At 41.5% G+C, this 57,671-nt stretch carries 52 protein-coding genes and 1 pseudogene; 17 read left to right on the top strand and 36 right to left on the bottom strand.

Annotation, left to right across the window (positions count from 1 at the left end):
* Positions 1–115: 115 nt before the first annotated feature.
* The 7 genes from A3G3_RS14440 to A3G3_RS0102335 form a co-directional block, all read right to left on the bottom strand.
* A complete protein-coding gene (locus tag A3G3_RS14440) occupies positions 116–307 on the bottom strand; it encodes a hypothetical protein (RefSeq protein WP_156802075.1) in 192 nt (63 codons plus the stop codon).
* Between the two features lie 54 nt (positions 308–361).
* The gene (gene bamB / locus A3G3_RS0102365; RefSeq protein ID WP_019518946.1) at positions 362–1,618 is read right to left on the bottom strand and encodes an outer membrane protein assembly factor BamB; all 1,257 of its coding nucleotides are present in this window, start codon (positions 1,616–1,618) and stop codon (positions 362–364) included.
* A gap of 63 nt (positions 1,619–1,681) precedes the next feature.
* On the bottom strand, positions 1,682–2,509 hold the full coding sequence (locus tag A3G3_RS0102360; RefSeq protein ID WP_019518945.1) for a YfgM family protein: 828 nt from the start codon (positions 2,507–2,509) through the stop codon (positions 1,682–1,684).
* Positions 2,510–2,558: 49 nt separating this feature from the next.
* A complete protein-coding gene (gene hisS, locus A3G3_RS0102355) occupies positions 2,559–3,917 on the bottom strand; it encodes a histidine--tRNA ligase (RefSeq protein WP_019518944.1) in 1,359 nt (452 codons plus the stop codon).
* Between the two features lie 162 nt (positions 3,918–4,079).
* Complete coding sequence (locus A3G3_RS0102350; protein ID WP_019518943.1) at positions 4,080–4,544, bottom strand: hypothetical protein; 465 nt, start codon at positions 4,542–4,544, stop codon at positions 4,080–4,082.
* A gap of 331 nt (positions 4,545–4,875) precedes the next feature.
* The gene (locus A3G3_RS0102340) at positions 4,876–5,688 is read right to left on the bottom strand and encodes a substrate-binding periplasmic protein (protein WP_019518942.1); all 813 of its coding nucleotides are present in this window, start codon (positions 5,686–5,688) and stop codon (positions 4,876–4,878) included.
* A gap of 72 nt (positions 5,689–5,760) precedes the next feature.
* The gene (locus A3G3_RS0102335; protein WP_019518941.1) at positions 5,761–6,426 is read right to left on the bottom strand and encodes a YceI family protein; all 666 of its coding nucleotides are present in this window, start codon (positions 6,424–6,426) and stop codon (positions 5,761–5,763) included.
* 133 nt (positions 6,427–6,559) lie between these two features.
* Between A3G3_RS0102335 and A3G3_RS12995 the strand changes: the two are divergent.
* Positions 6,560–7,138 (top strand): annotated as a pseudogene (locus A3G3_RS12995) (IS1 family transposase).
* A gap of 29 nt (positions 7,139–7,167) precedes the next feature.
* Here A3G3_RS12995 and ispG read toward each other — a convergent pair.
* The 5 genes from ispG to A3G3_RS0102305 all read right to left on the bottom strand — a co-directional run bounded on the left by ispG (position 7,168) and on the right by A3G3_RS0102305 (position 12,999).
* Positions 7,168–8,295: a flavodoxin-dependent (E)-4-hydroxy-3-methylbut-2-enyl-diphosphate synthase gene (gene ispG / locus A3G3_RS0102325; protein ID WP_019518939.1), complete on the bottom strand. Its 1,128-nt coding sequence runs from the start codon at positions 8,293–8,295 to the stop codon at positions 7,168–7,170.
* 57 nt (positions 8,296–8,352) lie between these two features.
* Positions 8,353–9,237, bottom strand: coding sequence for a RodZ domain-containing protein (locus A3G3_RS0102320; RefSeq protein ID WP_019518938.1), 885 nt, complete (start codon positions 9,235–9,237; stop codon positions 8,353–8,355).
* 95 nt (positions 9,238–9,332) lie between these two features.
* Positions 9,333–10,226 (bottom strand): type IV pilus biogenesis/stability protein PilW, encoded by an 894-nt coding sequence (pilW, locus tag A3G3_RS0102315; protein WP_019518937.1) that lies wholly within the window; start codon positions 10,224–10,226, stop codon positions 9,333–9,335.
* A gap of 218 nt (positions 10,227–10,444) precedes the next feature.
* Positions 10,445–11,638 carry a 23S rRNA (adenine(2503)-C(2))-methyltransferase RlmN gene (rlmN, locus tag A3G3_RS0102310; protein ID WP_019518936.1) on the bottom strand — a complete coding sequence of 398 codons (1,194 nt, stop codon included), beginning with the start codon at positions 11,636–11,638 and terminating at the stop codon, positions 10,445–10,447.
* Between the two features lie 179 nt (positions 11,639–11,817).
* The gene (locus A3G3_RS0102305) at positions 11,818–12,999 is read right to left on the bottom strand and encodes an enoyl-CoA hydratase/isomerase family protein (RefSeq protein ID WP_019518935.1); all 1,182 of its coding nucleotides are present in this window, start codon (positions 12,997–12,999) and stop codon (positions 11,818–11,820) included.
* Between the two features lie 416 nt (positions 13,000–13,415).
* Between A3G3_RS0102305 and A3G3_RS12990 the strand changes: the two genes are divergently transcribed.
* Positions 13,416–14,915 carry an alanine/glycine:cation symporter family protein gene (locus tag A3G3_RS12990; RefSeq protein WP_019518934.1) on the top strand — a complete coding sequence of 500 codons (1,500 nt, stop codon included), beginning with the start codon at positions 13,416–13,418 and terminating at the stop codon, positions 14,913–14,915.
* A 714-nt stretch (positions 14,916–15,629) separates the two neighbouring features.
* Here the strand turns inward: A3G3_RS12990 and A3G3_RS0102295 are convergent.
* Positions 15,630–17,294 (bottom strand): cation acetate symporter, encoded by a 1,665-nt coding sequence (locus tag A3G3_RS0102295; protein ID WP_407635254.1) that lies wholly within the window; start codon positions 17,292–17,294, stop codon positions 15,630–15,632.
* Positions 17,295–17,405: 111 nt separating this feature from the next.
* On the bottom strand, positions 17,406–17,753 hold the full coding sequence (locus A3G3_RS0102290; protein WP_019518932.1) for a DUF485 domain-containing protein: 348 nt from the start codon (positions 17,751–17,753) through the stop codon (positions 17,406–17,408).
* A 230-nt stretch (positions 17,754–17,983) separates the two neighbouring features.
* Between A3G3_RS0102290 and queE the strand changes: the two genes are divergently transcribed.
* The 3 genes from queE to A3G3_RS0102275 all read left to right on the top strand — a co-directional run bounded on the left by queE (position 17,984) and on the right by A3G3_RS0102275 (position 21,752).
* On the top strand, positions 17,984–18,700 hold the full coding sequence (gene queE / locus A3G3_RS0102285; protein WP_019518931.1) for a 7-carboxy-7-deazaguanine synthase QueE: 717 nt from the start codon (positions 17,984–17,986) through the stop codon (positions 18,698–18,700).
* A 246-nt stretch (positions 18,701–18,946) separates the two neighbouring features.
* Positions 18,947–20,197, top strand: a complete 1,251-nt coding sequence (locus A3G3_RS0102280; RefSeq protein ID WP_019518930.1) for an HlyD family efflux transporter periplasmic adaptor subunit — start codon at positions 18,947–18,949, stop codon at positions 20,195–20,197.
* 10 nt (positions 20,198–20,207) lie between these two features.
* Positions 20,208–21,752, top strand: a complete 1,545-nt coding sequence (locus tag A3G3_RS0102275; RefSeq protein WP_019518929.1) for a DHA2 family efflux MFS transporter permease subunit — start codon at positions 20,208–20,210, stop codon at positions 21,750–21,752.
* On the opposite strand, the gene A3G3_RS0102270 is transcribed toward A3G3_RS0102275, so the two are convergent.
* Together A3G3_RS0102270 and A3G3_RS0102265 are read right to left on the bottom strand one after the other, a co-directional pair.
* Positions 21,753–22,034: a hypothetical protein gene (locus tag A3G3_RS0102270; protein ID WP_019518928.1), complete on the bottom strand. Its 282-nt coding sequence runs from the start codon at positions 22,032–22,034 to the stop codon at positions 21,753–21,755.
* 45 nt (positions 22,035–22,079) lie between these two features.
* Positions 22,080–22,934, bottom strand: a complete 855-nt coding sequence (locus tag A3G3_RS0102265) for a DNA/RNA non-specific endonuclease (protein ID WP_019518927.1) — start codon at positions 22,932–22,934, stop codon at positions 22,080–22,082.
* Between the two features lie 112 nt (positions 22,935–23,046).
* Between A3G3_RS0102265 and A3G3_RS0102260 the strand changes: the two genes are divergently transcribed.
* A complete protein-coding gene (locus tag A3G3_RS0102260; protein ID WP_019518926.1) occupies positions 23,047–23,730 on the top strand; it encodes a YoaK family protein in 684 nt (227 codons plus the stop codon).
* Between the two features lie 100 nt (positions 23,731–23,830).
* On the opposite strand, the gene rpsT is transcribed toward A3G3_RS0102260, so the two are convergent.
* Both rpsT and A3G3_RS0102250 read right to left on the bottom strand, forming a co-directional pair.
* Positions 23,831–24,097 carry a 30S ribosomal protein S20 gene (rpsT, locus tag A3G3_RS0102255; protein WP_009502235.1) on the bottom strand — a complete coding sequence of 89 codons (267 nt, stop codon included), beginning with the start codon at positions 24,095–24,097 and terminating at the stop codon, positions 23,831–23,833.
* A 224-nt stretch (positions 24,098–24,321) separates the two neighbouring features.
* Entirely contained in the window at positions 24,322–24,993 is a 672-nt protein-coding gene (locus A3G3_RS0102250) for an alpha/beta hydrolase (RefSeq protein ID WP_019518925.1), read from the bottom strand.
* 137 nt (positions 24,994–25,130) lie between these two features.
* Between A3G3_RS0102250 and A3G3_RS0102245 the strand changes: the two genes are divergently transcribed.
* Positions 25,131–25,493, top strand: coding sequence for a hypothetical protein (locus A3G3_RS0102245; RefSeq protein ID WP_019518924.1), 363 nt, complete (start codon positions 25,131–25,133; stop codon positions 25,491–25,493).
* 22 nt (positions 25,494–25,515) lie between these two features.
* On the opposite strand, the gene A3G3_RS0102240 is transcribed toward A3G3_RS0102245, so the two are convergent.
* From A3G3_RS0102240 to glnA, 9 genes are all read right to left on the bottom strand, one after another.
* Positions 25,516–26,010, bottom strand: a complete 495-nt coding sequence (locus tag A3G3_RS0102240; protein ID WP_019518923.1) for a hypothetical protein — start codon at positions 26,008–26,010, stop codon at positions 25,516–25,518.
* A gap of 108 nt (positions 26,011–26,118) precedes the next feature.
* Positions 26,119–27,642 (bottom strand): DUF3482 domain-containing protein, encoded by a 1,524-nt coding sequence (locus A3G3_RS0102235; protein ID WP_019518922.1) that lies wholly within the window; start codon positions 27,640–27,642, stop codon positions 26,119–26,121.
* A gap of 70 nt (positions 27,643–27,712) precedes the next feature.
* Complete coding sequence (locus A3G3_RS0102230) at positions 27,713–27,892, bottom strand: NF038104 family lipoprotein (protein WP_019518921.1); 180 nt, start codon at positions 27,890–27,892, stop codon at positions 27,713–27,715.
* A 90-nt stretch (positions 27,893–27,982) separates the two neighbouring features.
* The gene (pdxA, locus tag A3G3_RS0102225; RefSeq protein ID WP_019518920.1) at positions 27,983–29,023 is read right to left on the bottom strand and encodes a 4-hydroxythreonine-4-phosphate dehydrogenase PdxA; all 1,041 of its coding nucleotides are present in this window, start codon (positions 29,021–29,023) and stop codon (positions 27,983–27,985) included.
* A 167-nt stretch (positions 29,024–29,190) separates the two neighbouring features.
* Positions 29,191–29,664: a bacterioferritin gene (gene bfr / locus A3G3_RS0102220; protein WP_019518919.1), complete on the bottom strand. Its 474-nt coding sequence runs from the start codon at positions 29,662–29,664 to the stop codon at positions 29,191–29,193.
* A gap of 11 nt (positions 29,665–29,675) precedes the next feature.
* Positions 29,676–30,152, bottom strand: coding sequence for a bacterioferritin (gene bfr / locus A3G3_RS0102215; protein WP_019518918.1), 477 nt, complete (start codon positions 30,150–30,152; stop codon positions 29,676–29,678).
* A gap of 232 nt (positions 30,153–30,384) precedes the next feature.
* A complete protein-coding gene (locus A3G3_RS0102210) occupies positions 30,385–30,609 on the bottom strand; it encodes a (2Fe-2S)-binding protein (protein ID WP_019518917.1) in 225 nt (74 codons plus the stop codon).
* Between the two features lie 125 nt (positions 30,610–30,734).
* Positions 30,735–31,454, bottom strand: a complete 720-nt coding sequence (locus A3G3_RS0102205; protein WP_019518916.1) for a DUF4124 domain-containing protein — start codon at positions 31,452–31,454, stop codon at positions 30,735–30,737.
* Between the two features lie 183 nt (positions 31,455–31,637).
* Positions 31,638–33,047 carry a type I glutamate--ammonia ligase gene (gene glnA, locus A3G3_RS0102195; protein WP_019518914.1) on the bottom strand — a complete coding sequence of 470 codons (1,410 nt, stop codon included), beginning with the start codon at positions 33,045–33,047 and terminating at the stop codon, positions 31,638–31,640.
* A 551-nt stretch (positions 33,048–33,598) separates the two neighbouring features.
* On the opposite strand from glnA, the gene A3G3_RS0102185 reads away from it, so the two are divergent.
* The 4 genes from A3G3_RS0102185 to A3G3_RS0102170 are packed head-to-tail and all read left to right on the top strand — an operon-like array spanning position 33,599 to position 36,715.
* Positions 33,599–34,180: an anthranilate synthase component II gene (locus tag A3G3_RS0102185; RefSeq protein ID WP_019518912.1), complete on the top strand. Its 582-nt coding sequence runs from the start codon at positions 33,599–33,601 to the stop codon at positions 34,178–34,180.
* A gap of 2 nt (positions 34,181–34,182) precedes the next feature.
* Entirely contained in the window at positions 34,183–35,301 is a 1,119-nt protein-coding gene (gene trpD, locus A3G3_RS0102180) for an anthranilate phosphoribosyltransferase (RefSeq protein ID WP_019518911.1), read from the top strand.
* Positions 35,302–35,308: 7 nt separating this feature from the next.
* Positions 35,309–36,118 carry an indole-3-glycerol phosphate synthase TrpC gene (gene trpC, locus A3G3_RS0102175; RefSeq protein ID WP_019518910.1) on the top strand — a complete coding sequence of 270 codons (810 nt, stop codon included), beginning with the start codon at positions 35,309–35,311 and terminating at the stop codon, positions 36,116–36,118.
* Positions 36,119–36,142: 24 nt separating this feature from the next.
* Positions 36,143–36,715 carry a lipocalin family protein gene (locus A3G3_RS0102170; protein ID WP_228702698.1) on the top strand — a complete coding sequence of 191 codons (573 nt, stop codon included), beginning with the start codon at positions 36,143–36,145 and terminating at the stop codon, positions 36,713–36,715.
* Between the two features lie 69 nt (positions 36,716–36,784).
* Here the strand turns inward: A3G3_RS0102170 and A3G3_RS0102165 are convergent, their stop codons facing one another.
* The 4 genes from A3G3_RS0102165 to A3G3_RS0102150 form a co-directional block, all read right to left on the bottom strand.
* Positions 36,785–37,210 carry a DoxX family protein gene (locus tag A3G3_RS0102165; protein WP_019518908.1) on the bottom strand — a complete coding sequence of 142 codons (426 nt, stop codon included), beginning with the start codon at positions 37,208–37,210 and terminating at the stop codon, positions 36,785–36,787.
* Between the two features lie 279 nt (positions 37,211–37,489).
* Positions 37,490–38,146, bottom strand: coding sequence for a pyridoxamine 5'-phosphate oxidase (pdxH, locus tag A3G3_RS0102160; protein ID WP_019518907.1), 657 nt, complete (start codon positions 38,144–38,146; stop codon positions 37,490–37,492).
* 29 nt (positions 38,147–38,175) lie between these two features.
* Positions 38,176–39,201 carry a 50S ribosomal protein L3 N(5)-glutamine methyltransferase gene (prmB, locus tag A3G3_RS0102155; RefSeq protein ID WP_083908833.1) on the bottom strand — a complete coding sequence of 342 codons (1,026 nt, stop codon included), beginning with the start codon at positions 39,199–39,201 and terminating at the stop codon, positions 38,176–38,178.
* Between the two features lie 323 nt (positions 39,202–39,524).
* Positions 39,525–40,274, bottom strand: a complete 750-nt coding sequence (locus A3G3_RS0102150) for a YebC/PmpR family DNA-binding transcriptional regulator (RefSeq protein ID WP_019518905.1) — start codon at positions 40,272–40,274, stop codon at positions 39,525–39,527.
* Positions 40,275–40,516: 242 nt separating this feature from the next.
* Between A3G3_RS0102150 and A3G3_RS0102145 the strand changes: the two genes are divergently transcribed.
* Positions 40,517–41,374: an ion transporter gene (locus tag A3G3_RS0102145; protein ID WP_019518904.1), complete on the top strand. Its 858-nt coding sequence runs from the start codon at positions 40,517–40,519 to the stop codon at positions 41,372–41,374.
* Here A3G3_RS0102145 and A3G3_RS0102140 read toward each other — a convergent pair.
* Together A3G3_RS0102140 and ispH are read right to left on the bottom strand one after the other, a co-directional pair.
* Positions 41,371–42,684, bottom strand: a complete 1,314-nt coding sequence (locus A3G3_RS0102140; protein ID WP_019518903.1) for an ABC1 kinase family protein — start codon at positions 42,682–42,684, stop codon at positions 41,371–41,373. The two genes, A3G3_RS0102145 and A3G3_RS0102140, sit on opposite strands and share 4 nt — an antisense overlap.
* Before the next feature lie 38 nt (positions 42,685–42,722).
* Positions 42,723–43,661: a 4-hydroxy-3-methylbut-2-enyl diphosphate reductase gene (gene ispH, locus A3G3_RS0102135; protein WP_019518902.1), complete on the bottom strand. Its 939-nt coding sequence runs from the start codon at positions 43,659–43,661 to the stop codon at positions 42,723–42,725.
* A gap of 134 nt (positions 43,662–43,795) precedes the next feature.
* Here ispH and gmk point away from each other — a divergent pair, with 134 nt between their 5' ends.
* The 3 genes from gmk (at position 43,796) to cysK (ending at position 46,612) form a co-directional block, all read left to right on the top strand.
* Positions 43,796–44,413 (top strand): guanylate kinase, encoded by a 618-nt coding sequence (gmk, locus tag A3G3_RS0102125; RefSeq protein ID WP_019518900.1) that lies wholly within the window; start codon positions 43,796–43,798, stop codon positions 44,411–44,413.
* A 149-nt stretch (positions 44,414–44,562) separates the two neighbouring features.
* Positions 44,563–45,417, top strand: coding sequence for an SDR family oxidoreductase (locus A3G3_RS0102120; protein WP_019518899.1), 855 nt, complete (start codon positions 44,563–44,565; stop codon positions 45,415–45,417).
* A 211-nt stretch (positions 45,418–45,628) separates the two neighbouring features.
* Positions 45,629–46,612, top strand: a complete 984-nt coding sequence (gene cysK / locus A3G3_RS0102110) for a cysteine synthase A (protein WP_019518897.1) — start codon at positions 45,629–45,631, stop codon at positions 46,610–46,612.
* An 83-nt stretch (positions 46,613–46,695) separates the two neighbouring features.
* Here cysK and A3G3_RS0102105 read toward each other — a convergent pair whose 3' ends face one another.
* The 3 genes from A3G3_RS0102105 to A3G3_RS14195 form a co-directional block, all read right to left on the bottom strand.
* Complete coding sequence (locus tag A3G3_RS0102105; RefSeq protein ID WP_019518896.1) at positions 46,696–47,541, bottom strand: OmpA family protein; 846 nt, start codon at positions 47,539–47,541, stop codon at positions 46,696–46,698.
* Positions 47,542–47,635: 94 nt separating this feature from the next.
* Entirely contained in the window at positions 47,636–54,037 is a 6,402-nt protein-coding gene (locus A3G3_RS0102100; protein ID WP_156802074.1) for a YadA-like family protein, read from the bottom strand.
* The gene (locus tag A3G3_RS14195) at positions 54,034–54,135 is read right to left on the bottom strand and encodes an ESPR domain-containing protein (RefSeq protein WP_019518894.1); all 102 of its coding nucleotides are present in this window, start codon (positions 54,133–54,135) and stop codon (positions 54,034–54,036) included. The genes A3G3_RS0102100 and A3G3_RS14195 overlap by 4 nt, the downstream gene beginning before the upstream one ends.
* Before the next feature lie 388 nt (positions 54,136–54,523).
* On the opposite strand from A3G3_RS14195, the gene A3G3_RS0102090 reads away from it, so the two are divergent.
* Positions 54,524–54,952, top strand: a complete 429-nt coding sequence (locus A3G3_RS0102090) for an RNA-binding S4 domain-containing protein (protein ID WP_019518893.1) — start codon at positions 54,524–54,526, stop codon at positions 54,950–54,952.
* Between the two features lie 214 nt (positions 54,953–55,166).
* Positions 55,167–57,413: a catalase/peroxidase HPI gene (katG, locus tag A3G3_RS0102085; RefSeq protein WP_019518892.1), complete on the top strand. Its 2,247-nt coding sequence runs from the start codon at positions 55,167–55,169 to the stop codon at positions 57,411–57,413.
* Positions 57,414–57,671 lie beyond the last annotated feature (258 nt).

Here is a 57,671-nt window from a genome sequence, read left to right as displayed (position 1 = left end):
AGTAAAAATAGTCTGCACTTAACTGTTCATTGCTCTGCGATGTTTTAGGCACATGATAAATACAATCATGATAAAAAATGGCAAATAATACTGCCGATTTATCGGTAATCTGTGTTTAAATCGCCAAAAACTGGTTTAACAGTGCTTCAATATGCGATAAATTATGGTAAAACCGATGTGTCTGTTGATAAAGGCAACAAAGCTCTTGCCAATATTGCTCAATGAGTTTTTCATCAATGGCAAAACATGACAACAACTGTTGATACTGTGTTTTTAGCCCATTCATTTTGATAGAATTAACGACCATCCTCAATGTTTTGATTGGGAAAGTAAGTTGATAAACTTCCCCAATCTTTTATTATCAATGCACTTGCCAAACGCTAAAACCACCGTTGGCAGTTTGAGCGATTAAGCGTGGATTTTGGGCAATATTTTGCAAAGTTAATTGATTAACATCAACTTTTGTTTGTTTTCGGTCAACGATTTTACCTGTTGTTTTGTCAAAAACGTGCAAATAACCGAGTTTATCACCAACAATCACGCTGTTCGGCGTAGCGACAGGGTTACTTAGTCCACGGAATTTTAAGCTATCGGATTGCCAATTTTCGTTGCCTGTTAATTTATCCAATGCCAACACTTGACCGTCTAGGGTGGTAACGTATAGTTGGCTGTTGTCTACTGCCAACGATTTTAAACTGGCAATCTCTTTGACAAAAGCAATCTGACGGCTCGCCATATCAATAGCCAATAATTGTCCGCTATAAGTCACCGAGTACAACATATTATCCACAAAAATCGGCGTGGCATCCACATCCACCAAACGGTCAATTTCACTTGCCCCCACGCTCGTACCGACACGGCGAGACCACAATGGCGAACCGTTTTCCAAATTCAAACCATGAATACGACCGTCCGCCGTACTAATTAACACGGTTTTGCTGTCTAACAAAATCGGTGTGGCACTGCCACGCACGCTTAGGCTTGGATTTTGTGTGCCAAATTGCCAGACTACGTCGCCCGTTTGTAACGACAAACCTTGCACTGCACCGTTATTTGCCAACACCACTACCCGATTTCCGCTGATTAATGCAGGGGCAAGCACGTTGCTCGTAATTTGGCGTTGCCATAAAGTTTTGCCATTACTGCGGTCAAGGGCAATCAGATTGGCATTGTTATCGGCAACAATCACGACATTGGCTGTCGCAAGGCGATTGTCAATCGCTACACCAGAATGCAGCCCTTGCTCAAACTCTACTTGCCACACGCCACGCCCATTCATATCAACGGCGGTTACCCTGCCATCAGGATTGGCGGTTATGTAACCTTGGGCATCGCTTACGGTTTGAAATACGGTTGTGCCTTGGCTTAACGTTTGTTTTTTATTAAAACTAGCTTTTCTGTTAGATTTTTCAGCATGGTTAAAGAGTGGAGTTAGGCTATTTTGGGTTTGCTTTAATGCCACAAGTTCGGTCGGTGAGTGAATGCTTTCAGATTTTTTGAAGCGTTGACAAGCGGTGGTGTTAAGTGCCAATACCGCAAACATCGCCACACCAAGCACTTTCACAGCGATTGGCGGAAGGTTGTTTTTAGCAGGGTTTTGTAAAAAAGGTGTCATCATAATATTTCAACTTTTATTTAACTTTCGTTTAATTTTTATTCAAAACAATATTTATAAATAAAATTAATTGGTCGCAGATGCGGTCACCGTAGCCACGCTTGCGGTACTTGCCGTTGGGGTAGCAACCGCTTGAGCAGTATTTGGCGTTGCAACCACACCATTATCCAAATCAGGCTGTTTTGGGGTTAAGCCCAAATTTTCCATTTTTAAGCGTAAAAAGGCACGGTCTTGGTTTAACTCATTGCTTTCATTACGTTTTTCAATAGCTTGCCATGCTTTTTGGTAAAAATCAATCGCTGATTTTTTGTCATTTTTTGCCATTGCCACATCGCCTAACAGCTCATTTTTACTGGCATCAAATGCAGGTGGTAACACGGCTTGCAAGGCTTTTTGAGCATCGTCTGCTTGTTGATTACCGAGCAAGGCTTGAGCATAGCGTAATGTGGCAATCGCCTTTAAGCCTTCATCATCAATTTTGAGCGTGGTCGCCTGTTGCAAGGTGGTAGTCGCCCCTTTGATATCGCCTGAGTCAGTTTGCTGTTTTGCCTTTAACATCAAGGCTTGCCAAGTATAAACCGATTCGCCATGCTGAGCGATAAACGCATCCAAATCCTTGCCAAAGTTGGCTTGTGCGGTGGCAAGTTCGGCTTTGGCTTTATCATCGGTGGCAATACCAAGGTTCGTCACCGCTTGCTGACTGGCTTGAATTTTAGCAAAATCAGTTGATGCCACTTCATCAATGCGACCGCCATGGTTCTGCCAATAATTCCAACCAAAATACCCACCCAATGCCAACACAATCGCTAACACAATGTAGCCACCATATTGGCTTAGGGCTTGCATGGACTGATGTTCATCGTTTGGCAGTTTTGGGGTTACATCTTTTACCATTTATTTTACCTTAAAAATATTATTTATTTTTATAAATAATTAATAAAAATTATTCATCGTCTTCAAGCGTTTCATCTGCCAACATGCCAAATAAACCTTGCAATGCGTCATCGTCAATAAAAAACGTGTCATCGTTAAAATCGGTGCTAAATTGTTCGCCTGTCGCCATATTTTTAACGGTGATTTTTTGGGTTTTGATTTCTTCTTCACCGATAATCACGGTAAACTCTGCCCCTGATTTATCCGCTTTTTTCATTTGCGATTTTAGACTTGTGGCACTTGCCATTTTCACCCGCACATAGGGATTGCTTTGGCGTAAAAAGTTGGCGTAAACAATACCGTCAAGATAAATTTCTGGCTGTGCCACCACAAATACGTCACAAGTTGACTCAGGCTCAAACGGGCTAACCGCTTGCACGAGCAACAACAACCGCTCCAATCCCATGGCAAAACCAACGGCAGGCTGACTTGACACAGGTTTTTCATCTTTTTTGCCAATAGCCGCAATTTGTCCAATCAAGCCATCATAACGACCGCCACCGCATACGGTTGCTTGCGAACCTAATTTATCAGTCGTCCATTCAAACACGGTTTTATTATAATAATCCAAACCACGCACCAGTTTTTCATTAATGACAAAGTCAATGCCAACGGCGGTTAAGTAGCTTTTTACCTTGGCAAAATGAGCTAAACTAGCTTCACCCAAAAAGTCCATGAGTTTAGGGGCGTTTTGCAAAATCGCTTGGGTTTTGCTCTCTTTACTGTCCAAAATGCGTAATGGATTGGTCGTCAAACGTCTTTGGCTGTCTTCATCAAGGTCATCTTTGTGAGCGGTCAAATACTCAATCAAAGCGGTGCGAAAGGCAAGGCGTTCATTAGACTCGCCAAGCGTGTTTAACTCAAGCTGGACATGGTCAAGAATACCCAAACTCTGCCACATTTGATAAGTCATGATGATGAGTTCGGCATCGGCGTCAGGCAACTCACTGCCAAAACTCTCAACACCCAACTGATGAAACTGACGATAACGCCCTTTTTGCGGTTTTTCGTAGCGGAACATCGGACCCATGTACCACAGTTTTGGCGTATCGCCACGAAGCAGATTATGCTCAATCACCGCACGCACCGCTCCTGCTGTACCTTCTGGACGTAATGTAAGTGGGGTCGGTGGCTCGCCCTTATCGGCGAACGAATACATTTCTTTTTCAACAATATCAGTATTATCACCAATAGCACGGCTAAATAACTGAGTTTCTTCGACAATCGGTAAGCGGATTTGCTCAAAGCCGAATTGGTCAAGCACGCCGATAAGCTCACTTTCAAGCGTTCGCCATTCGCCACTTGGACGAGTATCGCCTGTGGCGACGTGTAAAATATCGTTAAACCCTTTGATTGCTTTAATTGTCATATTTCTTACCATTATACGTTAGTTAATTTTTGATGAAACAATCTATTTGCTAGATTTTTTATCTTATCAATTATACAATATTTTAAATGAAAGATTGTCATTCATATTGATTAATATTTTTATACTAAAAAAATAATCAAACTAAATACTTACCTTTGTTTTTTAACTTAGATGACATTCTGCAATATGCTTATCAACCAAATCAGCAAAAGTTATTTGCAAAACCAAATTGGGCTGATTACTTGCTAAAAACTCATCATCATTTATACGAAAAATATTGTAACTGCTATCAAGAAATTTCTCTTGCGATATCATATTATAACTATGAAATAGTTTGTCTAATAAACCACTTTTCAATATCTGTTTTGCCAAAATTTTTACATCATTATCTAAGGGCTTTAAATTAAAATCAGTTAATTGTGCACCAAATTCACCAACCAACTCAAGCATTGTTGGGTCAGATAATACTTGATTAAGCTGACTCAACTCATGTTGATTAAATACACTTTGCAAATAATTTTCCGCAATGATATTCATTTGTTTGTTGGCTTTTAATGCACAATGTTCATATGGCTCAATTGATGTGTTGGGGTTATTTTCATAAGTCTTTTGAAGTGCATTGTACAAATAAACTTTACTTAATGTTTGAGCAGAAACAGAAAACTAATTGGTATTTTGTATTTTTGGTAAACTTTGACAAGCCACCAAAGTTAGTAGCGAAATGGCAATGACGGCAAATTTTTCAATCATTAAGTTCCAACCCTTAAAATCTCATTGGCTCTTTTTTTCAATTATTTAAAATATTCACCTACCATCTTTTAATTGTACTTATATATTTTTAAAAATCCACAAAAATAAAAGATGGTTGGGCAAAGTCTACTATAAAAACTAGGCTTTATGCAAGGCAAGTATATATCAATTTAAATATAGATTGAATTGAATCAATTGCCTTATTTGCTTAGAACCACTTTTTATAAATGCTTTGGTAAGTTCCGTCAGCTTTCATTTCTGCCAAAGACTTATTCATATCTTCCAACAATTGTTTATTATCTTTTTGTAATAAAAAGCCATAACTTTCTTGCGGATACTGATAGTCTATTGAAAAATAAAGTGGTTGTTCTTTAGTAGAATACTTTTCAAAAAAGTAAGGAATAACTGATGAATTGCCTATTGCTGAAACCGAATCACCTGATAATACATTTTTTACAGCTAACCAGTCACTATTAACATAGTGAATATTCTGTTTTTCTTCCGCTTTTTCGGTATTCACCACATTATAAAAAGTATCCATTGGACTGTTTTTAATGGCCACACTTTTGCCTTTTAATTGCTCTATGGTTTTTAAACTCACATCTTTGCTTAAAATCGTAACAGGATAAGCTTCCAAATAAGAATTGGTCATTGCATATTTTGAAGCTCTCTCTTCGTTAATGCTAATGTTTCCCCCTACGATTTGTACCGTGCCATTTTGAACATCATCAAATAATTGTTTTCTAGGTTTATATTCATAAGTAAACTTATGATTCGTACGTGTAGCAACCTCTTGTAAAATATCATATTCAAACCCTTGCATCATTCCTTTTTCATCTAAATAATTTAATGGAGCGTTACCTGTTGCTGATGCGATAAAGCCAACTTTAATTTCTGCCAACGCTTTAGTATCATTTGGTGTTGGTGTTGTTTGTATGTCATTAGCAAATTGTGGTTCTTGTTTATCTGCAGAACAAGATGCCATTAATGCACAAAAAGGAATATAAAATAATTTTTTCATAACGCCTCAAACTTAATTTATCAAAAAAACAATAACAAAAAACCTAGTTTTTTAATTTAACTTAACTATATTTTATAAAGGTCTTGAAAATTCACCTTGAAAAGTTACAGGAACAATAGGGTTGATACCTGATAACATCATTACTTCTTGCAAACGTTTCAACCCGTTCAACATATCAAATTGTTCCAAATTTAATTCAATTGGTTGTTTTGTTTCCACCAAAATTATATGTGGACTGGTGCGAGTAATTGTTAATTCACTGACAAATTCTGCCTGTTGTCCATGCATTTCTAATTTAATCGGTTGGGTTAAATTTAAAGGCGTATTTAATTGCAAATTATTAATTTTGGTTGCATCAAGTTCGGCAGAAATCACCGCTGTGGTAAATTTATCCACTTCAAATAACCATTCTGTTAGGCGTTGGTCTCTAATCGCAATGTCTGTGTTAACACTAGCCAAATCAATTTTCATGGTCAAATACCCCTGTTTATCTAAAACAGCGGAATAATCCGAAAAATTCCCCATTTCTTGAATATTGTTGCCATTCTTATCCGTTTTTGTGCTAGTAAAGACTATATCGGCTTTTTTAAGCACCCATTCTACAGTGTCGGTGGGAACATTGGCAGTCTCAACTTGTGTAGCCGTTTCAGTGTTTTTTGGTTGTTCTTCCCTAGGTTCTGAGGCAGGGGTACAACCAAATAGAAGAGTAGATATTAAAAGTACCAAAGTTTTATTCATGCCATAACTCCAAAAGTAAATACAAAAAACAGTTTTTCAGTTAAAATTAATAAATTATTAAGTATTGTTCAAAACCTATACCTAATCTATAATACCCATTATACCACAACAACCAGAGGTTAAACAATCCACCATGTTACCCCTAGACCATTGCCCAAAATGCCAATCTAACCACATTGTCAAAGCAGGGTTTGCCTATGGTAAACAAAGACATAGATGTAAAGACTGCAAATATCACTTTACGGTACTTTATAAAAGCACCCAAAAAGATGAAAGCATTAGAAAACTCGCCATTGACATGTATTTTGAAGGCTTGGGTTTTAGTGCTATTGGTCGTGTGCTAGGCATCGGGCATAGTACGGTGTATTATTGGGTAAAAGAACTAGGCATCAAACATTAAGGCATTTACAATGACAATTTAGACCAAAGTAATGAGCCGATTGACATTGTGGAGCTTGATGAAATTGTGGAGCTTGATGAAATTCACAGTTATAGTAAGTTTAAAAAAAATACTGTTGGACTTGGATTGCCATTAACCGACAAACCAAAGATATTCTAGGCTTTGTTTGTGGTAAACGAGAATGGTAGAATTCGCCACTATCTTGCAAGGTTTAAACGCAAAGGCAAATGTTATACTAAATGCCATAAGATGATAGAGAATTCATTAAATCTACTCTTTGCTAAGTGGAATGGTAGATTGAGTTATATATAGTTGATGAACAATACCAATTATTAATGTTATTATGATAAGTTTATGGTATGTATTAATTGGTGAGTACGTTTTTCCTGCAAAACTTTAACGTGTTCTCGCACCATTTGTTCAATTTCATCCACCAATTTATTGGTGTCAATCAAATGGCTTTTATCGCCATTTTTATACACCAAAGAATTGGGATTTGCCCCCACCACGCCAATATCGGCTTCTTTGGCTTCGCCCGGCCCATTAACTTTACAGCCAATCACTGATAAATCAATCGGTTCACGAATGTCCTCTAAGCGAGCTTCTAATTCATTCATCACTTTAATCACGTCAAATTCTTGACGAGAGCAAGACGGACAAGCGATAAAATTGACGCCATTGGAACGAATGCCAAGCGATTTTAAAATATCAAAACCAATTTTAACCTCTTCTTCTGGGGGACTTGCCAAGGATATCCGCATGGTGTCACCAATGCCATCAAGCAAAAGTCCGCCAAGTGCAATGGCTGATTTGACCGTGCCTGTACGATACACGCCTGCTTCGGTCACACCAAGATGTAGCGGATTATCAATCTGTGCCGAAATCAAACGATAAGCATCAAGGGTTAAAAATACATTGCTTGCCTTGACAGAAATTTTATATTCATCAAAATTATTGCGGTCTAAGATGTCAATATGACGAAGAGCGGATTCTAACATCGCCTCACCTGTCGGTTCACCATATTTTTTTTGCAAATCTTTTTCTAGCGAGCCTGCATTGACACCAATTCGCATACTAATACCGTGGTGTTTTGCACAAGCAATCACTTCACGCACTTTTTGTTCATTACCGATATTACCGGGATTGATACGCAGACAATCCGCCCCAGCTTCCGCCACTGCCAGAGCAATTTTATAATCAAAATGAATGTCCGCCACGAGCGGTACAGACACACGTTTTTTAATCTCACCAAAGGCTTTGACACTCTCCATTGTGGGCGTAGACACACGCATAAAATCCGCCCCAGCATCGACACATCGCTGAATTTGGGCGACCGTTGCATCCACATCACAGGTATCGGTATTGGTCATAGACTGCACGCTAATCGGTGCATCACCACCCACCGCCACAGAGCCAACATAGATTTTTTTAGTGTGTTTGCGTTTGATGGGGGTGTGAGGGTTTGACATGGCGGTTTCCTATTCGTTACATTTACAATTATTTTTAACAAAACTTAGATTATCAACTCATTGTAAGGTAAAATTTGCTTGGTTATTTTGGGCAAAATTGCTGATTTTAATTGGTTGTTTATTAAAATCAATATTCACATTATTGGCTTTGTCAATTTGCACGTTAAACGGTGCTTGCCCTGACAGATTATGTCCACCACGCACTTGCTCGCCTTGCAATAGCACTTTGCCTGTGGCATCGGTGATATTCACAGTCGTGTTATCTTTAATCCAAATGTCAAGCGTCGATAAACCCATCACGCCTGTCTCCGTCTCCACACCGCTCGCAGGAGCAATCGCTGACCCTGCCGTCGGCAAGCCTGCACTCGCCACCACCGTATTATTCACGCTTGTGCCAATCGCCGAACCTGTATTAGACAGTGATGCCCCTGTGGCTTGCTCTTGTGGGTTAACTTCTTGCACGGTTTCGGTGGGTTGGTTTTCATGGTGAGCATTTTTTACGGTTTTAAAAATCATCACCGCCACCGCTAACGCCACCAAAATTCCACCGACCACGAACCAATTAATTTTTACACCGCCGCGGCTATCACGCTGTAGTGTTCCCATTGGTTGTAGTGGAGCATTGTCAAAACTTTCGTGTTTTTTTCGTAACTCGCTTGGATATTGAGCATCAAAACTTTGGCTAATAATCTGTGGGTCAATCCCCAAAAACCGCCCATAATTCACCGCAAAACCACGAGCAAATGTCGGCTGTGGCAAAGCATCAAAATCCGCATTTTCCAACGCCACCAAATGCCGTTTTAGAATATGGGTTTCTTTCACCACATCGTCAAGGCTTAGCCCCTTTTTTTCACGAGCTTGTTTTAACCGCTGTCCGAGTGGGTGCGACGTGTCAACAGTCTGGGTTGACATTGCGTTTTGGGTCAGTTGATTATTTTGCATAGCTTGTCCAAAGTATTTTTACAGTTAAACTATTTAATAAAAAATATTTAATAAAATCAAAGTGATATTTATCAAAAAATTACCAAAGTGCAAACTTATTTCCACACTGCATTTGGCGTACGTAACCATTGTTTTAATTGTTTGGCTTCAGGACTGGTTGGGAATTTATCAAACAGTTGTTGACTGAATTTTTGCAATTCACTGTTACTACCCGTCAATTTTGCCAATCTCGCCCCTTGTTGCAAAGTGCGTGGGTCAAGGTATTTATCGCCCAAAATCGTCATCAAATCGCCGTGCAATTTTTTGGCGTTTAGGGTTTGCCCTTCTTTGATAAAAATCTCAATCATTTCCGAACGGGCAATCACGCTATAGCGGTTGGTATCCAAGGCTTTCGAAAAGGCTTCTTTGGCTTTGGCGGTATTATTTACCTGTAAATAGGTACGTCCCAAATTTTCCAACGCATCGGCACGCCCTTCGTAACCGAGCGTTGAGCCTGCGATTTCAAACTGGGCAATCGCTTCAGGATAGCGTTTGACTTGGGAGAGATACACGCCATAATTATTATGGGCTTGGGTAAAATTTGGGTCTAATTCAATGGCTTTTTTAAAGTAGGCTTCGGCTTTTTGCAAATTCAACGCACTGCCTTCTTGTTGTAACAGCACGCCCATCATATCATGGGCTTGCGGTGAACGTGGGTCAGATTTTAACGCTTGTTCCAGTTGGCGTTTGGCATCGTCAAGTTTATAGTCACGGATAAACTGGGCGGCAATCGCCGTGCGTGAACGGGCAATTTCTTTGGGGTCTTTTGACCAACGACTTGGATCGCTACTGGTCACCGTTTGGCTAATCACGGTTTGGTTTTGGCTACAGCCGACCGATAGCACCGCCATACCGACCGCCACGAGGGTTGCCAAGCAAGTTTTTGTCATGCGTTTTTTTATTGGAAAAACGACGTTATCAAGCGTCATACCATGATTTAATTGTTTCATTTATAAAAACCTTTAAAAAATTTTATTTAAAAAATCTAAAAAATTAAAAATCCAAGTCAAAAATAACGACCAAACCCAACGCTTTGCCAAAAGTCTGACAAATACTGCGTACTATAACAAATTTAGCCGAAAAATAACAAGCAAAAAAGCGAATTTATTGTATTTATTGGCAAAATTCACCAAACTTTCACGAAAAATTTTATCAAGCTAAACCCAATCTAAACCTTGTTCGTTTTATCATTTTGGGCAATTTTCTGTTGCCAGTTTTTCGCACGCCGTGTTCTATCTGCTACTTGTCCGACAAGTTGCCCACAGGCAGCATCAATGTCATCGCCACGAGTCTGACGAATGGTACACACAAAACCTGCGTTATTTAAAATATTGCTAAAGGCGTGAATGCGGTTATTGCTTGAGCGTTCATACGGTGCGTGCGGAAATGGATTAAATGGGATTAGATTGATTTTACTAGGTAAATCTTTTAACAATGCGACAAGCTGACGGGCATGCTCATCGCTATCATTCACCCCTGCAAGCATGACATATTCAATCGTCACGTGCTTTTTGTGGCGTGGATTTTCGTCATAGACATAGGCTTTGGCGGCTTTTATTAATTCTGCCAATGGATATTTTTTATTAATCGGCACAAGCTCATTACGCAGCTCGTCATTCGGTGCGTGAAGTGAGATTGCCAGTGCCACGTCAATATCTTTTGCCAAATTGTACATTTTTGGCACGACGCCTGAAGTAGATAGCGTCACACGCCGTTTTGACAGCCCAAAACCAAAATCATCAAGCATAATGGACATACTTGCCACCACAGGAGCGTAGTTAAGTAATGGCTCACCCATGCCCATCATCACCACATTGGTGACACGGTTTTCACGCTCGCTGACAGGCACACCTTCCATATAAGATTGATTAGCGACAAACAATTGCCCAATAATCTCACTTGGTGTTAAATCTCGCTCAAAGCCTTGTTTACCTGTACTACAAAATGAACAATCCAACGCACAGCCAACTTGACTAGAAATACACAAAGTTTTACGCCCAAACTGTTTATTATCATCAGCAGGAATGAGTACGGTTTCCACGAGCGACCCGCCCGCCACTTCAAACACCCATTTACGCGTACCGTCTTCGCTAAATTCTTTAAATTTGACTTTTGGTGGGACAACACAAGCGATATCATTTAATTTTTCTTGGAGTTTTTTTGACAAATTAGTCATTTCAAAAAAATCTGTCACACCAAATTGATAAATCCATTTCATCACCTGCGTGGCACGAAATGGTTTTTCGCCCAAGTTTTTAAAAAACTCAGTAATTTCATTTTTGCTCATGCCTAGCAAATTGGTCTTATGTGTGGTTAAGTCGTTGGCAAATTGGTTTGGGTCAATGACGACAATTTTATTCATACAAAAGTTTCATAAATTGGTTAAAATAGCAAAAATTGGCTAAACCACCTATTATACCAATATTTTTCAGTTTATATACCAATATTTTTCAGTTTATCAAAATTTCGCCGATATTTATTTTTAACCGATTTTCAAACAAAAAATTTTATAAAATTTTTAATCAAATAATTTAATTAAACTTACAAAACTAACACGTCATCACCTTGCCAAACATTGCTAAAATGGGCGTTGATATAGTCATCAGCGATCACTGACAGAGATTTGTGCCACGTTGGATTTTTGTCTTTATCCACCAACAACGCTCGCACGCCTTCACGAAAATCAGGAAAATGACAGCAATGAATGGCGGTATTGAGTTCAATTTGTAAAATCTCAGACAGTGATAACGTTTTGACCCGATAAAATAACGCATGGGTCAACCTTGCAGTGACAGGACAGCCGTTTTGGTAGGTATGGATAGCTTCTACAAGCCATTTATCTTGACAAAATTTTGCCATAAATTCTTTGTCTTTCAATAAATTATCAATCGCCAACATATCCCCTGCATTGACAATCTTTTGTAAGGTTTGCCAATGTTTTAACACATTGCTACTCGGCAAATGTTCGGTTGTGTGTAACTGACTTAGGGTATGGCTGACGACAGCTTTGGCATCGCCTTGTTGCCAATTAGCCGTTTGTAAGGTCTTTAAAATAGTAGATTTTTGTTCACTTTTTAACGAAAATTCTGCCACATTACACAGTAACGCATCGCTGGCGTTGCCGTTTGCCCCTGTTAATCCAAAAAATAAACCGATTTGGGCGGGCATTTTTTGCAAAAACCAACTGCCTGTCGCATCAGGGAATAGACCAATGTTGACTTCTGGCATAGCAAAGCGGGTAGTTTCGGTAACGATGCGATGACTACAAGTCGCCACCAAGCCCAAACCACCGCCCATCACAATGCCACTCGCCCATGCGATAATTGGTTTAGGGTAGCTTGCCATATAGCGGTTTAGGCGGTATTCATTGACAAAAAATGCTTCAGCATAGTCTAAATTTGACGGCAAATGAATCGACTGTGGTTCGCTCATCGCAGGGCGTTGTATTATGCTGTCATAAATTTTTCGGATATTGCCTCCTGCACAAAACGCCTTTTCGCCTGTGCCTTGTAAAAAAATCGCTACAACTTGCGGTTGTTGCTCCCAAATCTGTAATTGTTGAAAAATTTGTTGACACATGGTCAAATCAACCGCATTTAATGCTTTTGGGGCGTTGAGCGTAATGACACCCAAATAATGACCGTCATTGGTCGGCAAGGTGTCAAATAATACAGGGTCTTGGGCGGTTTGACCGATTTGATTGGTTTCGTTTGGTTGGTTCATGCTATTTCCTTATAAAATAAACGGTATGAAAACCTTTATTTTGCTAAATTTTTTGGGATTAAGCAAGTCATTTTGATAGTTAAATTGAATTGTATGTGAGATAACCTAAAAGAGAATGTCTATTCCAAAAAGCGTTTTAAGGAAACATGCAAGTTAATGCCCGCTCTGTCAAACAATTTTTAAAAAAAAGAGCCATCTTTAGCCTGTTTTCATAGAATAATAAGCTCTTATTGATAAATATTGATGACTCTATTGGTTGACATTTTTTTTAAAAATTTTATGCAAATAAACATTGCAAAATTTATTTTTTTGTTTAATACTATTTCAATGTGTTAGCATTTGCAATATTTTGTAAGTAATGAATACGAATGCTAATAGAATGTCTTGTATGGCAACCAAAGGAAGCAGGAGGGTATATGGCCTTAGAGGCACTGGTTGGGAAAATTAATGATGTAATGTGGAGCCCTGTGTTTATTGCAATTTGCTTGGGCGTGGGATTGTGGTTTTCGTTGCGTGGACGTTTTTTGCAATTACGTCACTTTGGCAATATGATTAAATTGCTTATAGACGGCAAAAGCACGGACCAAGGCGTGTCATCGTTTCAGGCGTTGGCAATGAGTTTGGCAGGACGTGTCGGCACAGGGAACATCGCAGGGGTGGCAACCGCCATTACCTTTGGTGGACCGGGTGCATTGTTTTGGATGTGGATGGTGGCATTTTTCGGGGCGAGTACTGCCTTTGTTGAGTCCACGTTGGCACAGATTTATAAAGAAAAAGACGAAAATGGCTTTTTTATCGGCGGTCCTGCCTATTATTTTGAGAAAGGATTGGGTAAAAAATGGTATGGTGTGTTATTTGCCTTATCTACCTTTGTGGCTTCAGGGTTGTTGTTACCAGGTGTACAGGCCAACTCAATTGCAGATGCGATGAATAACTCATTGGGTATTTCTCCCACAGTAACTGCCGCTATTTTGACCATTTTGGTTGGCTTTATTATCTTTGGTGGGGTAAAACGGATTGCATCAGCTGCCGAATTAATCGTACCATTTATGGCATTGGCGTATATTATCGTGGCGGTGGTAATTGTGCTTATGCACATTCATCAGTTACCTGATGTATTGGCATTGGTCTTCCGTTCTGCCTTTGGTTTAGACGCAGGCTTTGGAGCAGTGCTAGGATTGGCAATCCAATGGGGGGTGAAACGTGGTCTATACTCTAATGAAGCAGGCCAAGGTACAGGTCCACATCCATCAGCAGCAGCCGACGTATCACACCCTGCCAAACAAGGCTTGGTACAAGCGTTCTCGGTGTATGTGGATACGTTGTTCGTATGTTCGGCAACAGGTTTTATGTTGTTAATCACAGGCATGTATAACGTGCAAGACCCAACCAATAAAGACGCTTATCTCTACTACGGCGTACAAGGCGTATCCGCAGGACCAGGTTATGTACAAACGGCCATGGAAAACATCATGCCTGGATTTGGTTCGGTATTCGTGGCGATTGCGTTGTTTTTCTTTGCTTTTACCACGATTATGGCGTACTACTACTATGCCGAAACCAACATCCGTTATTTGCAACGCACGTTAAAAATGGACTGGGCAGTGCCTGTACTAAAAATTATATTTTTGGCGGTGGTAGTGTATGGTAGTATCAAAACCGCTGATTTGGCTTGGGCATTAGGCGATGTGGGCGTTGGCTTGACTTCATGGTTAAACATCATCGGTATTTTGTTATTGCAAAAACCTGCTTTTGCTGCCTTACGTGATTATGAACGACAAGTGAAAGAAGGCAAAGATCCTATTTATGATGCCGAAAATTGTGGTGTGCATAATGCACCAATTTGGCAAGAAATCGCGGAAAAATACCGTCAAGAAGCGATTGAACATCCTGAAAAACTACATTTTGTGCCATAATTTATCGTTTTTAGCTTTGTGATAAAACTTTACAAAACCCATTACTTTTGTAATGGGTTTTATTTTTTACCTAAGTAAAACTTAAAAAATAATAACCTGCCCAAGTTGTCAAAACCGATTTTTTGCTCCATTATATCAGCATACCATCGTGTTCTTTTCGTCCTGTTAAAAAACAATCATACCGAGCAATTTTAAGGATAAATTACCCCAAAATATTGGATTTTTATGCTATTTTTGACGTATAGTAAGTTGAACTCAAAATGCACCGCATTAGGTTTTCCGCTCAAAGTGAGCTTGTCGAACCATAACGGAAAGCGGTTCACCCTTTTATTTCGGTTAAAAATCCTAAAAAACGTTATTTTTAAGCTGTTTAACGCCGAAATAACGGCTGAAAATTTGCGGTTATTAATGATTATTACGATAGTGGTTGGCGTGATTATTACAATAATTATCCACTTAGTTTAGCACCGATTTTACAATCGCACGGATATTTACCCACTATTTCTGAAGATTTAGTTTATCATTACAAGCCATTTATCCAAGGCATGGATAACCTTGCTACCGTTAATTTGGTTAACCTGTGGCGTTATCGGCATTTATGTAAAAAATTACCGCTTATTTCACGCAAACACATGGTAACAAAAACCCTAAACTAACTTTGGTTAATTTAGGGTTTAAACGATTAACGTTTTGATAATTTTAACAATTCATCAATTAGTGGTCAGAGGCTTTTGCCGCACCGATGCCTGTTAATGAACGTACATACTGGGCATCAAATCCATCTTTATCAATAGCAGCTCGTGGTGATTTATCCGTAATTGACACAATCCATGCCACAAAGAATGCAATTGGCATACTAAAAATCGCAGGATTTTTGTATGGAAAAATCGCCGATTCGTGGTGCATTACATCTACCCATACGGTTGGACCTAGCACGATTAATACTGCCGCTGCAATTAACCCTGCAAATCCACCAAACACCGCACCTTTTGTGGTTAAACCACTCCAGAACATGGACAATAACAAGATTGGGAAGTTTGCTGATGCGGCCACCGCAAAGGCAAGACCAACCATAAATGCGATGTTTTGTTGTTCAAAGGCAATACCTAAAACCACCGCAATCACACCCAATGCCATAACCGTCATACGTGAGACTTTTAACTCATCTTCGTGGCTGACTTGACCTTTTTTGATAACTTCGGCATAGATGTCATGGCTTACTGCTGACGCACCCGATAAGGTCAAGCCTGCAACCACCGCCAAAATCGTGGCAAATGCAACGGCAGAGATAAAGCCTAAAAACATATTACCACCAACAACTTCAGCCAAGTGAATAGCTGTCATATTAGTACCACCAATCATTTGTACCACTTCTTTGCCATCTTTAACGACTGTTTCAAAGAAATGTGGATTATCTTTGGTGACAAGTAGGATACCGCCAAAACCAATTACGAACGTTAATAGGTAAAAATAACCGATAAAACCTGTGGCAACGAGTACTGATTTACGAGCTTCCGCCGCATCAGGAACAGTGAAGAAACGCATTAAAATATGTGGCAATCCTGCTGTACCGAACATTAAGGCTAAGCCTAATGACACCGCATCAATCGGGTTTGAGGCAAGGCTACCAGGTGCCATGATTTTCGTGCCTTTTTCATGTACAGCAGTGGCTTGACGGAACATCTCTTCTGGGCTAAAACCGACATGATACAATACCGCAATCGCCATAAATGACGCACCCGATAGCAACAACACTGCTTTGATAATCTGCACCCATGTAGTGGCTAACATACCACCAAACAGCACATATGCCATCATCAGCACGCCAACGATAATCACCGCCCAAATGTAATTTAAGCCAAAAAGTAGCTGGATTAATTTACCTGCACCCACCATTTGAGCAATTAAGTAAACGAGTACCACAATCATCGTGCCAGAGGCCGCAAAAATGCGAACAGGTGTTTGGGCAAAACGGTAAGATGCCACATCCGCAAAGGTAAATTTACCCAAGTTACGCAGACGTTCAGCGATTAAGAATAGCACCAAAGGCCAACCAATCAAAAAGCCTGTCGAGTATAACAGTCCATCATAACCGTTGGTGAACACCATCGCAGAAATACCCAAAAACGACGCAGCTGACATAAAGTCACCTGCAATCGCCAGACCATTTTTAAAGCCTGAAATCCCACCACCTGCGGTATAAAAGTCACTGGCAGTTTGGTTTTGTTTCGATGCCCAAAAAGTAATGCCAAGTGTACCCAAAACGAATAGGACAAACATCCCAATCGCCGCTAGGTTTAATGGTTGCTTTTCAACTTCACCTGCTATAGCATCAGCAAATGCGAGTGAGGACACTGACAACATTGCCATCATTGGCATGACTTTTGTCAGCAAAGATTGTGTGAATTTTTTCATAAAATTTCCTTATATCCCTGAAATTTAGCTTGCTTAATAAAAATACTTTTTTATTAACATCCTGCACGCTAAACCTTAATGGGCATTGGTTACCACAGGTGGCTTTTCTTGTTTTAAATCCAAATCACTCATGACTTTTTTGGTCAAATCATCAAATTCGCCGTTGGCTTTATAGACATAAATTGCGGTGATAATAATTGAAAAGAAAATCACAAATAAGCCCCAATAAATGCCAATCGTAGTAACTTTGCCAGCTGCCACAGGCGTACCAAATAGGGCAGGATTTGTCCCAACCATAATAATATAGCTAAAATACACCACTAAGGTTAATAGCGTAAAGGCAAGCCCAAGTTTGGATTTTTTGCTTTCCATTAATTTAAAAGAGGGGTGATTTTTGATTTGTTCAAGTTGATTGTCGTTCATGACTTGCTCCTTGCAAAAACGAAAGTAAAGAGTTTCCTTAAGCTAACTGCCATGTTACCCAAATTTTTCTCAGTTGACAAGTATTTTTAGCATTTTTTTGCCAAGATTTAAAAAAAATTTTGATAAATACTGCCACAACTTGCCAATTATCCCCAAAAAACTTGGTGAAATTTTACAATATTTATTAAAAATTTGTTAAAATAACCAATTTTTTAAACAATTATATCAATATGAGCCATTCATTACGAACCCCACTTATCCCTACGACTGACCCAAATGCAGGGCTAAAAGTCAGCGAAATTTTTTATTCATTACAAGGTGAAGCATTAACCGCAGGTTTACCAACGATTTTTATTCGTTTGACAGGTTGTCCTCTCCGCTGTGTGTACTGTGATACGACTTATGCGTTTAGTGGTGGTGAGCGTTTTTCCTTAATAGATATTTTAGAAAAAGCACAAAGATTTCAGTGCAAACGCATCTGTTTAACAGGGGGTGAGCCACTCGCCCAACCCAATGCCATTGCCTTAATGAAGCTATTATTAGAACACGGCTACGAACTTTCGCTCGAAACCGCAGGGGCGTTGTCGGTAAAAAATGTACCTGTGGCGGTATCAAAAGTCATGGATTTAAAAACCCCAAGTTCGGGCGAAGTGGATAAAAATCTGTGGGAAAATTTGGCATATTTGACCAAACATGACCAGCTAAAGCTCGTGATTATGAACCGTGCTGATTATGACTGGGCAAAGCAAAAACTGTTTGAACACGCGTTGCACCACAAAGTTGGCACGGTTTGGTTTTCACCGATGTTTAACATTGATGAGGCTCAACGTGGCGATGTACCGAGCCTTGCAACTGAGCTTGCCGAATGGATTTTGGCGGATAATTTGCCTGTACGTTTGCAATTGCAACTACATAAAATCATTTGGGCGGATGCGAAAGGCAAATAATGCTTAAGAACTTTTTGCTCAAGTTGATACAGAAATTTTAGCGAACATTGTCATTCTTGTTAAAGTTTTGCAATATTTTTAAGCAAAATATTGCTTATGCAATAACTGCATTGTATTTTGATGCTTGTTTTATCAAATATTAAAGCGTATATTAGCGAGTTATTTTTTCGTTAAAACTTATCCGCTTAATTCCATCATCCGGTTGCTTGCAGTCGGATTTTTTGGGTTTAGTCAAAGGAAAATGGTATGGCAGAACAGGTTCATTTGACCGCTAACAACACCACCGCTCAAAAAAATCGCCGTAGCAATCTGATTATTTTTACCCTAATTTTGTTGGTCATTGCGTTGATTGTGGCTTTTTTTTATTTTACCCAGTGGCGGTATCACATTAGCACCGAAGATGCGTATGTTAATGGCAATCAGGTGCAAATTACGTCCCAAATCACAGGTGTAGTGCAAGCAATTGGCGTGAATGATACCGATATGGTAAAAAGTGGGCAATTGTTGGTTGCGTTGGATAAGACAGACAATAGTTTGGCATTGGAAACCGCTCAAGCTCAGTTAAAAACCGCTATACGTCAGTTTAAAATCCAATCGGTAAGTGTGGGTCAAGCCGATGCCAGTATCACCCAAGCTCAAACCGCTTTTAACGAGATTAACAGCCAAATTGACACGGCAAAAGTGGCGTTAAAGACCGCCCAAGCCGACTATCAACGCCGTGCCCAACTGGTGAAAATGAATGCGGTTTCCCAAGAAGAGTTACAGCACGCCGCTGATAAAGTGGCGACCGCTCAAGCCCAACTTGAGGTATCATTGGCAAAACAAAACACCGCTAAAACTGCCATTGCCACCGCCAAAGCCCAACGCAACACCACGCTTGCCAACATCGGCGATAGCAACGTGCTAAACCAACCTGCGGTACAATCAGCGATTACCAATATCCAAAATGCGTGGCTTAACCTTACTCGTACCCAAATCACTGCCCCTGTGGATGGGCAAGTTGCTCGCCGTAGCGTTCAGCTTGGGCAAAAAATCAACGCAGGTACGCCATTAATGGTAATTGTGCCTTTGCATGATTTATGGGTGGATGCCAATTTTAAAGAAAATCAGCTCAAAGATATCCGAATTGGGCAAAAAGTGTTGTTAAAATCTGACCTATATGGCGATGAAGTGGAATATCACGGCAAAGTGGTGGGACTGTCAGCAGGAACTGGCAGTGCGTTTTCGGCATTGCCTGCCCAAAATGCAACGGGTAACTGGATTAAAGTTACCCAACGGGTGCCTGTACGCATTGCTCTTGATGAGCAAGAAGTCGCTAAACATCCCCTACGTGTGGGCTTGAGTATGCACGCTGAGATTGACAGTCGAGATGCGGTCAATCAGCCACAAGTCGCCACTGCAACCGCCAATACCAAGCCTGTGGCGGTGATGACTGTCCAAGCTGATATGACAGGGGCACAACAAATCATCGAACAAATCTTACACGATAGCAAATAAGGGGCAACTCATGGCAGATGCTATCGCACCTCAAAGCCCAAACCCAGCCTTTAGCCTACCGCCTTTGTCAGGGACGCCACTGGTGATTACCACTTTTGCTTTATCAATGGCGGTATTTATGATGGTGCTAGATTCGACCATCGCTAACGTTGCCTTGCCAACTATTGCAGGGGATTTGGGTGCAGCAACATCGCAAGGTACATGGGTGATTACTATGTTTGCCGTTGCCAATGCGATTTCCATTCCCTTGACGGGCTGGCTCGCTCGTCAGTTTGGTTCGGTAAAAGTATTTTTGTGGTCGGCAAGTTTGTTTGTGTTTTGCTCGTGGCTATGTGGCATTTCCCACAGTCTACCCATGCTGATTGGGGCAAGGATGGCACAAGGGGCGGTCGCAGGTCCGATGATTCCGCTGTCGCAAGCCTTGTTATTACAGGCATTCCCAAGAGAAAAGCACGCCATGGCGTTAGGATTGTTTGCCATGGTCGTAGTGACTGCACCGATTTTAGGTCCGATTTTGGGTGGTTATTTGGTGGATAACTACCATTGGGGTTGGATATTTTTTATTAATATTCCGATTGGTGTTGTGGCGATTGTGTTGGCATGGCAACAGCTCAAAAATCGTGAAACCCCCATTCACAAGACTAAAGTTGATGTCATTGGCTTAACTTTACTCGTGGTTGGTGTCGGTGCATTGCAGTTTTTTCTCGACCGTGGTAAAGAGTTGGATTGGTTCGCATCGAGCGAGATTATCCTTTTGGCATTGGTCAGTGTATTGGGCTTAGCGTATTTGGTAATCTGGGAACGTGGTGAAAAGTTTCCGATTATTGATTTATCCCTGTTTGCGGACCGTAATTTTACCATTGGCACAGTGGTGATTAGCCTTGCGTTTTTACTGTATATGGGGGCGATTGTGCTGTTGCCTGTTATGCTCCAACAGACGATGGGCTACACGGCGATTTGGGCAGGACTTGCCGCTGCTCCGATTGGAATTTTTCCTGTGCTTTTAACGCCGATTATCGGTAAATACGCACGTAGCGTGGATATGCGGATTTTAGTGACCTTAAGTTTTATCGTGTATGCTAGCACATTTATTTGGCGAAGTGAGTTTAATCCGCAGATGGCTTTTTGGGATGTGTTTTGGCCGCAGTTGATTCAAGGGATTGGCACAGCGATGTTTTTTATGCCTTTGACCACCATTGCTTTGTCAAATGTGCCGATGCACAAAATGGCATCAGCGACAGGATTATTTACTTTTGTGCGGACGTTAGCGGGCGGGATTGGGGCATCGCTCGTGATGACGGTATGGGATAGACGCTCTGTGTTGCACCATGCGTATCTCACCGAAACAGTATCCAATGGTTCAAACGCCCAAGCCTTGATTGCACAACTTGAAGCGACTGGCATGACCCACCAACAAGCTTTGACTTACCTTAATCAAAACATCACCCAGCAAGCATTAATTATTGGTTCAAATGACGTATTTTATGCGTTTGGTTTCATCTTTTTATTATTAATTGGCTTGATTTGGTTGGCAAAACCCCCGTTTCACCATTAATTATAAAAATGGATTTGCCACTTCAGTTACATTCGCTTTATATTTGGCAACAGTTTGCGAGTGTTCAGTATTTTCGGCATCTTTTTGTTGTAAATATGCCACAATATTGGCAAATTGTTGCTGTAATTGCATGGCTAATTCAAGGCTTTGACGGTCAAGATAAAAAGTCGCATTGCCATAAAAATTCACTTGTTCACCTTGATTTTCAAAGGTTAACTCGCCTGTTTCGCCTTCCACGCTGACACTTTGGCTATCATTTGCAAACGGTTGAAAATTTTTCATTCTTTTATCTTTTTAAGTTGTCTTATCAAAATTATTTCTCAATTTTTAAAAATTTACCGCCATTTTCACACTTTTTACCACATACGGTAGATTTGGAAAAGCATCCACGCCTGTGATTGCCTGTAACTGCTGTAAGCTGACAATCTCGGTTTGCTGACTGGCATCGTTAGGCGTGATAAAAGCAACTGCTTGATTTTGCGTTGGAAAATAAACCGCCTTAAAAAAATGCGTTGGAACAAGGATACGATTGTTGAGTTTTTGCACTTGTGGCGATAAATACGACACCCCAGTTACCACATAGCTTGAGCCGTGTTGATTGGTTAAACTGCGAGTGAGTTGTTCAATTCTTACCCAGTTTTTTTGGTTATTATCAGGGTGCTGTGGGGCGATATTGGCAAGGCTAAAGCTGTCGTATTGAGCAGTTTTGTTGGACATATCGGCATTGGGAGCAAGATGCCCACGGTCGTAGCCTGAGTTACGGTAATCGGCAAGTTCACTGCGAAACTCCGTTGGCAAACGTTCTTCGGGGTGAAAATTATCTTCACGTTGCAAGGTTTTGGCATAGGTCAATCGCTGACGGGTCAAGTGCTCACTTACCCAAATCGGCGTGCGAGAAACGCCCGAATATAGTACCGCAAAGCCGTTAAAACACAGTGGATAACTGCCTTTGTTCATACTGGCGGAAATAGTCGGCTGTTGTTGGTAAATTTGTTCGCTACATTTAGCAAAATCGGCTTGATTTGGTAAGCTATTGTTTTGATTAGTATTTGGATTTGTTGGGATAGTAGAATTATTTTGGTTGCCTGTTGTAGCACTTGAACCGCCACAGGCGGATAGTAGCACCACCAAACTCATGCTAAATACAGTACGGTTAAATAAATAAATGGAAGAACTTTGCATATTTTTCTCAAAATGTCATTGAAAATCATGGCTATATTATATATGATGTAGCCGATTTTTTGTATCTTTATTATTTTGTCCCGTTATTTTATTTCTTGATTAAGAATAAGTCATGCTTGAAAAACTTCCCTTATGGATACGCATCGGTGGCGGTGTGTTGGCATTCAGTGCAGGCTGTGTCAATAGCACGGCATTGGTTGGCTTTACTCATTTGTCGGCATCGCATGTGACAGGCAATGTATCACTGTTTGCCACAGCGATTGCCAATAGCGATGTTAAAATGTTACTTATGGTGTGTGCGGTGTTGTTGTCATTTTTGGCAGGGTCGGTGATAAGTGGCTTTGTGGTCGGTAATACCGATTTAAAAGAAGGGCGACGCTACGGCGTAGCATTGTGTATCGAAACAATTTTATTAATTCTCAGTTTAGTTTTATTTTATCAACATTCATTTTTAGGGCATTTTTTTGCAACCATGGCATGCGGTTTACAAAACTCCATAGTGGCAACTTATAAAGGCACGGGCATTCGCACCACGCATCTGACTGGGTTAACGTCTGACATGGGGGCATCTATGGGGAATTGGTTGGCAGGGCGAAAAACTGATAAAAAAATGGTGATGTTCCAAGCGATGATTTGGTATTGTTTTTGTGGCGGTGGCGTAATTGGGGCAATTTTATATGTAAAAGTCGGTTATTTAGCGTTAACCTTGCCGATTTTGATTGTGATGTTATCAGCGATTTTATACCATTGGGTATTTTTACATTGGGATAATCATGGAAAATCAGTAATAAATTAATCAAGTAAAACTTTATAAAAAAAGTAAAAAAAAATAAACTCCTACAAAAAAATTTTGTAGGAGTTTTGGCAATTTTAGCTTAAAAAACTAATGCTAATAATTAGGCTTTTAACGCTTTAATTGCTTTATTTAGGCGACTTTTGTGGCGTGCTGCTTTGTTTTTGTGAATAACGCCTTTGTCCGCAATACGGTCAATCACAGGCACAGCCAGTTTGTAGGCTTCAGTTGCCAATTCATAATTTTTTTCTTCAATCGCTTTTACCACACGTTTTAGGTAAGTACGTACCATAGAACGTTGTGATGCTTTTAGTTGACGACGTTTAACGTTTTGACGAGCACGTTTGCGAGCTTGTGCAGAGTTTGCCATAGCAAAAAATCCTTAAATTAACAGTGAGTTATCAATAACCCCAATCAGGCAGCCACCGATTTTTTGGGTTATTAACACGCATTTACAAGTTGTGTTTGGTGTTATTTTGCTTGTATCACGAGACACGAAAAACGAGAACAAGCCGATTAAAGCTCGGTATTTTAACAAATAAATGCCAAAATAACAATCTATTCTTGACAAAAACTTGAAAATTTTTCGCCGTTTTAACTGGTATAACTTGCCAATAAGTCTTTTAATTCTGCTAATTTGCCATGAAAAAAATGTCCTGTATCAGCTATCATCGCTTGACGAATGCTGAACTGATTGGCAAAACCCACGAGCGAGCTTGGGGCAACCAGCTCATCATGTTCGCCATAAATCATGAACGTTTTTTGTGTTGGTAAATTAATCACATCAGTGTCATGTTTCTCAATAGATGGGGCAATCAATGCCAAATCAGTCAATTCAAAATCGCCCACGCCCAAAAATGCCCCTTGCTCGGCAATCATCTGAGCCAGTGACATCGCCACATAACCACCAAACGAAAAACCGCCAAGCCACAACTGGCGGACATCGGTTTGGGTGGCAAGCCATTGTAACACGGTCAAGGCATCATCGATTTCGCCTGTCATATGCCCATATTCGCCCGTGGATTTGCCCACGCCACGGTAATTAAACCGTACCACGTGCATCCCTGCATCACGAGCAAAACGGTACATCGTCGTGACGATTTTATTCATCATCGTCCCTTGACCGAGTGGGTTTGGGTGGCAAAGCAATGCTACTCGCTGAGTAGCTGGGTCGTGCGGATTATTATTTTGCCACAACACATCCACTTCAAGCTGTCCAGTTGGACTGTCAATCAAAAAACTGGTTGGGGGACTGGCACTTAACATACAAATTTATCCTTGAGCAATATTTTAAAAAATGTTAAATAAAACAACAATCTATTTAAATTCAGTAGAACAGTTGCCAAATCCATAAAAATTTGTCAAACTATTCATTCTATTTTTATCAAATTTACGGAGAAATGATGAAAAAATCAACAATTTATCACGCTTGTTTATTAGGTTTAACCACTTTGTTAACCGCTTGTCAAAGCACACCAACCGCCCCTGTTATCCAACGTCCCAATCAAATTTTTGAAACCACAGGACTGGGTAAAAGCAAAGTAGTCGCCCAAAAAAATGCGATTCACAGTGCCAATCTGCAATGTGGACGCTTGCAAAATCCTGTAGTTATCAGCGATAGAACCACTTATAACGGCGTATTAGACGAAAGTCTTGGGCGTGTCGTGGACAAAGCGACAACCGTTCTCACAGAGATTTTGGGTAATAAGACCAGTATCGCTCGTGATGACGATTATGAATATCACATTCAATTTCGTTGCGAATAACTCAAAATTTCTAAATAATTTGTTAAGCCGTTGGATAATTTGCCAAATAAGCATTTAATTGAGATATCACTTGGCTGTCTTGCGATTGCTGAATATGGGCGACAATTTGACTGACAGGCTCGGCATTGAGCGGTTGGCTATGAAATAATTTTAACAACCGCAACGCTAATTCTGCATCGCCATGTTCCTTAATAATGCCAATCAATGCAGGCACATCAAACGGCAAATCAGAGGTACTTTGAGCCATGGCTATCGCATGATACGCACCATGGGCATCGCTGTCCGCCACAATCCGCTCATTAACAGCGGTGTAGGCTTTTTCGGTCGTTCCGCCTAGCACGTTAATTTTGTGCAAACAGGTCAATGCGGTATTTTGCGACTGTGCAATCTCAATAATGTCAATGGCTTGCTGTTGCAAATATGCCCTTTTTTTGCTAAGTTCAGTAAGCTGTTCATCGGTCAGTTCTGGCTCGTGTTCAGCACTTTTTAAGTTTGGGTTAAAGTGTATTTCATTCATGATGATCAATTTTTTAAATTAAACCTGATTGTTTATTCTGATGACTTAATCAGGGCATTTTAATTTTTTTCAACCTTTTAATTGGTTTTTAACAATCTTTTTAAATAATCACTTTAGAAAATCAATCAAATTCCACGCACTTTCATCTCGTAAATCATAGGCAGATTTTGCCAATTTACCATCATTGAGCGACGACCATTGCGGTTTGCCACGAGCTTTTTTCAGCAATGGTGGTAATTTATCCACCGCCCATAGCGTACGATTAGCGGATATTTGTTCAATCGTTTGGGTAGAAGCGTGTCCACGATGCCGAAGCGTGTTTAACAAATCCACTGAACGGGTCGCGAGCAATGTCAAAGTCGCAGGGTCAATGTACAGCCGTTTTACGCCGTTGATTTTATCGCTAATCGCCCCTGTGTTGCTTGCCACGCCACCAAGCAAACCACCGATTGCCGTGCCAAGCCCCAAAGTCGTGCCGAGCGACATGGCATCAATCCCAAGCCCAATCAACGCCCCAGTTGCGACACCACCTGTCGTGCGTAAGCCATAACTAGCGAGCAAATCGCTATCAAATGGGTCTCTTCGGTATTCGGTCAGCTCCAACGGCGTCGTTGCCACTGTGTTGTCATAAAATTTGTATAAATTTAACAACTCATCTTGCAAACTGCGTTCGGATTGACGCACTTTTTCTTGCATTTTGTGCAACGTCGGCAATGGGTCATCATCTTCGTGAATGGTTTCTACGAAGCTGGCAACATTGAGCAAAAAATGAGCAATTTTGATATTTGCTTCTTCGTATAATTGTTCCCAATCCGCTTGACGGCGTGCGATAAGTTGTTGCAAAATTTGCGGTTGAATCAGCATGGTTGCAAGGTTTTGCCAAAGTTTAATTTCATCGCCAAACTCAAACGCCACCGAATCAAAGCGAGTAGAAACGTGCAAATTGCGTCTCGCGAGCATCTGTTGCCAATCGCCGATATTACGGTCTTGATTATCGCTAAAATTAAACACAGGCATAACAGGAATTGCCAACCATGACAGCACAGTCAGCTCGTCTTTGTATTTGCCGAGGACAGGTTCACGAGCGTCCACAACATACACCGCCACATCGCTTGCCAGTAGTTGGCGAACGACTTTAGCCTCTTGGCTAAAATCTTGTTGAGCAATGTCACTTGCCAAAAACTGTTGCAACCGCTCAATACCATCACGCCGACTGGCGGTATTATCTTCCAACCAATCCAACAACCCTGTCGCATCTTCCAAACCGGGGGTATCGTACAAAGCCACAAGCGGTTCAGCAGTTTGACTATCCGTTATCATGGCTTTTTCAACGTGGCGAGTGGTGGCAGGGGCATTTTTTACTTCGCCAAAATGTACATCTCGCAATAACGTGCGTAAAATAGACGTTTTCCCCACATTGGTATGTCCGACCACCGCAAGTTTTAATGCTTCTTTTTCACCAATGCTGACCTTTTTTTGGCTAGGCGGTTCTGTTGTTGAAAATGTGGCTAATTCTGTCGAATTTTTCCTAACCAATTCATTTTTATCCAACGAATTAGCAGAAAAATCCACCTGAATTTCACTATTAACATCATCTTGATAGTTCAGTTTTGGGGGCTGATTTTCGTTCATGACAATCGCAAAATTTTAGATAAACTACATTATTTAATAATGATTGATAAATATTGATAAAAACACGCAATCAATCATCTTTTTTATCGCTATCGCCGGGGACAACGGCTTTTACCACTTTTGTTGTGCCTTTTACCACCCCTTTAGTGGCTTTGTACGCCACTTTCACAGGCACAGTCACCACTTTATGCACACAACCTTGTAATGACAACGCCAATAACAATAAACTCATGACACCTAATTTTTGCATAGCAATACCTTTTTAAATAATGGTAAAAAAATAACGTATAGCCTACACGTTTTTACCAAACAACACAACGTTTAATTGACAAAAAACTACTTACCCAGACATTTGACACGCATAAGCGATCGCTTGAGCCAAACTCTCACAACTCGCACGCCCCGTCCCCGCCAAATCCAACGCCGTGCCATGGTCAACCGATGTCCGCACATAGGGTAACCCAAGCGTAATATTCACCGTTTCGCCAAAACCATGTGATTTTAACGGGGCTAAGCCTTGGTCGTGGTACATGGCAATCACCGCATCACAATCGTCCAAATATTTTGGCATAAACAGCGTATCAGCAGGCATTGCAAGGCTGATATTTACCCCTTTTTTTTGAAATTCCGTTAAGACAGGATTAATAATCTCAATCTCTTCTCGCCCAAGACAACCATTTTCCCCTGCGTGTGGATTTAGCCCACAGACCAAGATTTTTGGATTTTTAAGGTTAAACTTTTGTTTAAAATCAGTTAAAACAATTTTAATAGTGTCCGTGACTGCCGTCTTTGTAATCGCATCCGCAACCGACCGCAATGGCAAATGGGTGGTAACTAACGCCACTTTCATCCGCTGATTGGCAAGCATCATCACGACTTTTTGCAAGCCACTTTTTGCCATAAAAAATTCGGTATGCCCCATAAAATCAGGCTGTTCACGCATAATCACCGATTTTTGTAAAGGGGCAGTTACAATTGCCGATATTTGTTGATTAATTGCCAAATCATGAGACAGTTGTAATTGGGCTAATACCATTGAGCCATTGGCATAGTTTAACACACCTGCGACGACAGGCTCAGAAATCGGCATATCAATCAGATATATACCGTTTTTTTGATTTTTTTGCTTATTAATATTAAAAAAATTAGTTAAATTATCTAATGAAATTACATCAAAATTTGGTATTTCACCTAACGCCTTTGCCGATACTAACATTTCAGCACGCTGTTGCCAAGCCTCTACATTTGCCAATACTAAAATCGGTTGTGCCGTTTTGGCAATGGTATCTGCCAATCTCCCCTGCTCTGCCAACATCAGCACAATATCCATGCCAATCCCTGCTGGTTCTCCTGTCGTGATTAATAGCGGTAATTGTTTCATCTTTCGCCTTTTTTGCTTTTTTGTTGAGTTGAAAGCTGATTTTAAAAATTTTACCAATAAAAAACCCACTCATTTGAACCGCATCCCAAAGGTTAAGGTTAGAGTGTCTTGGGGGCAGTTCAATCCGAATGGGTTATTATAAAGCGATAAATTATTTTTGGCAAAAATTAATCATCTGCTAACTGACTTTGGATATAATTTTCAATACCAATATTTTCAATCAACGCTTGTTGGGTTTCTAACCAGTCAATATGTTCTTCGCTACCGTCTTTTAATTTTACCAACAATTTACGAGAAACGTAATCTTCATGGGTTTCACAGACCGCAATCGCTTGTTTTAGAATATCCGTTTTTTGGTATTCTAATTTTAAATCGCAGGCGATGATTTCTGCGACATTTTCACCAATAAGTAGTTTACCCAATTCTTGTAAATTTGGTAAACCACCCAACACCAAAATCCGCTCAATCAAATCATCTGCCCATCTCATTTCATGGATAGATTGTTTGTACAGATGTTCATTGAGTTCATCAATCCCCCAATTTTTTACCACACGAGCGTGCAAAAAATATTGATTAATCGCAATCAATGCTTGTCCAAGTGCTTGATTTAACGCACGAATAACTTGCTTTTCTACCTGCATGAGAGCCTACCTTATGCCACGTCGCCAAGCTGTGATTGCAAATAATTTTGTAAACCCACCATTTCAATCAAACCAAGCTGCTGCTCTAACCAGTGGGCGTGGTCTTCTTCGGTATCCACGAGCTGTGCTACCAAAATCTCACGCGTCACATAATCCTGCTCTTCTTCACACAGTTTGATACCGTCTTTGAGGTGTTGACGCACGCTGTATTCTAACTCAAGGTCAGATTTTAACATAGACGGCACATCGCAACCGACATTGATATCTGCCACTTTCATATTTGGCGTGCCTTCTAGCATCAACACACGATTAATCAACGCACGAGCATGGTCGGTTTCTTCTTCCATTTCGTGGTAAATACGGGTGTAAAGTTTGCCATAATGCCACTCATGATACATCTGAGAATGGATAAAATACTGGTCACGAGCCCCAAGCTCACCAGCGATTAAAAAGTTGAGATAATCAATAACTTTTTGACTGCCTTTCATAAATCGCTCCAAAATAAATCTTTTAATGAAGATACGATTATAATACGGCTTTTTTTTGACAAAAACAAGACCTTTGATTAAAAATATTTTATTTAATCAATCAAAATAGAGATTACGTTTTAAAAAACAAATAAAAATTATTCTCATTACTTTTTAATTTTTGTAGGCTTTTTACAAACTTCAAGAATAATTTTTATCAAATTTGCGTTAATTAACAAGGGCTTATAAAGATTTACGCCACTTCTTTGTATAGTTTTGGATTAAATTGCACCAGTTTATTTGCAAAATCGCTCAAGTAATCTTCAATCATCGGCTGACAACCGCCACAGCAAGTGGCTACATCAAGCTCTTTTTGCAACGCTTCCAAGGTATCATGACCATCGGCAATGGCTCGTTTGATTTGGGCTTCTTTTACGGCATTACAAATACAGACAAACATGGCAAACTCCCATTTCATGATTAATATGCTTATAATAATGATAATTATTCTTATTTTCAACTAATTTTTTAACAGAGTTACATTTTTATACAATTATTTTGATAATAAAGATTAGAAAAATCAATTGTTTTGGTAGTTTAGCTTTATAAATTTAAATTAACCGCAATTTTTTTGTACCAAGGTAAGCTATCATACAACTTTTGTTTGGCTTTGGCTTCAGCGAGTGCTTTGCGTTTTTTTTGAATGGAAAAATTATTACCAAGTAGCTGAAAATCTCGGCTTTGGCTTGCAATCACCTGCCCTTTGGCATTTTCAACTTCCACACTTAGTGTGTAACGCTCAGGCATATACGCTAGCGAGCTGATGTTATAAGTCGTGGCTTGGGTGGTGGCAATGTGCTTGCCGTTGATGCGGTACACGATGCGGTCACCTGCCTGTAGGCTTGGACGGGTGCTGACTTCTACCACGATATCGGCAGGGCGACGGTACACCATGTCAGCTTCAGGTTTGATAATGGTTAGTTGGTAGCTCGTACTCATTGGTGTAGATATAGCAGGGCTACCGTCAGCTTGATTAACCGTATCACTATTCACAACAGTTGTTTGCGTAGCTGGGACAATCGGTTGGTTAATCGTGGCTGTTCGTACGGTAGATTGCACGGTTGCTTGTGATTTTTGGCTGTTTAAATTGTCCAAAATTTGGATTTGCGTGGTATCGTTGTTGTATTGATAGGCTTTGTTGGCATTATCGGTATAAACCACTTTACCGTCTGGGGTAACGGTTTTGTAAATTTCAGCATGAGCCAAGTTGCCAAAAACCAATGCAATCAGCGTAGATTTTAACAGGATTTGTTGTGCAAGCATTTTTATTTTTTCCAAGTTTGCTAAAGTTTAGACTTAGTTTAACAAATTTTTAGCCAATATTTAAGCAAATTTTTGCTAAAAATTTTGTTAAAAGTTATTTTTTCAAAAAAGCAAAAACCAACCATACCGTTTGGCATGATTGGTTTTGCTGTGAAAACTTGCAAAAATTTGTTAAAAAACAGGTTATACACTATAGTACATATCAAATTCAATTGGATGCACGGATACGTTGTAGCGTTCCACTTCTTCACGTTTTAGCTCAATGTAAGCGTCCAACATTTCTTTGGTAAATACGCCACCTTTTAACAAGAACTCGTGGTCATCTGCTAGGGCCTTTAACGCGACTTCTAGGTTTTCCGCCACAGTTGGGATTAACGCTTCTTCTTCTGGTGGTAAGTCGTATAGATTTTTGTCCGCCGCTTCGCCGGGGTGAATTTTGTTTTGGATACCGTCAAGACCTGCCATTAACAAGGCAGCAAAGCACAAATATGGGTTAGCTGCAGGGTCAGGGAAACGTACTTCCACACGTTTGGCTTTTGGGCTAGAAACATATGGAATACGGATAGATGCCGAACGATTAGACGCAGAATATGCTAATTTAATTGGGGCTTCGTAATGCGGTACAAGACGTTTGTAGCTGTTGGTTGACGGATTGGTAATCGCATTTAACGCACGAGCATGTTTAATCACCCCACCGATAAAGAACAAGGCGGTTTCTGAAAGTCCAGCATATTCATCGCCTGCAAAGGTATTTTTGCCGTCTTTTGAAATGGAAATATGAACATGCATCCCTGAGCCATTATCGCCAACCATTGGTTTTGGCATAAAGGTCGCTGTTTTGCCGTATTCGTGAGCCACGTTATGCACCGCATATTTAAATTGTTGTACTTCGTCCGCTTTACGTACCAATGTATTAAACGAAACGCCAATTTCTAATTGACAAGAGGCAACTTCGTGATGATGTACTTCTACACGCCCCTCGCCCATGATATCTTCAATCGCTTTACACATATCAGCACGCATATCTTGTGAGCTATCGACAGGTGGCACAGGGAAATAACCACCTTTTACGCGTGGACGGTGTGCGTAGTTACCGCCTTCCATTTCTTTGTCGGTTGACCAAGCGGCTTCATCCGCCGAAATCGTGTGTCGTGCACCTGACATATCAATTGACCATTTTACATCGTCAAATACGAAAAATTCAGGCTCTGGGCCAAAAAATGCGGTATCGCCAATGCCCGTTGATTTTAAATATTCTTCAGCACGGCGAGCGATAGAGCGTGGGTCACGGTCATAGCCTTGCAACGTCGCAGGCTCAATCACATCACAAGTCACCACAACAGTTGGCTCACGGAAAAATGGGTCAATAAACGCCGTCTCTGCATCTGGACGCAAAATCATGTCAGATGATTCAATACCACGCCAACCTGCGATTGATGAACCGTCAAACATTTTACCATCTTCAAAAATATCTTCATCCATCGCAGACGCTGGATAGCTAACGTGTTGCTCTTTACCTTTGGTATCGGTAAAGCGAAAATCCACCCATTTTGCCCCGCTTGATGCAATTAAGTCTAAAAATTTGTTTGCCATAATGGTTTCCTTAGTCTAAAACAATGGTTAAAAAATTGGTTGTAAAAACTTATTTACAAAAATATTAAAAAATTTATGAACACTTTATACGCTTTTTTGCAAATTGACAAGGGTTAAACCCATAATTTTTTTGCAACCATTGCATAAAAGTTTGTGCAAATTTTAACAAAATTTGTTCACAATTCATGCGTGGTAAAAATGCTCAAATCTGTATGAAAGTTATCAACTTTATGTTTTACTTTCATCTTCTTAGTGTTTCAAATTATATGCCAAAATTTTTTTGCCGATTTTACGCAAAATACTGGTAAAGAATGCTTAATTTTCACCATTTTTAGGCAAAATTTCGATTTTTACAAAATTAACATTCACCATTTTGGTGCAAATATTAAAATTTCACCATTCTGGTACATTTTTAACCCAGTTTTTAACCGATTTTTTATCCATAACAAAAATATGACGCAGATGCGACAAAAATCATTTTATTGCGTTATCATTTAGTGATACACTAGCTTTATTTTTTAGCAGTCTATTTTATTTGAATTAAGGCGTTTATGCTGTTATTTATTGACAATTTTGACAGTTTTACCTACAACCTTGTCCAATATTTTGAACAACTTAATGAAGACGTGTGTGTATGGCAAAACAACCAAAAAACCATTGCCGATGTTGCTAATTTAAACCCTGACTATATCGTTGTCGGGCCGGGTCCTTGTACACCCAATGAGGCAGGAATTTCGCTCGGTGTTATCCGTGAATTTGCAGGGAAAATTCCGATTTTAGGCGTGTGTTTGGGACATCAAGCGATAGCACAAGTCTTTGGCGGACAGGTTGTCAAAGCAAGTAAAGTCATGCACGGAAGAGTTTCGCCAATTTTTCATGCAGATATCGGCATTTTTGCCAATTTACCCAATCCATTTTTGGCAACCCGTTATCATTCATTGGTGATCGATAATGATAACTTACCCGACTGTTTAGAAATAACAGCATGGACAATGGACAATGATAAACAAACTATTATGGGTATTCGTCATAAAACACTGGCAGTGGAAGGCGTACAGTTTCACCCAGAGTCCATTTTAAGCGAACAAGGTCATCAAATTTTGCAAAATTTTTTACACAATTATCGGAAATAATCATGAAAGCAAATCTAATTCACGACATTTTACAGTTAAGTAAAAATAAACAATCTTTAACCACAGAGCAGATTGACAGTTTGCTGACGTTTGCTTTGGACAAAGTGATTAATCGTATTGATTTGACCTTTGACGAAATGCGTGCCGTCATGCTTATCATCATGCACGGGCAATGTTCGGATAGCATGATGTCCGCCCTGCTCGTTGCCCTACGCATGAAAAGCGAAAACATTGACGAAATTACCGCCTGTGCGAGCGTCATGCGAGAGCTGTCGGTGAAGGTAGATTTAGGTGATACGCCAAATTTGGTGGATATCGTTGGCACTGGGGGCGATGGGGCAAATTTATTTAACGTTTCTACAGCGTCCATGTTGGTCGCTTCGGTGGCAGGCTGTCATGTCGCCAAACATGGCAATCGTGGGGTTTCTACCAATTCGGGCAGTTCAAATTTGCTAGAGCAAGCAGGGCTATTTTTGGGCTTAAATCCTGAACAAACCGTGCAATGTATCCAAAATCAGGGCGTGGGATTTTTGTACGCACCCAATCACCACACCGCCATGAAACACGCCATTAACGTGCGAAAAACCTTAAAAGTCCGTACCTTGTTTAATATTTTAGGGCCTTTAACCAATCCTGCCAATGTCAAAAATGCGGTGATTGGCGTGTTTAATCCAAAACTTTGCGAACCGCTTGCCCATGTGTTTAAAAATTTGGGCGATAATCATGTGATGGTGGTCGCATCATCGGATGGTTTGGACGAGATTTCTTTGGCTACCAGCACTGTTGTGGCAGAATTAAAAGACAATGAAGTCAAAGTTTATGAAATTAATCCAGAAGATTTTGGCATAACATCGCAAAGTTTGCACGGTTTAACGGTCAATTCTTCACAAGAAAGTTTAGAGTTAATTACCCAAGCCCTTGCCAAAGGCGAAAAATCTGATATTGCCAAAAAAGCCATGCACATGATTGCCCTAAATGCAGGTGCGACAATCTATGTTGCAGGATTGGCGGAGTCGCACAAAGTAGGCGTTGAGAAAGCCTTAGCCATTTTAGAAAGTGGCAAGGCTTTAGAAAAATTACAAAGTCTAGCGACTTTTACCCAACAATTTAACCATTCGTGAGAACGCCATGTCCGTACCGTCCGTATTACAAAAAATCGTTGCCACCAAACAACAAGAAATCGCCCAAGCCAAACGCCAGATCAGTTTTTATGATTTAGAACAGCAAGCTTTGGCAAACAAATCAGACATTCGCCACTTTGCCAATGCATTACGCCAAAGCATGCCAAGCGGTATCAACGTCATCGCCGAAGTCAAAAAAGCCAGTCCGTCCAAAGGTATTATTTGCCAAAATTTTGACCCAATTGCCATTGCTATCGGCTATGAGCAAGCAGGGGCAAGTTGCCTGTCTGTTTTAACCGATAAAGACTATTTTAAAGGGCATGATGACTATCTTATCCAAGTTCGTGGTGCGGTGAATTTGCCTGTATTACGCAAAGATTTTATGATTGAGCCGTATCATATCGTACAATCTCGTGCGTTGGGGGCGGACTGTGTTTTGCTGATTATGGCGTGTTTGTCGGACAGTCAAGTGGCAGAATTGCATGATTTAAGTTTACAATTCAATATGTCAGTTTTGATTGAATGTCATGATGAACATGAAGTGGAAAGGGCGTTAAACTTGCCAGTTTCTGAACATAATATTTATGGTATTAATAATCGTAACTTAAATAATTTTGTAACAAATCTTAATGCAACACTACATTTGGCAAAACTTTTTCCAAAAGATAGTTTACTTGTTACCGAAAGTGGCATTCACACGGCTGAAGATGTGCGGTTAATGCTCGATAATGGCATTCATCGTTTTTTAATTGGCGAACAGTTTATGAGAACCGATAACGCAGGGCAAGCCTTAAGCGATTTATTAAAGAAAATTTAATTTATTTTTAACAGGAGTTTTAACGTGAAACTTAGCAAAACACTCATGATTACAGGACTAATTGGCAGTACAATTTTACTCAATAGCCAAACTTTTGCCAAAACTAGCCAAAGTATTGAACAAACAGCTAAACCACAAGCGGTTGAAAGTCTTAATGTTCAACGTTACGTAGGGCAATGGTACGAAATCGCTCGCTTACCGATGTTTTTTCAAAATAAATGTGCCAGTGATGTTAAAGCTAATTACCAACTGCAAGATGATGGTAGTATCCAAGTCGTCAATCAATGCAAGACCAAAACAGGCGAAACCATGCAAGCAGTCGGTAAAGCCGTGTCGGATAACGGCTCAAGCAGTCAACTGTTGGTAACCTTTATGCCAAAATGGTTGCGTTGGTTGCCTTTTGGTAAGGCAGGTTATTGGGTGTTGGCACTTGATAATGAGTACCGTTACGCCTTAGTGGGTACGCCAAACCAAAAATATCTGTGGCTACTCTCTCGCACGCCAACCATGCCTAATGACGTTTATCAAAACTATGTCAATATTGCCAAAACTCAAGGCTATGATGTGAGTAAATTACAAAAAACCGTACAAAATTAATAAGTTATTAATAAAGTTAAAATAAAAAATCGGCTCAATTGAACCGATTTTTTAACGATTTTACCAGGATTAGTTAGGTTTTTTACCAAATAAAGCATCCAAACACGCCACGCCCCCACCGTAAATCGTGATAAAAAATAACCCGCCTGCGATGGCTAAATTTTTACGAAAAGCGTTGACATCGTCCGCACTACCGTGAAACATCAAAGCGGAAACGATGCTAAACACACCCAAAAACAACGCAATTGTGCGAGTTTGGAAACCAAACAACAACGCCAAACCACCGCCCAACTCCAGCAAAATCACCAATGGCAACAAAGCTGACGGTACGCCCATGCTCTGCATATAACCTGCCGTGACGGTATAGCCTATAATTTTGCCAAAACCAGCAACAATAAAAATATATGCCAACAAAAAGCGAGCAATCACGGTAAAGCCTTGTTTGATTAGCTTTTTTTCTACGATGTTTGCAATCATCTTATCTGGGTTGAACATCTTTTCTCCAAAACATTTCAAAAAAAATTATAAAGTTTTACTTTAATTAGATTATAAAATTTTAGAAAAATTATATAATTATTTTTGAATTTGGCAAGTTTTTTGTCGTGTTAATTTTGTATCAAAATTTAATCATTCGTAAATTATTATACAATAATAAAATATTTTTTAATTTTTACTAAACTTTTAACATAAAAAACCTTTTTTACATTGGCATAAAATAGGTTTTTATCTTGGCAAAATTACAATTTACCAACATGATTTTTATAGCAACAAGTTTTAAGGTAATAAGCGTTGAATTTGCCAACCATTGTCGGTTTTTTGATAAACAATGCGGTCGTGCATCCGATTAGCTCGCCCTTGCCAAAATTCAATTTTCTCTACCGAAAGTTGATAGCCACCCCAATAATCTGGCAATGGAATCTCGCTGTTTTGGTATTGTTTGGCAAGTTGGGCAAATTTTTCGTTCATTATATCACGGCTAGGTACCCTGCCACTTTGCGGTTCACTCACCCATGCGGCAAGTTGACTGTCGGTTGGGCGACTGTGAAAATATTGGGCGGATTGTTCACGGCTTAGTCGGCTGACTGTACCTGTTAAGCGGATTTGTTGTTCCAAACTTGCCCAAAAAAACAAGGCTTCGGCATTTGGATTTTCCACTAAATCTTGCCCTTTTTGGCTGTCGTAATTGCTATAAAAAACCAACTGAATGTTGTCTGCGTTTGGTACAATTTCTCGCATTAGCAAAGTACGCACACTAGGTTTGTTATCCGCCCCACAGGTTGCTAATGAAAAGGCATAGGCTTCGCCTTGATAGGTGTCTAAGGCTTCGCTTACCCAGCGTTGTAACAACGGATACGGTGTGGTTGGCAAGTCACTTTCGTCAAGTTCGCCTTTTTCATAAGATAAGCGTTTGCCACTAAAATCAATAGACATGGTTCCTCCAGTTTAATAAAAAAATAGTATTAATTTAACTGCTCTACATAATGTTGAAAATAGTCACGATTTTCCATTAGCTCATCAAAATCAATCGCAAACACGCCACTACCACCATTAGCAAAGGTCAGCCAGTCAAACTGAATATCAGGATAGGCTTGGCGTAACGCCCATTCGCTATCACCGACTTCGCACACCAATAAGCCATCACGGGTCAGATATTCTGGGGCATGGTACAAAATCTGATGCACAATGTCCAACCCATCCTGCCCTGCTGCCAAGGCATGGTCTGGCTCATGCAAAAACTCAGGGGGTAAGTCCGCCATGGTCGCTGCGTCCACATACGGCGGATTGGTAACGATTAAGTCGTATTGATTTTCGGCAGGGATTTTCTCAAATAAATTTGACTCAATCAAATTCACTTGATGGGCGATATCTTCATGATATTCCACGTTGACACTCGCCACTTCCAACGCACTTTTGTCAATATCGCTAGCATCCACTTGTGCATCAGGAAAACGGCTCGCCAACGCAATACCGATACAGCCCGAACCTGTGCATAAATCCAAAATTCGTTCAGGTTGTGCCAACTGTTTTTCATACAGCCCATGTTGAAAAAATTTCGGCTCTTTTTTGCTACCGCTTAATTTTTCCACCAAATCATTGCTCTCAAAATACGGATAAAATTGTTGGCGAATAAGCTCGTTAATCGGCGAACGTGGAATAAGTACACGCTCGTCCACATAAAACGGTAAATCACAAAAATACGATAAATTTATCAAATAACTCAATGGCTTACGTTCAATAATCCGCCGTTGAAGCAAGGTTAACACTTCGGCTTTTTCGCTATCAGTCAAACGGCAATCCAAAATCTGCTCATCCGCCGACCAATCCAGTGACAAGGTATGTAACACAATCGCCGCCGCTTCTGCGAACACATCAGTCGTGCCTTGTGCCACCACCACGTCATATTCACGCAATTTACTAACGCAAAAACGGATAAAATCGCGAATGGTTTTTAACGATTGTATCGCTTCGTTAAATTCATTATCCATTTGTTCTAATGTATCATCATTTAATAAATTGGCAGTTTGAGTGGCATTTTCGTCAGCAATTTGGTTTAACAAATTATCAATGTTAATTGAACTGCTAGATAATTGTTGGTTTTCAACATGGCTGTTTTTAGTATTTAGGCTATCTAAATTAATCGGTGATTGCATAATCGTTCCATTTTTTTAACAAAATTTGGCTTATTATAAGCGATTTTGATAAATTTTACACGTCAAAATAAAAACAGGCTATAATGTATAACCTGTTTTATTTTTATTAAAAAATTTATTTAAATTTTATGTAACAAGTTCAACGCTTAGCGAGAAAATTACGCATCCAACTGTGCCATGACGTCATCGCTAAAATTCACATTGGTATAAACGTCTTGCACGTCATCTAAGTCTTCTAGCATATCAATCATTTTTAGGATTTTTTGGGCATCGTCAATGTTGGTAATGTCCGCCGTCGTGGATGGCGACATGGTAACTTCGGCATTGTCAGGCTTGATGCCTGCCACCTCCAAGGCATCCATCACCACCCCAAAATTTTCAGGCTCGGTGATAATCAACAAACTTTCACCATCATTTTCAATATCGCTCGCGCCTGCTTCTAAAGCGACTTCCATTAACATATCTTCTAGCGACACATCTGCCACACTAATCTCGCCACGTTTGCTAAACAAATACGCCACTGAACCTGATGTACCAAGGTTTCCACCATTTTTGCTAAAGGCATGACGCACATCGCCCACGGTACGGTTGACATTGTCGGTCATGGTTTCTACTAATACCGCCACACCGCCAATCCCGTACCCTTCATAGGTGATTTCTTCCATGTTGTCATTATCGCCACCGCCTGCACCACGCTCAATCGCACGTTTAATCACATCTTTGGTCATGTTGGCAGCATTGGCTTTTTCCAACACTGCTCGCAACCGTGGGTTGTTGGCAGGGTCTGGGTCGCCAGATTTGGCAGCCGAGACGATTTCACGGATAATTTTGGTAAAAATTTTGCCCTTAGCGGCGTCTTGTTTGGCTTTACGGTGTTTGATGTTTGCCCATTTGGAATGTCCAGCCATGTTGGATTCCTTATTTTTCAAAAGTGGTTAAAATAAAAAGTTGAATGTGATATTATAAACCGCTTTAGCCAATGATGTAAGGTTTTTTAGCAAAAATTTTGCGATTTTTTCGTTAAAAATTTGGTTAAACTTGTCTTCTTTAGCCAAGCACTCTCAATTTTAGCCAATTTCTATTGGTTGTTGATTGATAAATCAGATCGTCAAAACCCGTTAATCATCGTTCACTTTCCTTTGTTAATCTTATGAAAAAAATCCGAAATCGCCTGCCAAAAATCCACGATAAACCGCTGACTTTAGATGGTTTACGCCATGATATTCATGTGGTGATTGACGGCACGGACACGCCTATGGGCAAGTTGTTTGATATTGTGCTGTTGGTTGCAGTGCTAGCCAGCGTTACGGTGGTGATGCTTGATAGCGTATTAATCATGCGGATGCAGTATGGCAAATACTTTTTCTATGCAGAGTGGTTTTTTACTATTTTGTTTACGCTTGAGTATGCGTTGCGGTTGTTTTCCACACCCAATCGCTTGCGGTATATGCTGAGTTTTTATGGCATTGTGGATTTTTTAAGTATTTTACCAACTTATTTAAGTTTGTTATTTGGTGGGTTGCAATATTTGCTCGTGGTGCGGATTTTACGCTTGTTACGGGTATTTCGTATTTTAAAAATGGCGGATTATATGCAACAGGCGGGGTTTTTGACCATGGCGTTAAAAAGCAGTCGGCATAAAATCGTGGTGTTTTTTTTGGCGGTGATTATTTTGGTAACGATTTTTGGCTCGGTAGTGTATGTGGTGGAAGGGGCGGAAAATGGCTTTACCAGTATTCCTGTGAGTATTTATTGGGCAGTTGTAACCATGACTACGGTGGGTTATGGCGATATGTCACCCAAAACCCCCATTGGACAAGCGATTGCATCGTTTGTGATGATTATGGGTTATTCAATTATTGCTGTACCGACTGGGCTATTTACCGCTGAATTAACCAAAAATATGCGTCCGCAGTTACAGCCGATTAGCTGTCCAAATTGTGGCAAATTTGGACACGCAACCGAAGCAAAATTTTGTGATAGATGTGGGCATGATTTGCACGTTTAAGGCAATTTTTCTAAATGAATATATTCTTTCATCAGTATGCTTAAATCAATCGTAACGCCAAGATTAACCAAATTCCAATATTGCCCAGAAATGGTGCGGTCAAGCATCATGGTTTTTGGCGATGGTTGAAATTTTTGCCAATATTTTAGCGATTTTTTCGCTTCAGCGATAATTTCATGGTGCGTTTGGCTTTTGGCAAAATCATAAGGCTGATGCTGGCTCAAATTAAACAACTGAGTAAAGCCATACGGTTTTAAACCGATTTGTAACCAATCATCATAAAATTCTGCAGGCAAATTTTCAGGGTCTTTTTTCACACCAAGCGTTACCAAATCTTGCTCCACTGCCGTGACATCACCCGTTAAGCAATGAATGGCAAACCGCTCAAATAACGCCACTTCGTCATAACTATACGATTTAATCCCACCAAAATCATATGCCACCAGTGAACCGTCCGCCCGAAACGCAAAATTCCCCGGATGCGGGTCGCAATGCACACGGTACAATTTGAACAGTTGCCCTGCACTAAAACGAAATAGGTTTTTGGCAAGTTTTTGTTTGACCGCATTGTCCCAAGTGCTAGCAGTCTCTAGCTTTTCGCCCAACTCTTCAGATAAAGTTAACACACGTTTACTAGAATGGCTGTGAAACACTTTGGGAATGATAATACCGTCATCATCTTTGTGAAAATGGGCAAAAATCGCCAAATTTTGGGCTTCTTTGGTGTAATCCAATTCATCGTACAAACTATCACGGATTTCGGCAAAAATCTTGTCTTGCAATGCCTTATCCATGTTAATCACGCCTGCAATTTTTAACGCCATTCGCACTTGTTTTAGGTCGCTGCCAATGTTACTGTCAATCTCAGGATATTGTACCTTGACAACCACCGCTTCGCCTGTCGTCAGTATTGCTCTATGCACCTGCCCAATAGATGCTGATGCGAACGGCTGTTCATCAAAATGGTGAAATAGTTGCTCAAGCGGTTGTTTTAACTCATTTTCCACTTGTTTTTTAATCACCGCAAACGGCATCGGTGGGGCATCTTTTTGCAATTTTTCTAAGGCTTTGGCAACTTCAGGCGGAAACACATCTTTATATTGCGATGCGATTTGCCCAACTTTCATCACCGCCCCTTTCATTTCGCCAAGCGTGTCAGCGATTTGGATACCGACGCTTTGGAGCATTTCACTGCGAGATTTTTGGCGGTCTTCTTCTGAACCAACCAAGCTAGAAAGTGTGTGTTTTGTAGCTTTGGTAGCGATACTGGCGGTCATGCCTGCCAATTTTAAAAAGCGATTTGATGACATTTTTAGGCTCTATATTTTAAAAAAAACTATATGATTAATTAAGTATTTCGCAAACTTTTTGGCAAACTGAAAGTTACATTTTCTTCAATACCAGAGAGTTCTACAGGCTTTTCACCACCCCAAGACTGCAAGGTGTCTAGCACTTCTTGAATTAAAATTTCAGGGGCAGATGCACCTGCGGTAACACCCACCGACTTGACATTATCAAACCAAGCTTTATCCATTTGTGACGCATTATCAATCAAAAATGCCTTTGCCCCAAGTCGTTCGGCAAGCTCTCGCAAACGATTGGAATTACTTGAGTTTGGACTACCAACAACCAGTACAATTTCACAATTTTTTGCCAAATCTTTCACCGCATCTTGGCGGTTTTGGGTGGCATAACAGATATCGTCTTTGCGTGGGGCGTGGATTTTTGGGAATTTGTCCTTTAAGGCATCAATCACGCCTGCCGTGTCGTCCATAGAAAGCGTGGTTTGGGTAACAAACGCAAGCTCGCTATCGGTCGGTAAATCCAAATTTTCAACATCGTTCACATCTTCAATCAGATGAATTTTACCACCAAACTGCGTATCAAACCGTCCCATCGTGCCTTCCACTTCGGGGTGTCCTGCGTGTCCGATAAGGATTGCGTCCATGCCTGTTTTGGCAAATTTACCCACTTCAATATGCACTTTAGTAACCAAGGGGCAGGTGGCATCAAATACGGTCAAATCTCGCCTTTGGGCTTCATCTTCTACGGCTTTTGAGACGCCGTGGGCGGAAAAAATGACCACCGCACCGTCTGGCACTTCATCAAGCTCTTCCACAAAAATTGCCCCACGCCGTGCCAAATCTTCCACCACAAATTTATTATGCACCACTTCATGACGCACGTAGATAGGTGGGGAAAATCTTGCCAAACAAACGTTCACAATCTCAATGGCTCTATCCACACCGGCACAAAAACCACGGGGATTGGCGAGTAAAATTTGCATAATTATCTCTTTTTTTGTCAAAAATTTTGTTAATTTTACCCAAAAATCATAAAAATAACCACGTTAATTTATGGTAAAATAGTTTTTTCATCAATATTTCATCATGTTTACCCGAAAATAAAAAGGCAAAACCCATGACCCAAGGTACTTTATTTATCATCACCGCCGCCTCTGGCACAGGCAAAACCTCGCTTGTCAAACAACTCACCAACACCACCAATAACCTTGCCGTCAGCATTTCACATACCACCAGAACGCCACGTGTAGGCGAGATGAACGGTCAGCATTATCATTTTGTCAGTCGTGATGAATTTACCAAGATGATTAGCAATGCCGAATTTTTGGAATTTGCCGAAGTGTTTGATAACTTCTATGGCACATCGCAAAAATCTGTGGAATATATGCTCGAACACGGCACGGACGTTATTTTGGAGATTGATTGGCAAGGGGCGTTGCAAGTCAAAAAAATCATGCCCAAAGCGGTGATGATTTTTATTCTACCCCCCGACAAAAATGCCCTGCGTGAACGCCTCTCTAACCGTGGTCAAGACAGCGACGAAGTGATTAACAAACGCCTAGCAGGCTCAGTGCGTGAAATGCAACAATATTTGCACTTTGATTATGTGGTGATTAATGATAATTTTGACGTGGCACTTGCTGAAATTAAGGCAATTATTATCAGCCATCGCTTGACTCTTGACAAACAACAACAACGTCATCATAGCCGTATAACTCATCTTTTAACCCCTTAATTTGGGATAAGTGTTACATAAATTTTGCCAAAACTTATCCAAAATCTCACCAAAGACTTATCAACAAAACTCACGAGTTATTTTTTTAGCTCGTGAGTTTTTTTGCAAATTGTTATAATCTGTCTTTTTAAATTTTAATGGGCAATTATATGAAAAAACTTGAACAAGCATTTCAAAAAATTGATAAATATGGCAATTTTGTCACCAATAAACTGCTTAAACGCAAAGAATTAGCGAGTTTACAAGGCATTGGCAAAGGTAAAACCGTACTGATTACAGGGGCAAGTTCGGGAATTGGGGCGATGATGGCACGCCGTTTTGCCTATTTGGGTTATGATTTGGCAATTTGTGCCAGACGTGAAGCACGTTTAAACCAATTAAAACAAGAAATTGAAAGCCAATTTTCTGTTAAAGTGACAGTAAAAACCCTTGATGTTACTGATTATGAACAAGTGTTCGTTATTTTTGAAAAATTTGCCAGTGAATTGGGCAAAATTGACCGTGTTGTGGTTAATGCAGGGGTTGGCGACAGCCGTGTTATTGGACATGGGCGTTTTGAAACCAACCGCAAGACCGCCGAAACTAATTTTATCAGTGCCTTGGCTCAATGCGAAGCGGGTATGAAAATTTTTCGCCGTCAAAATAGTGGGCATTTGGTAGTAATTTCGTCCATGTCGGCGGTGCGTGGTTTGCCACGTCATTTAACGACGTATGCCGCCGCCAAAGCAGGATTGGCAAGCCTTGCCGAAGGCATCCGTGCCGATATGTTAAACGAAAAATTACCGATTAAAGTCAGCACGATTTACCCCGGTTACATCCGCACCGAGCTGAACATCGGGGCGAAATATCTACCATTTGAAAGCAGTGAAGAAGACGGCGTAGAAGCGATTGTGCAAGCGATTGAAGCCTATGTAGATGAAGCCTATGTCCCTGCATGGCCGTGGTTACCGATTGGCATTGGTATGAAAACCTTACCGTTAAGATTAATTGTTAAGTTTTTATAACTTTTTATTTTGATAAAAATTGTTAAAAAACCTGGCTAAAATTTGCTTAAAATTTTGGCATAAGTTAATTACAAATGATAATAGAAAAATTTTGCCAATTTTTGTAAAATACAAAGGTATTACGTTGGTTGTGATGCCTTTTCTTTTTTTATCATTGGGTTTTACAACCAATTTTTATCCGTTAAAACAAATAATTTATTAAGGAAAAATTATGAGTAATCTCACCAGTACGACTATTTTTGATAATAATGCCGATGCCATTGGCAATACACCACTCGTCCGCCTAAACCGCCTGATGCCACAAGGTGTCACCGTTTTGGCAAAAATTGAAAGCCGAAATCCTGCCTTTTCAGTAAAAGACCGTATCGGTGCAGGTATGATTAGCGATGCCGAGCAATCAGGCAAACTCAAGGCAGGTATGCACATCGTTGAGCCAACTAGCGGAAATACAGGCATTGCGTTAGCATTCGTCGCCGCCGCCAAAGGCTATCCGATTACCCTAACCATGCCGTCATCGATGAGCATGGAACGCCGAAAAGTGTTGACCGCATTGGGGGCGAATTTGGTGTTGACCGAGCCAGCTCTTGGCATGAAAGGTGCGGTAGAAAAAGCCCAAGAAATCGCCAATAGCGACCCTAGCAACTATTTTTTACCGCAACAATTTGACAATCCTGCTAACCCTGCCACCCACGTCAAGACCACCGCTCCTGAGATTGACAACGCCACAGGTGGCAAGATTGATGCGTTCGTAGCAGGTGTGGGTACAGGCGGTACGGTGTCTGGCGTGGCAAAATATTTTAAAGACAAAGGGCAAAATATCCATGTGGTTGCCGTTGAACCTGCAGAGTCACCCATTATCGCCCAAGCGTTAAAAGGTGAAAATTTAACCCCCGGCTCACATAAAATCCAAGGCATTGGGGCGAATTTTATCCCAAAAAATTTGGCATTAGAGCTACTAGATGAAGTGATTGGCGTCACCAGCGATGATGCGTTGGCATGGGCAAGACGTGCGATGACCGAAGAAGGGATTTTGTGCGGCATTTCTTGCGGTGCGGCGTTAAAAGCTACTTATGACTTAGCAATCCGTCCAGAATATCAAGGGAAAACCATTGTCGTGGTACTTCCTGACGGTGGCGAGCGTTATTTGTCAAGCGTGTTGTTTGACGGTGTATTTACAGGGGAAAATTTTGCCTAAACACTTGGTTTAACCAAGTTTTGACAAAACAAATAAAGTGGCTAAATCGATTAGCCACTTTTTATTTTATTTAAACCAATAAATTAGTAAACCGATACTTGTACTTCAACACGGCGGTTTGGTTGTAAGCAGTCAATCGTTACTTTTTTATTGCTATTGTCCGCACATTGTTTGACAGGTTGGGTTTCGCCTGCACCTGTCGCCCAGATTGATCCTGCATCCACGCCACGCAAAACCAAGTAACTACGTACGGTTTGAGCCCGCAATAACGACAAATTCATGTTATACATATCATCGCCAAAACGGTCAGTATACCCTGTTACCATGACTTGTAAGCGACCTTTTTTGCTGTATTCGGCAAGTTTTTGTGCTAACGCATCAAGCTCTGGTTTACCTTTTGGTAGCATATCTTGGGTTTTGAATTTGTCAAAATAGAACAAGGCATCGGCAGACAGATTAATTTTTTCATTGATAATTGGCGTTCCAACGACGGCTGGTAGGACTGGATTGTCCGGTTGCAATGGCTTAACATAATTCACACAGTCAGCAGGTTTCCAGTAGAATTCTTGACCTTTGTAATCTTTGTCAAAAATTACCTTATATTGACAAATTTGCACGCTTTCGTCAGGATGGTAAAATTTCATGATGTAGTCCCACTCACGCGCGTGTTGGGCTTCGCTAAAATGTGGGCGACCGATAAGCTGATAAAGTTCGTCTTTGCCAACGCCTGCACGGATTTTGGCAAGGTTTTCGCTATTTGGAAATTGACCGTCTTTTTGCCAAGCATCATCCAGTTCTGGGAATGTGATGTCTTCGTGTTGCACACGTCCGTCATCGCTGATATTTCGGCTTAAATGTTTGGTTCCCATACAACCTGCTAACGCTAACGCAGAAAGACTTAAGACAGCAAACTGTTTGATTTGTTTCATCATTTTTCCTAAATTTGTTAAAGTTATTTAAAAATTCTTTATCGCAAAACGCAATAAATTTTTATTCATTACGTTTTGCAAGTTTTATCACAAATTACCAGTGGAAACCTGCACCCACTGCCCCACCTGCGTTGCCTTGGCTATCAGCTGTACCGTTGACTTTGATAACCCAACGACCGTTATCTGATAGTTTTGAGATACCAACCGCAACTGCACCTTGACCGTTGTAGCTTGCCATACCGCCTGAAATCATAGATTTACCTGGTAGGTAGGCTTGTGGTAAAGCGGCGGTTGCCATGGCGGCTGAAATACCTGCGTTGGCGTTATTTTCAATGTCGCCTAGGCGATAACCTAGCTGGTTGATATTATTGTTAATATCGCCAATCGCACCTTGCAAATCACTCACATTCACGGCATTATTCAGGGTGTCACCTGATGCTAGATTAATACGGTCTAGTGTGCTTAAGTTTGCATTGTTTGGTTGAACATCACGCAAACCACTTGCCACGTTGGTGATTTGGACAGACTGTAGATTACCTTGTGCATCATTCGTGCCGACCATTTTAACGGTATTTGTCGCTGTTGATGTATCGCCTGCGGTGTTATTACCACCTATATAAGCCATTGGACTATCAACTTTGATTTCACCCACATTGGTTACACTAACTTTCGTACCTTGACCATTGACAAAAGTATTGCCTTGACCTTCGTTTTTGGTTTCACCATTGATAGTTTTATCACCATTTACCGTGATAAGACCGCCTGTGCCACCGCCAATTGCACTGACGGTATAAATGGTTTCCCCATTAGCACCTGTTTTGCTAGTCACATTGACGTTATTACCTGCTTCTACTTTGGTTAGTTGTCCAACGGTCGCTACGTCAGTTGGGGTCTCGCCTTTGCCAACGTTGGTAATTTTTTTGCCACCATTGTCAATACCATTTTTGCTGATATTCACGGTATCGCCTACTTTAACAGTTTTAAACTCAGCATCATCTTTGGTAGCAATGCTGATTTTATTAGCCGTTTGGCTAATGGCAATATTTTTACCTGCATCAACGGTAATCGTTTCGCTTGGGTTAATCAGCTCATTGGTCGTACCAGTAACTGTACCTGCTGATGCCGATGTGGTTAGGTTAAAGCCAGAGTTGTTGATGGCGTTGGCGACAGTTTGGGCATTAACTAAGGCATTTGGCAATGCTGGCGTTTCTACTTTGCCTGCCGCATCATTTTTCAAAGGAGAAACAATCGCAGAGATTACATCGCCTTCAACTTTGATGGTTTTATCATCACCTTCAACTGGATTACCATTTTGACCTGCGGTATTCATAGGAATATTGATGGTATACATTGTGTTACCGTCTGCATCAGTACCACCTACAGCTTTTTTGCCATTAACGGTCAAATTGTTGTAGTTCGCATCGTACTTGACATTGCTTACCAGGCCATTACTGTCAACAACAGCCGTTGTACCTTTACCATCGACAAAGTTTACCGTGTCATATGGCTTGACAAAGTCCTTGGCTGTATCGTTATTTTGCAAGTTAAAGCCTGCGTTTAGTACATCGCCTACGGTGGCGGCGTTGGTTAATTGCTCAGGTGTGCTTCTTGGTGGTGCAACATTGGTGGTCGGTGCATCGCCTACACTGGTGGTGGTCGGCAAGTTTGGTGCAAGACCGTTGAAAGTCGAACCGTTCATGTTGATAGCAGAAATTGGGGCTTTTCCTTCAGCAACATTCACTGGCATGGTGGCTGTCGCTGGAGTCATGTTTACCAAAGTATTGCCAGCACCGACTTTTAAGCCTTCAGTTGCGGTAACTTGCTTAAATTTAGGTTTTTCAACAAATTTTACCACCAAAGTATTGTCAGGCGTTGCCTCGACATAAGTGTTTTTGTCAGAAACCTCTGTACCATCGTTGCCACCTTTCACAACTAACTGCGTACCCAAATTCCGATGTAAATTCACCGTGCCGTTGTTGCCTGTAAAGTTCAAGCCCTCGGCAACCAACGCATTTGCAGTTTTGGCTACAGTGTCACCAGTGACTAAAGCATCTGGCTTTTCAGCGGTAAATACTGGAGCCGCATTGTCTTCAGGTGTGCCTACTTGGGTTACATCACCAGTAACCGCTTTAACCACATTGTTATCAACAGCAACACTAACATTGTCGCCAGTAACATTGGCTGGGTTGGTCGGCGTGGTCGGTGTAGGCACGGGGTTGGTGCCACCAGTTGCTACGGTAAAGTTGTAAATCGGATTACCGTTTGCATCTTTTTTGCCAGAATCTACCGCTGCCACCCCATTTACAGTCAAATTGCTGTAATTGGTGTCGTACTTGATTTTGCTGACTTCGCCTTTGCCGTCAGTTTCAACAACAGCCGTTGTGCCAGCACCATTGATAAAGTTCAAAGTGTCGTATGGCTTGACAAAATCACGTGGTGCATTGTTGTTTTGCAAGTTAAAGCCAGCATTTAACACATCGCCTAGCGTTGCTGCGTTAGTAGTCACTGGAGCCACTGGAGTGGTGCCTGCTGTGGTATTTACAGGCAAAGTGGTGTTTAGACCGCTAACCACACCCGCTGCGATAGTGGTATCGCCCACTTTTAGACTACCTGCATTGCCCAAGTCCACGTTATTGTTTAATGAATAGGTAAATTCTTGACCATTTTGCTTAATGTCAAGGTTATCGCCTGCAATGAATTTCACAGTTTCAGACGGTTTAACCAATTCAGTGCTCTCAGTGCCTGACTGCTTGCCAGAACCTGTGTTGCCTGAAGTCACATTAAAGCCAGAATTGTTGATGGCATTGGCAATATCACCTGCGGTCGCCAATTTCTTGGCATCATCGCCTTGCGGTACAACCACCGAACCTGCATTTGGTTTGCCTTCAGCAGCATTGGTTAATGGTGTGGTGTTCACGACAAATTGACCATTTTCCACATTAGTTGTGATGTTATCACCTTTTGGCTGAACGGTAGAGATTTGGCTACCTGCGATATCGCTTGGGTCTACTTTGGTGCCATCAGCTTTGACATACTCACCAGCCTCATTTTTGGTCACAACATCACCGGCTTTGGTCACATAAGTGATTTGCGTGGTGGTGCCATCAGCTTTGATATCGTACTTGATTTTGCTGACTTTACCATCTGTATCAGTTTCAACAACGGCGGTCGTGCCTTGACCATCAACAAAGTTTAGCGTGTCAAATGCTTTGACAAAGTCCTTGGCGGTATTGTTATTTTGCAAGTTAAAGCCAGCATTTAACACATCGCCTAACGTTGCTGCATTACTCATTTGTAGTGCTGTCACAGTTGGAATTGGCTGTGATTGGGTCACTTCAACTGGCTGACGTTCAAAAGTGGTGGTGCTATAAGTCGGTGCCAAGTTTTGCGCAAGACCGGTGAAAGTCGCACCATGGGTATTAATAGCAGGGACTTCTGGCACATCGTTTGCCACGCCCACAGGAGTTGTGGTGTTGGTGGTGACCAAATTGACAGCTGGCTCGTTTTTATTGGTAGGATTACCGCCTAAAGTGATACCGCCAGTAAAGGTTGGGGCATCAACGGTAGCAATGCTGATGTTGGTGCCATCTTGTTTGATTTTGATGTTTTTACCCGCATCCACAATCACGGCTTTGCCTGCACTGATAAGCTCATCGCTTGTGCCTGCCACTTCGCCATCGCTAGCAGAGGTGGTCAGGGTAAAGCCTGCACTGTTGATGGCATTGGCAATGTCACCTGCATTGACAAGTTTGCCTGCGTCATTGATATTATTGAGCGTTACAGCCCCTGTTTTGGTGGGAGCAAGCGTTGTTGTGTTGGCGGTAAGTTTTCGGTCAGGGGTTGTTGTGATACTGGTGCCATCGGTTTCAATATCTACTTGAACTTCGCTTATCAAACCATCAGAGGTAACAGACACACTTGTGCCTTTGCCATCAATGAAATTAACATTATTGGCGTGGGTGATGGCATCTACATCTGTGCCATTGTTTTGGATGTTCCAACCTGCATTTATTACATCGCCGACTGTTGCGGCGTTGTTTTTCTTCTCAGCAAGATTGGCAACACTGTTGGCGGTGGGTTGCTTGTCATCAACATCGTTAACATCAGCCAAGTTAGCTTGAATGTTTGTCAAGGTCATTGGTGTGGTGGTTGAGTTGCCACCGTTATTCAAGCTTGCAATCACATCAGTAGGAGCGACAGCAGTTACACCATTGGTTGGTTCGCCTTTTGCATCAAGGGGCGTGCCTGCTGGGTAGAAGTTGCCATTTGGTGATTTGATGAGTTTGCCACCGTCTTTACTGGTGTAGACCACAGGCATTTGCTCTAGCGTGCCTTTGGCAACCAAATATAGCTGTGAGCCGTTAATCGCATCGGTAGAAGTGGCTGAGATTTCCCCTGCTGCCACATTCATCACACAGCGTTCTTGACCTGCCGAGCCGACAGATACTGCACCATTAGCCGTTGCACCTGCAAAGTTACCATAGGTTACGCCATTGACTGTGCCGTCGATTACTGTGCCTGTATCGCCTGCGGTGGTAGTTGTGCCTGCTACACCTTCTTTATCTAGATTTTTTGTACCGACTGCTGCACCTTTAGCGATGGTGCTATCATTGCCTAGATAGACAGAATTTGCGACCGTTGCGTTTATGCTGTCAATCGGCGTAATGCCGTCTGCTTGTGTACCAATACCACTACCTAGTACATAAGTATCTGATGTGCTGATGTAGTTATTGTTACCTATTGCACGAGAGTTATTGACAGCTTGCGTGACTACAAGAGCGTTGGCGGTCTGCAGTTTTTTAACGCCATTAACATCTTGATAAGTAGCGGTTGCACCAATTTGGTTGTTGTTACCGAATGCACCGACATTGGTGGAAGTACTGCCCACAGCGTTATCGTTACCGACGGTGTATGAACCTGCACCTGCGATGATAGACGGATCACCGATGGCACCTGCGTTGTTCGCAGTTACACGGTTTTTGGTACCGATAGAGATGCTGTTCACACCTGTGGCGGTCGCACCCGTACCGATGGCGATGGCGTTGGTGGCGTCGGCACTATTGACATTGGCGTCTGTACCGATGGCGACAGAGTTTTTACCTTTGGCAACGGCACCTTGGGCATATAGCTTACTGTTACTGAATATTCTGTCATTACCAGTTCCATCTAATGACTGGATACGATCGTCTTGTTTTTCACCCGTGCTACCGATGGCGATGGCACCCACGCCTGAAGCTTCGGCACTACCACCGACGGCGACGGCGTTGTTAGCCGTACCACGGGCATAAGCACCGAGTGCGACGGTGGTGTTAGCGGTGATTTCTGAACCTGCCATTTTACCGATGGCGATGTTGTCCGAGCCTGTAACACGGTTACCTGCAAGGATGAGTGATGAGAAGTTATCATGCCCTGTAACATTATTACCTGTGCCTACACCCATGGCGTAGTTGGTATTACCTTTGACAGCTCGACCTGCCTGTCTGCCGATGGCGACATTTTCTGTGCCGCTAGATGTGGTAGTTGAGCCTGTACCTGCTTCAAAACCGATGGCGACACCGTGCGTGTTGGCATTCACACCCACACCTGCCCTATTACCGATGGCGACCATGTTCTGGCTACCTGCATTGGCGGCATAACCCAAGGCAACAGATGTCGCACCTGTGGCATCGGCGTGGTAGCCGATGGCGGTGGCACGGTTAGCATTTGCAACGGTATTGGCACCGATGGCGATGGTGTCGTTTACTCCGCCGATGTTGGCTGCATTGCCTGCCTGAGCGTTATTACCAAGAGCGATGGCGTTACGACCAGTTGCGGTGGCTACAAAGCCTTGTGCCATGGCAGCACCGTATTTTTCGCCTGTAACAAGGCGTTTTTTTTGTTCTTCACTGGTGGCTTTCGCTAGCTCTTCTGCGGTGGCGGTTGAGCGAACTATTGCCTTGGCAGAGCCACCGATGGCGATGTCGCCCATAGTGTTGGCTGTGCTGCTTACGCCGATGGCGATGGCAGCGGTGGCAGGGTCGGCAGGGGTCAGAGATACTTGACCACGAATAGTCTGACTTGTAAACACTCCTGTTTGTGCCCCATTATCCATAGCGATAGAGTCTTGACCATTGGCTCGGGCATTACTGGCGATGGCCGTTGAATTGCTGTAACTGGCTGTGGCTTTGTAACCCAGTGCCACAGCTTCTGTGGGCTGAATATTACCAATAACAACAGTTTTAGCAAAGCTACCCACCGCAGTACTTTTTGCTCCTAAAGCCTCAGCAGTATTACCGACAGCGGTGCCATTCTTCTCTGCCTTACTAGCCTTACCTAATATCGCTCTGTCTTGATTATCTTCAGCATAAAAACCAATATCTCTACCACTAATAGTGATGTGGTCAATGCTGCCTGCCGTAATCACTTCTGCCCATGCCCCTTGTGCCATGATTAGGCTCATCACGAGCGTTGATAGCTTGAATATGCCTGATCTTGGGCGTGCCACTTGACCTATCACACTGCCTGATGAAGATTTGCGTGTCCACGAGCATACTCTGCAACGGCTGTAAATGTATTGGTCGCTTTATTAAAGACGATTTTGTAGATGTGGTTCATAAAAAATCTCCTTCACCCTGTTAATGGATTTATTGAAAACTTAAGACTGCCAAATGCCAATCATGTACGCAAAAAATGTACCATATGTCTTTACATTGATAAATATATATTAAAAAACAAGATAAAATGCAAAAAAATATAACTAATATACAAATTAGTAACATATTTTATCATAATTACCTTTTGTCCTAAACATTTTACCATTTATAATTTTTTTTACTACTTTGGAAAAAATAAAATTATTTAGCAGTCGTTAACATTCTCATTACAAACAGCCACATAACAGAAAGCTACAAAAAATTTACCAAAATGCTTGCATAAAATTTGTCAAGATTTGCTAAGATATGACAAAATTTGTCAGTAAAATACTAAAAAATAAGGAATTAAAATGCCAACAAAAACCGAGCAATCCACCCAAAATCCACCCAAAATCCGCCTTGATAAATGGCTATGGGCATCACGCTTTTACCGCACTCGCACCCTTGCCAAACAAGCAATTGAAGCGGGTCGTGTACATTTTGGCGGACATCGTGTTAAAGTCAGCAAGGAGGTTGCGGTTGGTGATGAGCTGACTATTCGCCAAGGTTCTGTGACAAATTACACCCAAAAAACCGTGAAAGTCCTAGCCCTATCTGAAGTGCGTGGCAATGCGACTGTCGCCAGTACGCTGTACACAGAAACGGACGAAAGTATCGCCCAGCGTGCGTATTTTAATGAGCAAAAAAAGCTGGCAAATCTCGCCCGCCCCGACCATAAGCCCAATAAAAAACAACGACGTCAACTGGATAAGCTAAAACAGCAAGATCAAGTATATTGATTGATTTTTTTAATTAAAATATTTAAATTATTTGATTTTTTTAATTTAAAAAATTAAACCAAAACATAAAATTATTATATTTTACTCAACTAAAAAGAAAATTTATAATCAAGCCATGCACTAAGTTCAACACTTAGTCACGCTTGCTGATACAGCAAGGATCTAAACTCAACCGACTTTAGCTAACTTTTTTATCCAAAAAAAGGAAATCAACATGAAACAAGACATCGTCCTAGACGAACTCAATGACAGCCAAAAGCCCTTTGCCCCACAGCACGGTGGCGGTTGCCCATTCCACGGTAGCAACACCAAAGACGGCGAAAAGCCAATGGCGTGGTGGCCAAAGGCCCTAAACCTTGACATTTTGCACCAACACGACAAAAAAGTAAACCCACTGGGCGAAGATTTTGATTACGCACAAGAACTCAAAAAATTGGATGTGGATGCGCTAAAAAAAGACTTAGAAGAAGTTTTGCGTAACAGCCAAGACTGGTGGCCTGCTGACCACGGCTACTATGGCGGTTTGATGGGTCGTTTGGCGTGGCACTCAGCAGGTAGCTACCGTGCAGCAGACGGAAGAGGCGGTGCCAACACAGGCAATATCCGCTTTGCTCCCCTAAACTCTTGGCCAGACAACGCAAACCTTGACAAAGCACGCCGTCTATTACAGCCTATCAAACAAAAATATGGCAACAAAATCTCGTGGGCGGATTTGATTGTATTGGCTGGCACAATGGGCTATGAAGCGGCTGGTCTTAAAACTTTTGGTTTTGCCTTTGGTCGCAAAGACATTTGGCACCCAGAAAAAGACACCTACTGGGGCAGCGAAAAAGAATGGCTTGCCAAAACAGGCTCAGAGGGCAACCGTTGGTCTGGCGACCGTGATTTGCAAAACCCACTGGCAGCGGTAATGATGGGTCTGATTTACATCAACCCAGAAGGCGTGGACGGCAACCCTGACCCAATCGCCACCGCGCGTGATATGAAAATCACCTTTAAGCGTATGGGCGTAACCGTAGAAGAAACCGTTGCCCTTGTGGCAGGTGGACACACCATCGGTAAGCACCACGGTAACGCAGACGCCAGTAAAGTCGGTGCAGAGCCTGAGGGTGCGGACATTGCCGATCAAGGCTTGGGTTGGAAAACCGATGCCAAAGATGTTGCCAAAATCACCTCAGGCATTGAAGGGGCGTGGACAACCAACCCTGACCGTTGGGACAATGAGTTTTTTAAATTGTTGTTCAAATACGAAGACAAATTTGTCAATGTCAAATCGCCAGCAGGGGCTCATCAATGGGAACCGTCTGAAATGGACATCGAGGATATGCCAGCTGACCAAAACGACCCGTCTATCAAATGCAAAATCACAATGAATGACGGCGATATGGCACTTATCAAAGACCCAGAATACCGTGCGATTTCTGAAAAATTCTTGAACGACCAAGCGGCGTTTGACGATGCCTTTGCACGTGCGTGGTTCAAACTAACCCACCGTGATATGGGACCAAAATCTCGCTATCAAGGACCACTTGTGCCATCTGAGGATTTGATTTGGCAAGACCCAATCCCTGCCCCCAAATATGTGCCAACCGCTGATGAGATTAACTCTTTAAAAGAAAAAATCTTGGCATCTGATTTGAGCATTGGCGAGCTTGTGGCAACCGCTTGGGACAGCGCTCGCACTTTCCGTGGGTCGGACTATCGTGGTGGTGCCAACGGTGCAAGAATTCGCCTAGCACCCCAAAAAGACTGGGTGGGCAACGAGCCAGAGCGTCTACAAAAAGTGCTAGGCATACTTGAAGGCATTCAAAAAACCTTTGCTGATGACAACGCTGGTAAAGAAGTCTCAATGGCGGATTTGATTGTATTGGCAGGCACAGTAGCCGTTGAAAAAGCGATTAAAGACGCAGGGCTTGATGTAGCAGTGCCATTTGATGCAGGGCGTGGCGATGCAGTACAAGAGATGACCGATGCCGAGAGCTTTGAGTACTTAAAGCCAGTTCACGACGGTTTTAGAAACTTCCAAGAAGCCCACTATGCCCCACAACCAGAAGAGCTTTTGCTTGACCGTGCACAGCTTTTGGGCTTGACAGCGGTGGAAATGACCGTGCTTGTGGGTGGTTTGCGTGTATTGGGTGCTAACTTTGAAGGCAACAAGCACGGCGTGTTTACCGACAAAGTGGGCGTGCTAAGTAACGACTTTTTCCGTAACCTTGTGGATATGAACTACACTTGGGAGCCAACAGGTCGCAACAGCTACAACATCAATGAGCGTAAATCTGGCGAAACCAAATTTACCGCCACTCGTGTGGACTTGGTATTCGGTTCAAACTCAATCTTGCGTGCCTATGCCGAGCTATATGCCCAAGACGACAGCCGTGAGAAGTTTGCTCGTGACTTTGTCAAAGCGTGGACAAAAGTAATGAACGCCGACCGTTATGACCTAGGCTACAACTGCTAATTGCGTTACCGTTAGTTTGTTCTAAAAAACACTCCCGATTGGGGGTGTTTTTTTATCGGCAAGCCGTAAATTTTATGCTAAAATAGTTGCTAAATAACCTTGCTCAAATTTTTTTATAAAATACACATAAAATGATTGCAAATCAATTTACCATCCTTATAATGTTCAGCCGTTCAGCCGTTCAGCCGTTCAGCCGTTCAGCCGTTCAGCCGTTCAGCCGTTCAGCCGTTCAGCCGTTCAGCCGTTCAGCCGTTCAGC

This window comes from Moraxella boevrei DSM 14165 (assembly GCF_000379845.1).
Lineage (GTDB): Bacteria > Pseudomonadota > Gammaproteobacteria > Pseudomonadales > Moraxellaceae > Faucicola > Faucicola boevrei.
This window is presented reverse-complemented; position numbering and strand designations above follow the sequence as displayed.

What these genes read in the sequence shown, in the direction of transcription:
- A3G3_RS14440 (WP_156802075.1), bottom strand. Translation starts at nt 307, where the DNA reads ATGGTCGTTAATTCTATCAAAATGAATGGGCTAAAAACACAGTATCAA.
- bamB (WP_019518946.1), bottom strand. Translation starts at nt 1,618, where the DNA reads ATGATGACACCTTTTTTACAAAACCCTGCTAAAAACAACCTTCCGCCA.
- A3G3_RS0102360 (WP_019518945.1), bottom strand. Translation starts at nt 2,509, where the DNA reads ATGGTAAAAGATGTAACCCCAAAACTGCCAAACGATGAACATCAGTCC.
- hisS (WP_019518944.1), bottom strand. Translation starts at nt 3,917, where the DNA reads ATGACAATTAAAGCAATCAAAGGGTTTAACGATATTTTACACGTCGCC.
- A3G3_RS0102340 (WP_019518942.1), bottom strand. Translation starts at nt 5,688, where the DNA reads ATGAAAAAATTATTTTATATTCCTTTTTGTGCATTAATGGCATCTTGT.
- A3G3_RS0102335 (WP_019518941.1), bottom strand. Translation starts at nt 6,426, where the DNA reads ATGAATAAAACTTTGGTACTTTTAATATCTACTCTTCTATTTGGTTGT.
- ispG (WP_019518939.1), bottom strand. Translation starts at nt 8,295, where the DNA reads ATGTCAAACCCTCACACCCCCATCAAACGCAAACACACTAAAAAAATC.
- A3G3_RS0102320 (WP_019518938.1), bottom strand. Translation starts at nt 9,237, where the DNA reads ATGCAAAATAATCAACTGACCCAAAACGCAATGTCAACCCAGACTGTT.
- pilW (WP_019518937.1), bottom strand. Translation starts at nt 10,226, where the DNA reads ATGAAACAATTAAATCATGGTATGACGCTTGATAACGTCGTTTTTCCA.
- rlmN (WP_019518936.1), bottom strand. Translation starts at nt 11,638, where the DNA reads ATGAATAAAATTGTCGTCATTGACCCAAACCAATTTGCCAACGACTTA.
- A3G3_RS0102305 (WP_019518935.1), bottom strand. Translation starts at nt 12,999, where the DNA reads ATGAACCAACCAAACGAAACCAATCAAATCGGTCAAACCGCCCAAGAC.
- A3G3_RS12990 (WP_019518934.1), top strand. Translation starts at nt 13,416, where the DNA reads ATGGCCTTAGAGGCACTGGTTGGGAAAATTAATGATGTAATGTGGAGC.
- A3G3_RS0102295 (WP_407635254.1), bottom strand. Translation starts at nt 17,294, where the DNA reads ATGCCAATGATGGCAATGTTGTCAGTGTCCTCACTCGCATTTGCTGAT.
- A3G3_RS0102290 (WP_019518932.1), bottom strand. Translation starts at nt 17,753, where the DNA reads ATGAACGACAATCAACTTGAACAAATCAAAAATCACCCCTCTTTTAAA.
- queE (WP_019518931.1), top strand. Translation starts at nt 17,984, where the DNA reads ATGAGCCATTCATTACGAACCCCACTTATCCCTACGACTGACCCAAAT.
- A3G3_RS0102280 (WP_019518930.1), top strand. Translation starts at nt 18,947, where the DNA reads ATGGCAGAACAGGTTCATTTGACCGCTAACAACACCACCGCTCAAAAA.
- A3G3_RS0102275 (WP_019518929.1), top strand. Translation starts at nt 20,208, where the DNA reads ATGGCAGATGCTATCGCACCTCAAAGCCCAAACCCAGCCTTTAGCCTA.
- A3G3_RS0102270 (WP_019518928.1), bottom strand. Translation starts at nt 22,034, where the DNA reads ATGAAAAATTTTCAACCGTTTGCAAATGATAGCCAAAGTGTCAGCGTG.
- A3G3_RS0102265 (WP_019518927.1), bottom strand. Translation starts at nt 22,934, where the DNA reads ATGCAAAGTTCTTCCATTTATTTATTTAACCGTACTGTATTTAGCATG.
- A3G3_RS0102260 (WP_019518926.1), top strand. Translation starts at nt 23,047, where the DNA reads ATGCTTGAAAAACTTCCCTTATGGATACGCATCGGTGGCGGTGTGTTG.
- rpsT (WP_009502235.1), bottom strand. Translation starts at nt 24,097, where the DNA reads ATGGCAAACTCTGCACAAGCTCGCAAACGTGCTCGTCAAAACGTTAAA.
- A3G3_RS0102250 (WP_019518925.1), bottom strand. Translation starts at nt 24,993, where the DNA reads ATGTTAAGTGCCAGTCCCCCAACCAGTTTTTTGATTGACAGTCCAACT.
- A3G3_RS0102245 (WP_019518924.1), top strand. Translation starts at nt 25,131, where the DNA reads ATGAAAAAATCAACAATTTATCACGCTTGTTTATTAGGTTTAACCACT.
- A3G3_RS0102240 (WP_019518923.1), bottom strand. Translation starts at nt 26,010, where the DNA reads ATGAATGAAATACACTTTAACCCAAACTTAAAAAGTGCTGAACACGAG.
- A3G3_RS0102235 (WP_019518922.1), bottom strand. Translation starts at nt 27,642, where the DNA reads ATGAACGAAAATCAGCCCCCAAAACTGAACTATCAAGATGATGTTAAT.
- A3G3_RS0102230 (WP_019518921.1), bottom strand. Translation starts at nt 27,892, where the DNA reads ATGCAAAAATTAGGTGTCATGAGTTTATTGTTATTGGCGTTGTCATTA.
- pdxA (WP_019518920.1), bottom strand. Translation starts at nt 29,023, where the DNA reads ATGAAACAATTACCGCTATTAATCACGACAGGAGAACCAGCAGGGATT.
- bfr (WP_019518919.1), bottom strand. Translation starts at nt 29,664, where the DNA reads ATGCAGGTAGAAAAGCAAGTTATTCGTGCGTTAAATCAAGCACTTGGA.
- bfr (WP_019518918.1), bottom strand. Translation starts at nt 30,152, where the DNA reads ATGAAAGGCAGTCAAAAAGTTATTGATTATCTCAACTTTTTAATCGCT.
- A3G3_RS0102210 (WP_019518917.1), bottom strand. Translation starts at nt 30,609, where the DNA reads ATGAAATGGGAGTTTGCCATGTTTGTCTGTATTTGTAATGCCGTAAAA.
- A3G3_RS0102205 (WP_019518916.1), bottom strand. Translation starts at nt 31,454, where the DNA reads ATGCTTGCACAACAAATCCTGTTAAAATCTACGCTGATTGCATTGGTT.
- glnA (WP_019518914.1), bottom strand. Translation starts at nt 33,047, where the DNA reads ATGGCAAACAAATTTTTAGACTTAATTGCATCAAGCGGGGCAAAATGG.
- A3G3_RS0102185 (WP_019518912.1), top strand. Translation starts at nt 33,599, where the DNA reads ATGCTGTTATTTATTGACAATTTTGACAGTTTTACCTACAACCTTGTC.
- trpD (WP_019518911.1), top strand. Translation starts at nt 34,183, where the DNA reads ATGAAAGCAAATCTAATTCACGACATTTTACAGTTAAGTAAAAATAAA.
- trpC (WP_019518910.1), top strand. Translation starts at nt 35,309, where the DNA reads ATGTCCGTACCGTCCGTATTACAAAAAATCGTTGCCACCAAACAACAA.
- A3G3_RS0102165 (WP_019518908.1), bottom strand. Translation starts at nt 37,210, where the DNA reads ATGTTCAACCCAGATAAGATGATTGCAAACATCGTAGAAAAAAAGCTA.
- pdxH (WP_019518907.1), bottom strand. Translation starts at nt 38,146, where the DNA reads ATGTCTATTGATTTTAGTGGCAAACGCTTATCTTATGAAAAAGGCGAA.
- prmB (WP_083908833.1), bottom strand. Translation starts at nt 39,201, where the DNA reads ATGGATAATGAATTTAACGAAGCGATACAATCGTTAAAAACCATTCGC.
- A3G3_RS0102150 (WP_019518905.1), bottom strand. Translation starts at nt 40,274, where the DNA reads ATGGCTGGACATTCCAAATGGGCAAACATCAAACACCGTAAAGCCAAA.
- A3G3_RS0102145 (WP_019518904.1), top strand. Translation starts at nt 40,517, where the DNA reads ATGAAAAAAATCCGAAATCGCCTGCCAAAAATCCACGATAAACCGCTG.
- A3G3_RS0102140 (WP_019518903.1), bottom strand. Translation starts at nt 42,684, where the DNA reads ATGTCATCAAATCGCTTTTTAAAATTGGCAGGCATGACCGCCAGTATC.
- ispH (WP_019518902.1), bottom strand. Translation starts at nt 43,661, where the DNA reads ATGCAAATTTTACTCGCCAATCCCCGTGGTTTTTGTGCCGGTGTGGAT.
- gmk (WP_019518900.1), top strand. Translation starts at nt 43,796, where the DNA reads ATGACCCAAGGTACTTTATTTATCATCACCGCCGCCTCTGGCACAGGC.
- A3G3_RS0102120 (WP_019518899.1), top strand. Translation starts at nt 44,563, where the DNA reads ATGAAAAAACTTGAACAAGCATTTCAAAAAATTGATAAATATGGCAAT.
- cysK (WP_019518897.1), top strand. Translation starts at nt 45,629, where the DNA reads ATGAGTAATCTCACCAGTACGACTATTTTTGATAATAATGCCGATGCC.
- A3G3_RS0102105 (WP_019518896.1), bottom strand. Translation starts at nt 47,541, where the DNA reads ATGAAACAAATCAAACAGTTTGCTGTCTTAAGTCTTTCTGCGTTAGCG.
- A3G3_RS14195 (WP_019518894.1), bottom strand. Translation starts at nt 54,135, where the DNA reads ATGAACCACATCTACAAAATCGTCTTTAATAAAGCGACCAATACATTT.
- A3G3_RS0102090 (WP_019518893.1), top strand. Translation starts at nt 54,524, where the DNA reads ATGCCAACAAAAACCGAGCAATCCACCCAAAATCCACCCAAAATCCGC.
- katG (WP_019518892.1), top strand. Translation starts at nt 55,167, where the DNA reads ATGAAACAAGACATCGTCCTAGACGAACTCAATGACAGCCAAAAGCCC.